Source organism: Novosphingobium sp., from assembly GCF_032093395.1.
In the GTDB taxonomy this organism is placed as follows: domain Bacteria; phylum Pseudomonadota; class Alphaproteobacteria; order Sphingomonadales; family Sphingomonadaceae; genus Novosphingobium.
Window position 1 is genome coordinate 65,075 of sequence record NZ_DAMDBA010000003.1, and the last position, 54,861, is coordinate 119,935.

Genomic DNA, 54,861 nt, shown 5'->3' on the forward strand with positions numbered 1-54,861 from the left:
ACCGACGCCGACGTCGACGGCGCGCATATCCGCACGCTGCTGCTGACCTTCTTCCATCGCCAGATGCCCGACATCATCCGCTCGGGACACCTCTTCATCGCCCAGCCGCCACTCTACAAGGTCGCGAAGGGGCGTTCGGAAGTCTACCTCAAGGACAACCCCGCGCTCGACCGCTACCTGGTGGAGGCCGGCCTTTCGGGTCGCGTCCTGGAAACCGAAGGCGGCGCCCGCACCGGGGCGGACCTTGAGGCGCTGGTCGAACATGCGATCCGCATGCGCAACATCATGGGCTTCGTTCCGCGCCGCTTCGACCCCGTCATCATCGAAGCCCTGGCCATTGCCGGCGCCTTCGCGCCCGATCTTTCCGCCGCGGACCGCACTTCGGCGCTGAACCGCGCAACCCAGTGGCTCGACCTGGGCGATCCCGAAGCGCGGTGGTCGGCCCGCCTCACTGAGGCCGGCAACCTTGAGATCGAACGTCTCTGGCGCGGCGTCACCGATCATCACAAGATCGAGGCCGGCTTCCTCGCCAGCGCGGAGGCGCGCAAGCTCGCCAAGCTCGCGGTGGAAAATTCGGAAGTCTATTCCGCCACCGCCCGTTTCGTCCGCGCCACTGCGGCAGCCGTGGAAGCGGAAGCGACCGATGGCGACGACGAAGCACCGGCAACCCGTCCCACCGCCGGTGGCGACATCATCAGCCGCCCGTCGCAACTGCTCGAAGCCGTGTTGGCCGCGGGCCGCAAGGGTCTCTCGATCCAGCGCTACAAAGGGCTGGGCGAGATGAATGCCGAGCAGCTTTGGGAAACCACGCTCGATCCGGAAAACCGCGCCCTGCTCCAGGTCAAGGTCGAGGATGCCGACGTCACCGACGAAATCTTCACCCGCCTGATGGGCGACGTGGTGGAACCGCGCCGCGACTTCATCCAGGAAAACGCGCTCAACGTCGCCAATCTCGACGTCTGACGAATTGGGAAAACGGTTTCGCCGCAAGAAACCGTTTTCCTACACCACCCGATCCGGCTTACTTGATCGGCCTTTTCCTCAAACAAGGAGAGGCCGATGCTCTACCGCAAGCCGATTTTCGATGAAGTACGCCTTCTGCTCGGGCGTGGTTTCACCACCGCCGAAGTCGCTGCCCTCGATCATGCAATCGATAAGGCCTTGGGCGACGTTACAGCCCCTGTCTTCACCGCCCCACTCTTGTCGCTGGGAGCCGCTGGACAGGCCTTGATCCGCAAATGGGAAGGCTGTGCGCGGCGTCGGCCCGATGGCATGATCGAAGCCTATCCCGACCCCGGCAGCCGAGATGGCACGCCATGGACGATAGGCTGGGGCTCCACCGGGCCGGATGTCGGTCCAGGAACGGTCTGGTCGCAGGCGCAATGCGATGCCCGCTTCGATGCCGCGCTCGTCCGCTATGCCCAGGAAGTCATTGCCGCCCTCGGCGATACAGAGACGTCGCAAGGCCAGTTCGATGCGCTGGTTTCGTTTCACTACAATACGGGCGCTATCGCCAAGGCGACCCTAACTAAGCTGCATCGGCAAGGCCGCCATGCCGAAGCGGCGGCGCAGTTCGGCAAGTGGATCTACAACGACGGCAAAGTCATGGAAGGCCTGAAGCGGCGCCGGGCCGAAGAAGCAGCACTCTACGCCACTGCATGAACGTTTTGCCAAGGGTGCCGGCCAAGGCGGGCGCCCTTAGGTTATTACGCGTGTTATCGGGTGATCGATGGAACTCCGTCCTTGCGGGCGCCCTCGTTCACCTCTTCCCGGCTGCGCGGATTGGCGACGGCGGCGGCGATCAGCCGGTCGTGCTCGGCTGGAGAAATGCGCTCCCACCCTGCCCGGCCCAGCTTTTCCATGGGCCGGAAGCGGACCTTGTACTGCATGCGCGCCGCGCCCTCTACCCAGTAGCCGAGGTAGACATAAGCCAGGGCCATTTCGGCAGCGCGGCGAATGTGATCAAGAATGACGTAAGTGCCCAACCCCTGACGACCTTCGTGATGAGGATCGTAGAAGCTGTAGATCATAGACAATCCGTCGCACTGCCGATCGGTCAGGCAAGCGGCTACCAGGCGGCCGGGCGTTATCCCGTCGTCGGAAGGCTCGCGATATTCGATGACGTAGCTGGTGACGGGCGTGTGTTCCACCATGTCGGCGAAATCCACTTCGTCCATGGACGTCATGCCGCCTTCGGGATGACGAACGGACAGGTAGCGCTGCAGGAGATCGAACTGCTCGCTGGTGGACCAGGGCCGACAGATGGTGGCGACCAGATCGCCGTTGCGCTTCAGCAGACGTTTCTGCGTACCGGACGGCGCGAATTCATTCGCCACCACCCGCACCGAGACGCAGGCGTTGCAGTCAAGACAGGAGGGGCGATAGGCCACGGTCTGGCTGCGACGGAAGCCGATGCGCCCCAACGCATCGTTGAGCGAATCGGCGTGCGGCCCCTTCAGTTCGGTGAAGACCTTCCGCTCGCTGCGTCCCGGCAAGTAGGGGCACGGAGCCGGGCTGGTCACGAAGAACCGGGGAAAGCGAACGGGTGCCGTCACGGACGAAAGTGATCCTCTAGCCTGATGGAGGCCGCCGCCATGCCGACAGTGCCTCCTGTTAGCCCTGAATATGCCCAGCCCATACGCCGGTTGAAAGCGTTTTAACCACGAAACGAGCCCGACCCGTATCAAAATCGAGACCAACGGGGTGCTGATTCCGTCCGGTTGTCCCGCTTTGGTTCTTTTTCCCGGTCGGAGGTTAGCGGAATGCATGCATACAGTTAACGCCCGAACGCGCGCCGATCCCTCTCCCCGTGCAGATTCGCAAAGGCGGGGGACAGCCGATGCCGCCCCCCGCCTTATTGTAGATGGCTTTCACGCGATTCGCGTGACCCGTTTCAATTCAGGCTATTCCGTCTCGACCTGCTTCACTTCGTAACCTTCGCGGCGGAGCGCGGCGACGAGCGCATCGAGTTGATTCTTGTCACGCGCCTCGCATTCGATCTCCGTGACCAGACCCTTGGCCGGAAGGTGCGTGAAGATGCGCTGGTGGAAGACCTCGATGATGTTCACGTTGTGCTCGTGGAACACCTTGGCCACCTTGAACAGCGCGCCCGCGCGATCCTGGAGACCGATCCGCAGACGCGCAAGGCGGCCGGATCGTGCCAGGTCGCGAAGCAGGACATTGGCCAGCAGGCGCGTGTCGATATTGCCGCCCGACAGCACGATACCCACCTTGCGGCCCGTGAACAGCTCCGGATTGGCCATGACCGCCGCAAGGCCCGTGGCGCCCGCGCCTTCGACCAGCGTCTTTTCGATCTGGAGCAACAAGGCCAGCGCGCTCTCGATACCCGGTTCGCTGACGAGCAGGAACTCGTCGAGCAGTTCGCGCAGCACCGAGGACGTGAACTGGCCCGGCGCGAAGACCGCGATGCCTTCCGCCAGAGTGTCGCCGCCGATCGGCAGGCTGGTACCCTTGAGCAGGTTGTACATCGAGGGATAGAGCTGCGCCTCCACACCGACGAGGCGAATGTCCGGATTGATCGCACGCGCCGCGGTGCCCATGCCGGTAGCAAGGCCGCCGCCGCCGATCGGCAGCACCAGGGTGTCGAGGTCCGGCACGTCCTCCAGCATTTCCAGTGCGACGGTGCCCTGCCCCGCCGCGACGTGCGGATGATCGAACGGGTGGATGAAAGTCAGCCCCAGTTCGGTTTCCAGCTTGCGGGCATGGGCATAGGCCTCGTCGAAGCTCTCGCCCTCCAGCACGACCTTGCCGCCGACGCTTTCGGTCTGCATCACTTTCACGGTCGGCGTGGTGCGCGGCATCACGATCGTAACCGGCACGCCCAGTCGGGTGCCGTGATACGACAGGCCCTGCGCGTGGTTTCCGGCCGAAGCGGCGATCACGCCGCGCGATTTGCGTTCCTCATCCAGAAGCAGAAGAGCATTGAGCGCGCCGCGTTCCTTGTAGGCGGCGGTGAACTGAAGGTTTTCGAACTTGAGCCAGATGTCCGCGCCGGTGATCGCGCTGAGCGTGGTGGAATGAAGCGTGGGGGTACGAACGACCTTGCCGATAATCCGCTCGGCCGCCGCACGAACATCTTCGGCAGTCAGCGTGGCCTGTTCGGGCTCCGCAGCGATCTTGAGCAATGGCTGTTCCATGATGGCCGCGCCTAAAGGAAAGCGTGCCGAATGGAAAGCGGCGCGTTAGGAAAAATTCCCTTCTCGGTTTCGCGCTGTAATATTGTTGTTTGAATTCCGGCACGAGGAAGCCACCCTCCGCTGCCCGATGCAGAGCAGACTACGCCGAAACGAACAGATTTCGCTGCTTCTTGCGGTTTGCTTTCGTGCAAAAACCGCTAGAACGCTTGCCATGAGCGAAAAACGCAAGGTTTCCTTCATCGGCCTGGGTGTTATGGGCGGTGCCATCGCGCGGCATATCGCGCTGGCCGGTCACGAACTCACCATCTTCAATCGCTCGCCCGAGCGGGCGCACAAGTGGTCGCAGGACAACCCCGGCCTCGCCCATCGCATCGCCGCGAATCCGGCGCATGCGGCGCAGGACGCGGACGTGGTCATCACCTGCGTCGGCAACGACGACGATCTTTCCGAAGTCGTGCTCGGTCCCAACGGCGTGTTCCGCATGCTGAAGAAGGGCGGCGTCTTCATCGACCACACCACCGTTTCCGCCCGCATCGCCCGCCAGATCTCGGTCGAGGCGCGGGACTTGCGCATTCACTGCGTCGATGCGCCGATGACGGGATCGCAAATCGGTGCCGAAAAGGGCACACTCACCCTCATGTGCGGCGGCCGCGACGAAGCGATCGAGGCTGCGCATCCGGTGATGGAGGCCTATTCCAGCCGCATCGTCCATGTCGGCAAGGCGGGCTCAGGCCAGATCGCCAAGATGGCCAACCAGATCTGCATCGCCGGCAATGTGGCCGCCCTGGCCGAAGCCGTTCGCTTCGCCCAGGCCTCCCACCTCGACATGGACAAAGTCTACGAGGCCATCTCCGGCGGGGCCGCCCAATCCTGGCAGATGGACAACCGCTGGCAGACGATGAACGAGGACAAGTTCGATTTCGGCTTCGCCATCGACTGGATGCGCAAGGACTTGGGCCTCAGCCTCGATGAAGGGCGCGGCCTGGGCGTATCGTTGCCGGTCGCCGCGCTGATCGACCAGTTCTTTGCCGATATCCAGGCGCAGGGAGGCGGCCGCCTCGATACCAGCGCCATTATCAAGCGGCTCCCGAAGAAGGGTATCAAGTGAATTCCAGGACAGGCGCAGCCATCGCGCTGCTGCTCGCTTCCACCGCCATCGCGGCTGGCCCCGCACTGGCGCCAAGTGCCTTTGCCGACGTTCTCGTGGACAATGTCGATGGCACGACGGCAGACGGCAAGGGCGGCGTGGAGCGGTTCGAAGGCTTCCTGATCGACAATGACGGACGCATCGCGGACGTCTACAAGCATGGCGACAAACGGCCTAAGAAGGTCGACTATCAGGTGGACGGCAAGGGCCGCGCGGTGGTGCCGGGCATGATCGATGCCCACGGCCACGTCATGGGCACCGGCTTCGCGAAGATGACGCTGGACCTGTCCATGGCCAAGTCGCTCGAAGAGGCGCTTTCGCGAATCTCCGCCTGGGCGGCCGCCCATCCGGACGCGCCCTGGATCCTCGGCAGCGGCTGGAACCAGGTGCAATGGGGGCTGGACCGCATGCCCACCGCCGCCGAGCTGGACGGCGCGACCGGCGGCAAGCCTGCCTGGCTCACCCGCGTCGACGGCCACGCCGGCTGGGCTAATTCTGCCGCGATTTCGGCGGCCGGCGTCACCGCCGCAACCGCCAACCCCGCCGGAGGAGAGATTCTGCGCGCGGCCGGTGGCAAGCAGCCCTCCGGCGTCTTCGTGGACGGTGCCATGGCGCTGGTCGAAGCGAAGATGCCCAAGCCCCGGCCGGAGGATCGCGATACCGCTCTGGGCGAGGCGCAACTGGCGCTGCTGGCTCAAGGCGTCACCGCCATTGCCGATATGGGCACCTCGATCGAGGACTGGCAATCGATGCGCCGCACCGCCGACGCCGGCCGCTTGCGTATCCGCATCGTCGCTTATGCCGACGGCATCGACAACATGACGCTGATCGGCGGTCCCCGCCCCACGCCGTGGCTCTATGAAGACCGGCTCAAGATGAACGGGGTGAAGCTCTATCTCGACGGCGCGCTGGGTTCGCGCGGGGCCTGGCTGAAGCAGCCCTACGCCGATGCCGCCGGCACGACCGGCCTGCCGCGCATGAACGAGACGCAGCTCAACAACCTCATGAGCCGCGCCGCGATGGACAACTATCAGGTCGCGGTCCACGCCATCGGCGACAAGGCCAACGCCACCGTGCTCGATTCGATCGAAGAGCTTTCGGCTACCTACAAGGGCGATCGCCGCTGGCGCATCGAACATGCGCAGATCGTCGATCCCGCCGACCTGCCGCGCTTCGGCAGGTTCGGCACGATCGCCTCGATGCAGCCGCAGCACCAGGCTTCGGACCGGACGATGGCCGAAGCCCGCCTGGGGCCGAGCAGGCTCGCCGGTGCCTATTCGTGGAAATCGATTGCTGCAACCGGCGCCAAGCTAGCCTTCGGCTCGGATACCCCGGTCGAACCTGCCAAGCCCTTCGTCGGCCTCGCCGTCGCCATTTCGCGCCAGGGCGCTGACGGCCAGCCCTTCAACGGGTGGCAGCCGCAGGAAGCGTTGAGCCGCGAAGCCGCGCTCAATGCCTATACCACCGGTGCGGCCTATGCGATGTTCGCGGAGGATCGCCTCGGCCGCATCGCCAAGGGCTATCGCGCGGACTTCCTGTTCGTCGATGCCGATCCGATGCTGGCAACGCCCGACAAGCTGCGCACCACGCAAGTTCTCGAGACCTGGATCGGCGGGAAGCTGGCCTGGTCGTCGTCCAAGGATCGCGTGATCCCCACGAAGGATGTTCCTGCGAAGGTGGAGGCAGGCCGCTAAAAAAGCGAGCAGGTGGGGAACGGCGACGTTCCCCCCTCTCGCATGTCAGGTCACGCTGTGGGCGTGCCGCTCTCGACCGCGGCCTGGGTTTCCTCGACCGCCTTGTCGCGCGCATCGCGCTTTTCGGTGAACCACATGAACAGCAACGTGCCCTCGTAAAGCGCCAGCAGCGGCACCGCGAGGAGAAGCTGCGAGATCACGTCGGGCGGAGTTGCCACGGCCGCGATGATGAAAATGCCAACGATGGCGTAGCGGCGAGCGGCAACACACTGCGCGCGTGTGATGATACCGGCGCGGTTGAGCAGCATCAGCAGCACCGGCAGCAGGAAGCTGATTCCGAAGGCCAGGATGAACTGCATCACCAGTGCCAGGTAATCGCCGGTGCCCGGCAACGCTTCCAGCTTGAGCCCGCCCTTCTGGCCCTCGAAGCCAAGGAAGAAGTGGAAAGCCGTAGGCATGACTACGTAGTAGGCCAGCGCCGCGCCCATCGTGAAGAGCACGGGAGTCGCGACCAGAAACGGCAGGAAGGCCTTCTTCTCCTTGGCGTAGAGCCCCGGCGCCACGAAGGCCCAGATCTGGTTTGCGATCACCGGGAAGCTGACGAAGAAAGCGGCGAAGAGCGCGATCTTCACTTCCACGAAGAAGGCTTCGTAGAGCTTGGTGTAGATCAGCTTGCCCTGGCCCGGCGGAAACGCCTCGGTCAGCGGACGCACGAGGAAGGCGAAGATGTCGCCGGAGAAGTAGAAGCAGATCCCGAAGGCCACCGCGAAAGCCAGGAAGGCCCGCACGAGGCGGGCGCGCAGTTCGATCAGATGGTCGAGCAGCGGCGCCTGCGAATCGTCGATGTCTGAAATGCGGAAGGGCTGCATGGTGCGGCTTCTAACAGAGGAACGGGGCTGAAATCAGGGCGGCGGCGGCGGAAGATGCAGCTCTGCCTGCCCGGATGGCTTCGCTTCGGCGGAACGACCTGCCCCGGAAGCTGCCGTCTGCGGGTTGGCTTCGGGCTGCGCCGACGGCGCATCCACGGCCGGGTGCGATTCGGCGAGCCCCGCTGAATCCGTGGGCGCCGACATCTGGTCAAGGTCGGGCAGAACCGGGTTGGCCTTCATGATGGCCTCGTTCTGCTCGCGCCACTTGCGTTCCATTTCCTCCAGTTCGGCCTCGCGCACCATGGCGTCGATGCCGGAGCGGAAGTGACCGGAAATCTTGCGCATCTTGCCGATCCATCGCCCGGCCGTGCGCATCGCCAAAGGCATGTCCTTCGGCCCTATGACGACGACCGCCACGATGACGATCAGCAACAGTTCTGAAGCACCGATATCGAACATCGCGGGCGCGGGTCCGGCGCGTTCTTACGACTGTTCGGTCTTGTTTTCGGCCTTCGCCGGACTCACAGGAGCATCGCCCTGCTGGGCGGTGATCTGCGGGGCAGTCGTGGACGAGGCCTTGTTCTCTTCCTCGTTCATGCCCTGCTTGAAGCTTTTGATGCCCTTGCCGAAGTCACCCATGATTTCCGAAACGCGGCCGCGTCCGAACAGCACGAGCACGATCACCAGGACGATCATCCAGTGCCAGATCGAGAAGCTACCCATAACCTCAACTCCAAAAACCCTGCGACCGATTCCGATCGCATAGTGCCCATCTAGGCACTTTCCCCCGAACTTGCCAGCCTGTCATTGTTCTGACCAGCCACCGTAGCCTGAGCGTCATCTTCGTCGAACAGGTCGCGATCCTCAAGGCTCTCGGTCCCGTCCCCGTCCGGTTCCTCGTCTTCGCCGGGCACCTTTCCGGGACGCAGGCCGGTCTGGATCATCTCGTCATCCACAGGATCGAGCAGACCCGCCGCGCGCAGTTCCTCCAGCCCCGGCAGTTCACGCAGCGAGCCAAGTCCGAAATGGGCCAGGAAATCGGGCGTAGTGGCGTAGATCACCGGACGGCCCGGCACCTCGCGGCGCCCGGCGACGCGCACCCAGCCGGCCTCCATCAGCACGTCGAGCGTGCCCTTGGCCGTCTGCACGCCGCGGATCGCCTCGATCTCCGCGCGGCTGACCGGCTCGTGATAGGCGACGATCGCGAGAACCTCGGTCGCGGCGCGCGAAAGGCGGCGCACGTCCTCCTTCTCGCGGCGCAGCAGGTGCGCAAGATCGGGCGCGGTCTCGAAGTGCCAGCGCTTGCCACGCTCCACCAGCAGCACGCCGCGCCCTTCGTAGTCGGCCTGCAACCGGGCGAGCGCCGGGCGCACATCGGCCTGGCCGAGGTGGCCCGAAATCTGCTCGACCGTGAGCGGTTGCTCCGCCGCGAACAGCGTCGCCTCCACGGCGCGCGTCAGGTCATCCATCGATTGCTGCATCTTACTTACAGGCCTTGAGGCGAAGCGGACCGAATGTCTGCTCCTGTGCGATCTCGGCCTTGCCGGTACGCGCGAGTTCGAGGGCGGCAACGAAGCTGGAGGCCAGCGCCGAGCGGCGCAATTGCGGATTGGCCCAGCTATCGCTGGCGGTGGGAAGGAAATCGCGAAGGTCCATCCAGTCGAGCGAGACGCCCAACATCGACGATACGCGGGCGATGGCGCTGTCCAGGGTCATGACCATGCGTTCGCGAACCATGTGGACCACCGGCTGGCTGCGTACTTTCACATCGCCATAAGCACGCACCAGATCGTACCACGAGCATTGCCAGGCCGACTTGCGCTCAACGCGCAGGCCTTCCGGAGCGCCGCGCAGGAAGACGTCGCGGCCCAACCGATCGCGCGCCATGAGCCGCGCCGCCGCCTCGCGCATGGCGCCAAGGCGTTGCAGGCGCAGTTGCAGGCGCAGCGCGAGTTCTTCGGGACTGGGATCGGCCTGCTCGTCCTTGGGCAGCAGCAGCGCCGATTTCAGGTAGGCCAGCCAGGCCGCCATCACCAGATAGTCCGCCGCCAGTTCCAGCCGCAGCGCCTCGGCCTGCTCGATATAGTCGAGGTAGGCCGCCACCAGTTCGAGGATGGAGATTCGGCGCAAGTCCACCTTCTGCCGCCGCGCAAGGTCGAGCAGGAGGTCGAGCGGCCCTTCCCAGCCGTCGATTTCCAGATAGAGCGCTTCCTTGCGGGCTTCGGCACGCTCCTCGCCGTCCCAGGCGGCATCGGAGCCGGGCAGGCCCAGCGGAAGTTCGGAAGCTGTCGCCACGTTCAGGCCACCAGCGCCAGCAGGGCATCGCGCCGCGCCAGCAGTTCCGCGTGGGTGCCGGTGGCCTGCGCGCCCGCAACCGAGCCGAGCGCAAGCTCCAGCTTGTCGACGGTCTGCGCATCCATCGTCGGTAGCCGTGCGGCAATGCCGGTCATGTCGTCCATCTTCGCCCAGCAGTTCAGCGCCAGGTCGCAGCCCGCCGCGATCGCGCGTTCCGCCAGTTCGGGCACGCTGCCGGACAGGGCCTGCATGTCGAGATCGTCGCTCATCAGCAGGCCGGTGAAGCCGATGCGCTCGCGGATGATCTCGCGGATCACGAATGGCGAGAGGGTGGCGGGATTTTCCGCATCCCAGGCGGTGTAGCGCACATGCGCGGTCATGCCGAAAGGCACGTCCCTGAGCGTGCGAAACGGCTCGATATCGCGCTCAAGTTCCTCTTCGCCCGCCTCGACCGTGGGCAATTCCTTGTGACTGTCCGCCATGGCGCGGCCGTGGCCGGGGATGTGCTTCACACAGCCGACGATCCCGGCGCGCGCCAGACCCTGGAGCGTCGCGCGGCCCAGCGCCGCCACGCGCATCGGGTCGGCGCCGAAAGAGCGGTCCCCGACGATGTCGTGCGCGCCGGGATGGCGCACGTCGAGCGGCGGGTGGCAGTCGGCGGTCACGCCCACTTCCGCAAGGTCCAGCCCGAGTGCCTCGGCATTGTCCCGCGCGGCTTCGATCGCGCTGGCGGGGGCGAGATCGTAGAGCTTGTCGAAGGCTTCGCCCGGCGGATAGGCGCACCACACCGGCGGCTTCATCCGCGCGACGCGGCCGCCCTCCTGGTCGATGGTGATATAGAGCCGATCGCGGCCGTGAATGGACCGCAAATCGTCGGTAAGGGCCCGAAGTTGCTCGCGGTCCTGCACGTTGCGGCCGAACAGAATGTAGCCGGCCGGATCGGCATCGCGGAAGAACGCGCGCTCGTCGGCGCTGAGGGTCAGCCCGGAAAGGCCGAAGATGGCGGGTGTCATAATCGCGGTTGGTCGCAGGATTCTGCGATTTTCGCAAGATTTCGGAGGTCGGGAAGTGTGGAAAGGGGGAAGTCCTGGGGGATGATCCCCCAGACCCTCGGAATGTCAGCGCCGCGCGCTACCTACCCGTATCGCGCTCCCGGCGGCGCTGAATTGCTTCGCTACGCTCGCAATGACGAGCGAGGAGCCTTCACTGCTTCACCTGACAGCTCAAGCCGGCCGACTTCATCCCGCTGCACAGCGCGCGCGCTGCGGCGAGATCGCCGGGTACGGCCTGGAGGCGGTAGACCTTGCCGATGTCCGCCTGCCCTTCGACGATGCGATGATTCACGCCAGACAGCGCGGGATACTGCACCTTCAGCGCGTTCCAGCCTGCTTCCGCAGTAGGCTTCGAGGTATAGGCGCCGACCTGCACGCCCACCCCGGTCACGACCGGTTCCGGTTTGGCCGATGCGCTGGCGCCAAGGGACGGCGCGGAGGATGGCGTGGAAGATGGCGGGGATACCGGCCGAACGGCGGCCGGCACGTCGCGCTGGTCGATCCGCGGCACGCGGCTCTGCCCTTCGGCGACCGCATAGCTGGTGTCGCCGGTGCCCGCCACGATGTCGCCGCCGGGGTTCTCCGGACGCGTCTTGTAGGGTTCCTTGGGCGCCTCGATCACGCCGCCGCTGGCGACCAGGGGCTGCTCCGCGTTCTGGCGCGTTGCCCACCAGATGCCCCCGACGATCACCAGGATGGCAACGACGGCGAGCGCCACGAGCAGCAGGGTCTGGCCGGAAGCACCGCCTTGCTGGTCTTCGAACTCCTCGTCCTCGCCTTCGAGCCAGGGCAGGCGCACGTCCCCATCACCGAGTTCGAGCTTGTTCGGAGCCTGCTCCGAATTCTCGAACCCTGCGGGGGAGCGCGCCGCGCTCAAGTCCCCGGCTTCCTGATTCTGGCCCCAGTTCGCCATGAGTTACATTTCCTCCACCGCCTCGACGCCGAGCAGCGCCAGGCCATTGCGGACAAGCTGCCCGATCTGCGCGGCCAGGAAAAGCCGTGCGCCGGTCAGGTTAGCGTCGGCAGCATTAACGAAGCGCTTTTCGACGCGGTCGTTGCCGAGATTCCAGTAGCCGTGGAAGGCGGCGGCGACATCGCCGAGGAAGAAGGCGATGCGGTGCGGTTCACGCGCGGCGGCCGCGGCTTCGACGATGCGGGGGAACTGGGCGGCCAGCTTGACCAGCTCCAGTTCCTCTTCGCCCAGCAGTTCGAGATGCTCGCCGGAAGGGGTGAAGCCGCCCTCGGCCAGGCCCTTGCGCAAGGTCGAGTGGACGCGGGCATTGGCGTACTGCACGTAGAATACCGGGTTGTCCTTCGACGCTTCCACCACCTTGGCGAAGTCGAAGTCCATCTGCGCTTCGGGCTTGCGGGTCAGCATGGTGAAGCGCACCACGTCCTTGCCCACTTCGGTGACGACTTCGGCCAGCGTCACGAAGTTGCCCGAACGCTTGGACATCTTCACCGGCTCGCCGTCGCGCAGCAGTTGGACCATCTGGACCAGCTTGATCTCGAACGGCGTCGGTTCACCGTCGGCGCCCGTCATGGCTGCGACGGCGGCCTTGATGCGCTTGACGGTGCCCGCGTGGTCCGCGCCCCAGATGTCCACCAGTGCGTCGGCGGTCTGGGCCTTCTGGAAGTGGTAGGCGAGGTCGGCCCCGAAGTAGGTCCAGGTGCCGTCCGACTTCTTGATCGGGCGGTCCTGATCGTCGCCGAACTGGGTGGAGCGGAACAGCGGCAGTTCCACCGCTTCCCAATCCTCAAGCGTCTTGCCCTTCGGCGCCTCGAGCACGCCGTCGTAGACGAGACCCTTGGCACGCAGCCACGCCTCGGCCTCGTCCGGCTTGCCCGATGCCTGAAGCTCGGCTTCCGAGGAGAACAGATCGTGGTGGATGCCCAGCAGCGCGAGATCCTGCCTGATCATCACCAGCATTGCGGCGACGGCCTTCTCCTGGAACAGAGCGAGCCAATCCGATTCGGGCGCGGCGACATACTTGTTGCCATATTCGGCGGCCAATTGCTGGCCCACCGGCACCAGGTAGTCGCCCGGATAAAGCCCCTCGGGAATCGCGCCTACGGCTTCACCGAGCGCCTCGCGATAGCGAACGTGCGCCGAGCGGGCGAGCACCTGCACCTGCGCGCCGGCGTCGTTGACGTAGTATTCCTTGATGACCTTGTGCCCGGCATATTCGAGCAGCGTCGCCAATGCATCGCCGACGACGGCACCGCGACAGTGGCCCATGTGCATCGGGCCGGTCGGGTTGGCCGAAACGTATTCGATGTTGACGGTGGTGCCGCCGCCGACGGTCGAGCGGCCATAGTCGGCGCCCTGCGCGGCGATGGCGCGCAGTTCGGCCAGCCAGGCGGCAGGCGACAGGCGCAAGTTGATGAAGCCGGGCCCGGCGATCTCGGCCGACGTCACCGAATCGAGCTTCGACAGTTCCGCCACCAGCGCTTCGGCCAGATCGCGCGGCTTCATGCCCGCGGGCTTGGACAGGACCATCGCCGCATTGGTCGAAAGGTCGCCGTGCGAGGCATCGCGCGGCGGCTCGACCGTGATCGCGCTTCGCTTCAGGCCGCCGGGCAGCGTGCCTGCTGCTTCGAGCGCATCGAGCGCGGCGTTGAGATGGCCTGCGAAGGCGGCGTAAAGGGTCTGGTTATCGCTCATGACGCGCGCGGATAGCGTAAGTGCGGGCAAAGGGGAACAGGCTGCAAGGCCGCCGCTTTCCCCGAAACTCGGGAAATATGCCGCAAGGATGTGCAATCCCCAACCTCCCGGCGGACGTTATCATGGCCTCCTGCGTTGCCCGAACGATGCAAAGGAGGTCACGCGATGTCCCTCTCCAACAAGACCGAAGCCGCCCTGCTCAGCCATGAAGACCGTGAGCTGGTGGCCAGTTCGCACCATCCGGCGATCGGCAAACACACGGATGAAGAGCTTCACGAGCTACGCCATCGCCTGAGAACGCTGCGCGACCGCGAGAAGACTCTGCTGCGTCAGAAACAGCGCGAAGTACGCGGCAAAGCCGAAGCGCGCGGAGGCAGCTTTCCGGGGCTGGTCGATCACCCCGCCAGGCGGAAGCAGGTATTTGCCCAAGCCCTGAAGCGGGTGAACAGCGAATTCACCCGATTGCGCAAAATCGCAGCGCGAGACGCGCTTACCGCGTCCGCCAGGCGCGCGCTGGCGATGCGCAAAGCCGGTGAACGTCACGTCCGGCCGGAAAATACGCCTGCTTCCGATCCGGGTTTGAACCCTATCACCAATCCGAAAGGCAGGGATCACATCCCCGGCAGCCAGATCGGCAGCGTTTCGCAAGCCACCAAACGCTCCCAAGCCATCAGCGACAACCGCTAGGGCTGAACGGACCGGAAACGCCACCCCTTCAAAATCGCCGCCAAGGCGTGTATCGGCGCGCCTATGCCAACCACCCAGATTCCCCGCACCTACCGGGTCAAGAGCTTCGGCTGCCAGATGAACGTCTACGACGGCGAGCGCATGGCCGAGCTGCTGGCCGAGCAGGGCATCACGGCCGCACCGGAAGGCGAAGAGGCCGACCTGGTCGTGCTCAACACCTGCCACATCCGCGAAAGAGCGGCGGAAAAGGTCTACTCGGACATCGGCCGCCTGAAACGCGGGGATGGCTCCACGCCGTTGATCGCGGTCGCCGGCTGCGTGGCGCAGGCCGAGGGCGACGAGATCATGAAGCGCTCGCCCGCCGTTAAGATGGTGGTCGGCCCGCAGGCCTATCATCGCCTGCCCGAGATGATCCGGGTGGCCAGCGAGGGCAAGCGCGTCACCGATACCGACATGCCAGCGGAGACGAAGTTCGATGCCCTTCCCCGCCGTCGCCGCTCCGGGCCCACCGCCTTCCTCACCGTGCAGGAAGGCTGCGACAAGTTCTGCACCTATTGCGTGGTGCCCTATACGCGCGGCGCCGAAGTCTCCCGCCCCCATGCCGACCTGATCGACGAGGCGAAGCGCCTGGTCGATGCCGGCGCGCGCGAGATCACGCTGCTCGGTCAGAACGTGAACGCCTGGTATGGCGAGGATGCGAAGGGGCGGAAGGTCGGGCTCGACGGGCTGATCCGCGAGCTGGCCGATATTCCCGATCTCGCCCGCATCCGCTACACCACCAGTCATCCCAACGACATGACCGACGCGCTGATCGCCGCGCATGGCGAGGTGGCGAAGCTGATGCCGTTCCTCCATCTGCCGGTTCAGGCGGGGAACGACCGCGTGCTGAAGGCGATGAACCGCAGCCACACGGCCGAAAGCTATCTGGAAATCCTCGACCGCGTGCGCGCGGTGCGGCCCGACATCGCGCTTTCGGGCGACTTCATCGTCGGGTTCCCCGGCGAGACCGATGCCGAGTTCGAGGATACGCTCAGGCTGGTCGATGCGGTGGGCTATGCCCAGTGCTTCAGCTTCAAGTATTCGCCGCGCGCAGGCACGCCTGCCGCGACGATGGACGATCAGATCGCGCCCGCCGTGATGGACGAGCGACTCCAGCGGCTACAGGCCGCGGTCAACCGCGACCAGTATGCCTTCAACAAGGCTTCGGTCGGCCGGACCTGCGAAGTCCTGGTGGAACGCAAGGGCAAGCTTCCCGGCCAGTGGCTGGGCAAGTCGCCCTGGCTGCAATCGGTCCACTTCATCGGTGAGGCCACGGTAGGCGATGTCGTCACCGTCGAGCTGATCGAGGCGGGTGGGAACTCGCTTTCCGCCAAAGTGCTGAGCAGCGTTCCCGCGTGACCGAGAAGCAAGCACTGGTTCTCGTTCCGGGGCTCTCCTGCGACCGCCATGTCTGGCAGGCGCAGACGAACGGACTTTCGGACATTGCCGATATCTCCATCGGCGACACGCTGAAGGACGATTCGATCGCGCTCATGGCCAGCCGCGTGCTGGAAGCCGCGCCGGAACGGTTCGCGATCGCGGGCTTCTCGATGGGCGGCTACGTGGCGATGGAAATCTGGCGCCGCGCACCGGAGCGGGTCACCCGGCTCGCCTTGGTAGATACCAATGCCCGCGCCGATACCGAGGAACAGGCCGCGCTGCGCCGTGCCGCCATCGCCACGGCCCGTTCGCGCGGGTTCGAATACGTGCTGCGCGGCTCGCTGCGCCAGCTGGTCGCGCCCGGCTGTCCCGAGGCGCTGTTCGAGGAGGTCGTGCAGATGGCCCTGCGCCTGGGCTTCGGCACCTACATGGACCAGCAGGCAGCGATCATGGATCGCGCCGATTCACTGGAGACGCTGCGCACGGTCACGGTTCCTGCCATGGTCATGGTGGGCGAGGCCGATGCCCTCACCCCGCCGCGTCTGGCGGAGGAAATGGTGCAGGCGCTGCCGGGCGCGGCTTACGAAGTGATTGCTGATGCCGGGCACATGGCGCCGATGGAGCAGCCGGAGGCGGTCAACGCCGCCTTCCGCCGGTGGCTCGGAGCTTGAGCGGTGCTTTTCGCGCCAACCCTCGCCCATAAAACTACCGTCATCCTGAACGACTACCGTCATCCTAATGACGTGCGCATTATGTGACGTGGCTGGACGGACAAACCCGCTCCATGCTCAATCCAGTGGCTTCAGCGCATCCTCCGCGATCACCGGCTTGCTGATCGGTGCCGCGTCGGCGCTCACTTCCGCGCTGGCATTGGCCGGATAGCCGCGTCCGGTGAAGCGGAGGCGCGATACGCCTTCCGTCATGCCGCCGCCCGAAACGCTGACCGCAAGGTCGCGCCAGCCATGCGACTTGCTGTCCAGTACGCCGACCGGAAGCTGGACCACGGTGGTCTCGCTCACCTGGATAAGGTCGCCGTCCTGGCGCTTGAGCACTACGAGATTGCAACCGCCCGTGCCGCAGAACATCGGACCGCCCAGATAGACCAGCACTTCGGGCGTGCCGTCGCCGTCAAGGTCGGTTTCGGCCGTGGCATATTGCAGTTTGCCAAGGTCGGTTGAGAGCGCATCCTTGTGATTGGCGCGGATCCAGTCCTCGGCGCTCATCGGCGTGGCCTCGGCGGCGGCTTCGCTGGCTTCGGCACTGGCGGTCGCCTCGGGTGGGGCGGCGTCCTTCTTGCAGGCGGCCAGCGAGAGGCCCAGGGCCAGGACAGGAGCGAACGCCAGCAGCCGGGCGCGGGATGTGCTTCTCATGGGCGGAGGCTAGCCGCTTGACGATGCCTCCTGCAAGACCCGTCCATCGCACGAGAAAGGGCCCCCGGCTTGCACCGGAGGCCCCCGCGACCCGCCTGGGACTCGTCCGACGCCTCTAGGGGCGCCGGCGGGCGGTTGTTACCAGAAGAAGCCGTTGTGAACGTTCACGACCCGGCCGTTGCGCATGTTCACCATGGCAACGTCGTTGCCGTAGCGAACCCAGCGGTGCCCGGCGCGCGGCGCCGGCAGGCGGTAGCGGCCATAATCGTTCACCCAGTAGCGGCTGCCGTAATAGGAAGGCTGGAAGCGGTGGCCCACCGCGACCGGGCGATAGTGATAACCGCGCGGTCCCTGATAGGCGGGGCGGCGGAAGTCGTTGCGGTGGCTCTGGCGATAGTCGCGCCAGTCCTCGCGCAGTTCGCGGCGGGAATCGTTCAGGTCGCGGCGAGCATCACGGACGTCGCGGCGATCGCCGTAGCGCTGGGCCTGACGCAAGTTGCGCTCGTCGTGGCGGACGTCGCGGGCGCTTTCGCGCACTTCGCGGTGGCTCTGGGCCGACGCCATCGTGGGAACGGCCATCGTTGGGATGATGACGCTTGCTGCCAGGGCGGCCATGATGATCTTGCGCATTTTCGCTTCTCCTTGAACCGATCGACGCTGAAACCTCGAAGGGCTCTTGTCGGTCTGTGGGTTCAGGTTTGCACCCCGCAAGATGAACGGACTTAAAATGTCGTTTGCAGGAAAATTTCAGGTTTGTCTTAGTCTTGCGACAAATCCGCCACTGCGCGCCGAAACGCGCGGTTATCCCCGATGAAGCGAGCAATTTTCGCGTAGATGCCGCTTGCAGGACGCGATGCGCGGAGCCATCTTCGAGACAGAACGAAAGCATGCTCATCTGAAAGGAGCACATGGCCCGCAAAGCAGCACGTGCCGGTGAAACGGCGCAGTTCAGGCCCGAAGCACACCGCCGGGCACGTGTCGAAGTCGAGTTCGACGAACAGACTTTGCTGGGGGCCCTGTTCGGCCAGTTCGATTCAAACCTCGTACAGGTCGAAAACAGGCTCGGCGTCTACATTGCCGCGCGCGGCAACAAGATCCAGATCGAAGGCCCCGAAGACGCCGTCGCCCGCGCGCGGGACACGCTCAAGGGCATGTATCACCGGCTGGAGCAGGGCCAGGCCCTCGATGCGGGCGCGGTCGAATCGCTGATCGCCATGTCGGCCGAACCGACGCTGGAGGGGATCATCTCCGGCGATACCGGCGCCCCGCCGATCATGATTCGCACGCGCCGCAAGACGATCGTGCCGCGTTCGGCCACCCAGATCGAATATATGCGCGCGCTCGCCCGTTCGGACGTGATCTTCGCGCTCGGCCCCGCAGGCACCGGCAAGACCTACCTCGCGGTCGCGCAGGCGGTCAGCCAGCTCATGACCGGATCGGTCCAGCGCCTGATCCTCTCGCGCCCTGCCGTGGAAGCGGGCGAAAAGCTGGGCTTCCTGCCCGGCGACATGAAGGACAAGGTCGATCCCTACCTGCGCCCGCTCTACGACGCGCTCTACGACTGCATGCCGCCCGAGCAGGTGGAACGCCGCCTCGCCAGCGGCGAGATCGAGATCGCGCCGATCGCCTTCATGCGCGGCCGCACGCTGGCCGATGCCTTCGTCATCCTCGACGAAGCGCAGAACACCACGCGCGAGCAGATGAAGATGTTCCTCACCCGCTTCGGCCAGAACAGCCGCATGGTCGTCTGCGGCGACCCCCGACAGGTCGACATCCCCGGCGGCGACCGCATGAGCGGCCTTGCCGACGCGGTGAGCCGACTGGAAGGCGTGGACGGCATCGACGTGACGCGCTTCACCGTGCAGGATGTGGTACGCCACCCGATCGTCGGCCGGATCGTCGAGGCTTACGAAGGGCCTTACGTCGATCCTTCGGCACCAAAGGCGGATCAGGCGCAAGGCTGACGTAGCTTCTCGGGACGTTTTGCGCCAAGGGGCCGGGGATGGATCTCGAAATCGATATCGAAGCACCCTGGCCCGCCTCCGTGGACGGGGTCGCCACGGACTGGGCCGACCTTGCCGAAGCCGCGCTCGAAGCCTTGGTGCAGGTAGCCCCGGAACTCGACAACCCGCGCCTTCTGGCCAGTCTGCTGTTCACTTCGGACGAGGAAGTCCACGTCCTCAACCGCGAATGGCGGGCCAAGGACAAGCCCACCAATGTGCTGTCCTTCCCCATGCTGGAACGCGCGGACCTGCTGGATTTAGCGCCGGACGGGCCGCCCGAGATGCTGGGCGATCTCGCCCTCGCTTTCGAGACCTGCGCGCGCGAGGCCCAGGAAAAGGGCGTGCCGGTGGCGCATCACGCCAGCCACCTGATCGTCCACGGCCTGCTCCACCTCGCCGGACTGGACCATGAGATTTCGGACGACGATGCCGAGGCGATGGAGGCCCTTGAAACAAAGGCTCTTGCCCTCATCGGCATTGCCGACCCATATGGCGACAGAACTTAACCTTACAGGGGTAACACAGGACGATGGCCGACAATGGCCGCCACACCGAGTCCGGCTCGGGAGACGGGGACAGTACCGGCACGCTCTGGCGTGTATTTCGGAGGCTTTTCCAGAACGACGGCGATCAGTCGCTTCGCGCGCAGATCGAAGGCGTCATCAACGAACATGAAGGCGACGGCGAGGACGAGGCCCGCGCGCGGGGCGACCTTTCCCCGATCGAGCGGCAGATGCTACGCAACCTGCTTCACTTCAGCGAGCACGATGCGGACGATATCGCCGTGCCCCGCAGCGAAATCGTGGCGATCCCCGCCTCGGCCAGCTGGGCCGAAGTGGTCGAGGCCTTTGCCGAGCACGGCCACAGCCGCATGCCGGTCCACGGCGATTCGCTGGACGCCATCAAGGGCATGATCCACATCAAGGACGTCTTCCCGATCCTGGCGCGCGGCGAGCAGCCGCCCGAGGACTGGTCGAGCCTGCTGCGCCAGCCGCTCTACGTGCCCCAGTCTCGCGGCGCGCTCGACGTGCTGGCCGACATGCGCGCCCAGCGCACCCATCTGGCCGTGGTGATCGACGAGTACAGCGGCACCGACGGGATCATCACGATCGAGGATCTCGTCGAGGAAATCGTGGGTAACATCGAGGACGAGCACGACGACGCCCCCGAAGAGTTGCTAATTTCGCAAGAGAACGGTATCTGGGACGCCGACGCCCGCGTCGAGCTTGATGATGTGGCAGAACGGATCGACCCGCGCCTCGCCGAAGTCGAGGAAGCGGTGGACACCTTGGGCGGCCTCGCCTTCGTGCTGGCCGGGCAGGTTCCCGCGGTCGGCACCGTCCTTGACCATGACAGCGGCTGGCGCATCGAAGTCACCGACGGCGACGAGCGCCGCGTCACGCGGCTTCGTCTCCATCCTCCGGTCACGGAAATGGCCGAAGAGACCGATTAACCCATGGCGCCGCCTGCCGGCGGCGCCGGACCCCGAGTGAAAAGACGAGACATTGCCAGTACGCCGACTCCCCCCCCTGCGCGCGCTTGAAGCCTTCGTTCGCGTCGTCCGCCTCGGTTCGGCCAAGGCCGCCGCCAACGAGCTGGCCCTCTCGCCTTCCGCGCTGTCGCGCCGCGTCGCCGCGCTGGAAGACTTCACCGGCAAGCGCCTGTTTACCCGCCAGCACCAGTCGATGAAGCTGACCGACGAAGGCCAGGCCTTCTACAACGTCGTCGGCCCCAAGCTGGAAGAGCTGGCCGAAGCGGTGGAATCGCAGATCGATCGCGGACAGGTGCTGCGCCTTCACTTGGGCGTGCCCTCGCTGTTCGGCGGCCAGCGTCTGTTCCCGCGCCTGCCGGAACTGCGCAAGCTCCATCCGCGCCTGCATATCGACATCGACACCGGCGCCCATCTGGAAGACCGCGTGGGCGACACGCTGGACGCGGCGATCATCCTCTCGCCCGAACCGGATCCGGCCTACTATCGCATCCAGCTCGACCACAACAAGGTCTACGCCATCACCTCGCAGGAGATGGCAAGGGAGATCGGCACCGTCCCCGACGAGGCGATTCTCTCCAAGCAGACGTTCCTGATCCACCAGGATCTGCCGCAGAGCCTCGATGCCTGGAAGAGCGCGATCGGGCTGGAAAAGCTGGAACCGGCCTCGGTCGACCGCTTCGACTCCGGCCAGCTCGTTCTGGAAGCTGCCGCCCAGGGCCTGGGCATCGCGATCATGCACGACGACCACTTCCGTCGCAGCCACGACAACCGACTGGCGCGGCTGTTCGACATCGATGTCGAAAGCCCCTACCGCTACTGGTTCGTCTGCAAGCCCAAGGCCTTGGAATCGCGCCCCGTGCGCATCTTCCACGAGTGGCTGCTGCAAGCAGGGCTCTAAAAGCCTTCCAAGCGCCGTCCCCTTGCGAAGGAGCGACGGCGTGTTTGGCTCATGACGGGCGATTTCATTCCCCTGACAGATACTTCGCGGGTATGGTCCCGCGAGTTTTCCGACTGTTCAGGGGCCCCGTCATGCGTTTCGTTTTTCTCGCCGCCACTGCGGCCGCTATCGTCTCGGCTACGCCGAGCCTTGCCGCCGAACCTGTTCCGGCCGCTCCGGCCTCGGCAGCACCTGTCACCGATCCCGCACGGATCGCAGCGGCACGCCAGACGGTGGATTATGTATTTCCGCTCGGCACTTACGCCCGGCTGATGAACGGCACCCTCGACAAGATGATGGACTCCATCATGGATTCCACAATGAAACTGCCGCTCAAGCAGCTTGCCGGCCTCAGCGGCGTGAACACTGAAAAGCTGGGCGAGGCCTCGATGGAAGAGATCATGCAGATCTACGATCCGGCCTTCAAGCAGCGCATGCAGATCTCCACGCGCACGATGATGAACGAGATGATTCCGCTGATGACCCAGGTGGAACCCGACATCCGCGAGGGGCTGACGCAGGCCTACGCCGGCCGCTACACCACCGCGCAGCTGGGCGAATTGAATGCATTCTTCGCGACGCCGACCGGGAAAGCCTATGCCGCCGATTCCTATCTGGTCATGATGGCGCCGGAAGTCATGGCGAAGATGCAGGGCTTCGTGCCCAAGCTGATGGAACAGATGCCCGCTATCGCCGAGAAAGTGAAAGCCGCCAGCGCCACCCTTCCCGCGCCGCGCGCCTATGCCGATCTTTCCAAGAGCGAAAAGGCCCGCCTCGCCAAGCTGCTCGGCGTTTCCGAGGCCCAGCTTGAGAAGGAAGAGAAAGCCAAGGCAGAGTAGTGCAATCCCCATCGTCGTCCCGGACTTGATCCGGGACCGCTGGCAATACTTGAGGCGCCTCCCTGCGAGCTAGGTTCGGCTCGGCCAGCGGTCCCGGATCAAGTCCGGGACGACGGGAAAGCGAAACGAAAAAGGGCGACCCTTCGCGGAGCCGCCCTTTTCTCATTTCAGGCACTCGGAAAGGATCAGCCTTCCGAGATGGTCGCCTTCACGATCTTGCCGGGCTCGCGCGGCGGCTCGCCCTTGGGCAGCGCGTCCACGAGTTCCATGCCTTCGACCACCTGGCCCCAGACGGTGTACTGGTTGTCCAGGAAGCGGGCGTCGTCGAAGCAGATGAAGAACTGGCTGTTGGCCGAGTGCGGATAGCTGGTGCGGGCCATCGAGCAAACGCCGCGCACGTGCGGCTCGGCATTGAATTCGGCCTGGAGGTCTGGCTTGTCCGAACCGCCCATGCCGGTGCCGTTGGGGCAGCCGCCCTGCGCCATGAAGCCGGGGATCACGCGGTGGAACTTGATGCCGTCGTAGAAGCCTTCGCCGGTCAGTTCCTTGATACGCTCCACGTGGCCGGGGGCCAGGTCCGAACGCAGCTTGATCTTCACGTCGCCGCCTTCGCCGTTGCCGGTGTCGAGCGTGAGCGTCAGGTATTCGTCAGCCATTGCAGTCTCCTTCTGCCGGCGCGGATCGGCGCCGGTGGGGCATCGGCGCCCGATATAGGCACTGGCGCGGCAATGTCACGCCGGGACGTCCGAGATAAACGTCAGGCGAATTTTTGCCACGCTGTTGCAATCGCGAAATAGCTGCGTAGACCCGCCGGGATGAGCGAAACGGACCTCAAGCACGACCCGGCGGAACAGGCGGAAGACCCCGCGCGTCTCGATGTGCCCGAGTCCGAATCCCTCGACGACGACAACCGCCTCAAGGCCGAATTCGTCCGCAGCGTGAAGGACGCGCTGGACGAGGAGGACTTCGAGCGCGTCTACGACCTGGTCGAACCGCTCCACCCCGCCGACATCGCCGACTTGTTCGAGCTGATGGACGAGAACGAACGCCTCGGCCTTGCCCGCGCCATCCGCGACCTCATGGGCGTGGAAGTCATCGCCGAGATGAACGACTGGGTGCGCGAGGCGCTGATGGAGGCGCTGCCCGCCGAAGTCGTCGCCGAGATCGCCGAGCAGCTCGACACCGACGATGCCGTCGCCATGCTGGAAGACCTCGACGAGGAAGACCAGCAGGCCGTCCTGGCCGAAATGGAGCCAGAAGACCGCGCCGCGATCGAAACGGCGCTGTCCTACCCCGAGGAATCCGCTGGCCGCCTGATGAGCCGCGATTTCGTGGCCGTCCACGAATCGATGACCGTGGGCGATCTCATCGACTTCCTGCGCGAGCACCGCGAGCTGCCCACCGAGTTCTGGGAAGTGTTCATCGTCGATCCCATGCACCGCCCGATCGGCACCTGCGCGCTCTCGTGGATCCTGCGCACGCCGCGCAATATCCCGCTCTACGACGTGATGGCCCGCGACCAGACGCTGATCCCGGCCGACATGGATCAGGAGGAAGTCGCGCTGCGCTTCCAGAAATATGCGCTGATCTCCGCCGCCGTGGTCGACGATGCCGGGCGGCTGATCGGCCAGATCACCGTCGACGATATCGTCCACATCATTCAGGAAGAAGCGGGTGAGGATACCCTGCTGCTGTCCGGTGCAGGTGACGGCGACATCAACGAGCCGATCCGCGACGCCTATTCCGCGCGCGTTCGCTGGCTGATCGCCAACCTGCTTACCGCTACGCTCGCTTCCTCGGTGATCGCGATGTTCGAGGACACGATCTCGAAGATGGTGGCGCTGGCCACGCTCATGCCGATCGTCGCGGGCCTGGGCGGCAATGCCGGCACCCAGACGCTGGCGGTGACGGTTCGCGCCCTTGCCACCAACCAGCTTACCGCCTCCAACGCCTGGCGCGCGGTGCGGCGCGAGATGTCGATCGCCCTGCTCAACGGGTGCACGGTGGCGGTCGTCATCGGTATCGTCGTCAGCCTGATATTCGGCAACGTGATACTGGGCTTGGTCATCGCCATGGCCATGATGACCAACATCCTGATCGCGGGCATGGCCGGCGTCTTCGTGCCGCTGACTCTGGAGCGCTTCAAGGCGGACCCGGCCATCGCCTCGTCCATCTTCGTGACGATGACGACGGATTCGATGGGCTTCCTGGTATTCCTCGGCCTGGCGACGGTATCCGGTCTGGTGGGTTAAACCACCGATACCTATCTAGTCGCCATGCCGCTGCACATGACCAAGATCGCCTTTTCCGCCGAAAGCCCGGCGGATCTGCGCGCCTGGCTGGAAAGCCATGGAGACATCGGCGAGGCCCGCCTGACCACCCGCTACCTGCCCAAGCGGCAGGAGGAGATGGTCGGCGGCTCGCTATACTGGATCTACGAGCATGCGCTGATCGGCCGCTCGCCGATCCTGGGCTTCGAGCAGCGCGAGGACGGGCGCTGGCACATCCGGCTCGCGCCCACGCTGATCCCGGTCGTCACCCAGCCCAAGCGGGCCCATCAGGGCTGGCGCTACCTCGCGGAGAAGGACGCCCCGCGCGACCTAGGCGAAGGCGAGACGGCGGGCGACGCGATGCCGCCCGCCATGGCGCGGGAACTGGCGAAACTGGGGCTGGTCTGAAGTTCGCGTCGTCCCGGACTTGATCCGGGACCGCTGGCAGTTCTTTAGGCGCAAGGTAGCGCCAAGGCGCCCTGCTTCGAGGTGGGCTGTTCATTGACAGCGGTCCCGGATCAAGTCCGGGACGACGTGGAAATTACCCCCGGTCGACCCACCAGCGCATCAGCACATGGGCGATGGCATGAGCGGGCGGCGCGCCGAAAGCCTTGCCGTTTTCGCCCCGATCGATGGCTTCCAGCGCCTCCACCACTTCGTCGCGGGTGAACCAGCGCACGTCCTCAAGCTCGGTTTCGTCGATGGTGATGGCATCGTCGTCCGCAATGGCGTGACAGCCGATCATCAGCGAGGACGGGAACGGCCAGGGCTGGCTTGCCACGTAAGTCACGTCGCGCACCCTCAGCCCCGCTTCCTCGTGGATCTCGCGGGCGACCGCCTCTTCCACCGACTCGCCCGGCTCCACGAAACCGGCCAGCGTCGAATAGCGCCCCTCCGGAAAACGCGGCTGGCGGCCCAACAGGGCGCGGCCCTCGTGCTCGACGAGCATGATCGTCACCGGATCGACGCGCGGAAAATGATCGGCGCCGCAGTCGATATTGGTGCAGGTCCGCTGCCAGCCGCCCTTGGCAAGGACGGTGGGATGGCCGCAGACCGCGCAGTACCGGTGGCGCGAATGCCAGCTCACCAGCGAGCGCGCGCCGCCATAGGCCGCCAGCTCGCCGGGATCGAGCACGGCCATGGCGTGCCAGTTGACCGGAGAGGCATGAGGACCGCCAGGCGGCGTCACAGGCGGCACTTCCGCGAAACAGGGCACCGTGCCGTCGAGGCCGAGGAAGATCATCTCGCTGCCCGGCTCGGCCTCGGCAAGCGTTCCCCAGACGAGTGCGCCGTCATCCTTCAGCACGGCGTCCAACCCGTCCAGCCGCAGCAGCCGCGCCTCGCTGCTTTGCAGGGCGAGCAAGGCCGCCGGATCGTTGCGGATATGGTCGGCGCGGTCGAGGTGCGATCCGGAAAAGGCAATTGGAAGCAGCTTCGGCAAGGCGGCGATACTCGGGGCGGTGATACTCGGGGCGGTGGTACTCAAGTCTGCGTCTCCAGCAGGGCCATGACATCGGCCTTCAGCGCGGTCTGGAATTGAGGGATCAGGTCGAAGGCGTTCGGCGGCATGAACTGCGCGAAAAGTTGCGAGCGCAGGCCGCGGACCATGTCGACCATGCCCACCGTTCCCGCCGCGCCGGACCAGCCGAAGATTCCCGCCTCCGCGCCCTTCCCCACGCGTCCGCCCGCGCCGAACCCGCTGCCCGCAGGCAGCATGGCGGCAAGCTTCACACCCGGCGGCAGCAGGTCGCCGGTACCGGTGACGACCGCGCTTTCCGCCAGCACGCGGCGACCGTCCAGAGTGCCGCGCTGGGCCAGCAGGCGCAGGAAGCGGTCGTAGTCGCGCGGGCTGCTGACGAGGCCGGAGCCACCGAAGGCGAACGCCGGCCTATCGAGGAAGACCGAATTGCCCGGCTCGTCGATCGGCACCAGCACTTCGCCCAGCGCGGCATAATTGGTGGTCAGGCGATAGCCCTGGCTCGCGGGAACCTGGAAGAAAGTACTCGTCATCCCCGCCGGTTCGAACAGCGCTTCTTGCAGGTAGACGTCGAAAGGACGGCCGGTGACGACCTCGATGACCCGGCCCATCAGGTCCAGGCCGAGCGAATAGCTCCAGTGCGTCGCCGGATCATAGACCAGCGGCACTTCCGCAAGCCGGTCCGCGAACACCGCGAGGCTGGGCGCGGCTACGCCATCGGTAAGGCCCGGCACCTTGAGACGGCTGACCTGTCCGGCGGCAAGCCCCTTGGCCTGCATCACTTCGCGGATCGCACCGGTCTGCACGATCGAATAGCCGAGCCCCGACGTATGAGTAAGCAAGTGCCGCATGGTGATGGCGTGAGGCGCCGGATGAAGCGCGGAAAGCGAGCCGTCGTAGCGATCCTGTACTTGCATCGCCGCGAACTTCGGCAGCACGTCGCGCACCGGCTGGTCGAGCCCGAGGCGACCCTCCGTCACCAATTGCATCGCCATGATCCCGGTGACCGGCTTGGTCATCGAGTAGATGCGGAACAGGCTGTCCGCCGAAACCGGCGTGCCGTCGGTAAAGCCTTGGGTGCCGCGCGCGACGAATTCCGCCTCGCGCCCCGGCAGCCCGAGCGAGGCGACGAGGCCGGGGAAGACGCCGGGCTTGTCGGCGGTCCCCGTCCAGCGCTCTACCAGCGCCCGCACGCGGGGGAGACTTTCCCCTTGCGCCGCAGCCCAGGCCAGGCGCGGCATGAGCGCCGCGCCGATTCCGGCGGCAGCGGCCATGCGCAGCACCAAGCGGCGGTCGAGCACCGCTTCCAGCCGGGCGCGCGCCGTCTCGTCGAACGACGACCTCACGCTGGTTCCGCCAGTGCAAGTCTCGCCACCTTGACGAAGAGCGTGGGGAGGCCGGCCTCGTCCAGCCGGTCGAGCGGCCACCACTCGCCCTCACCCGGAGGATCACCGCGCGAGTCGCCGAGATGAACGGAAAGCCCCAATTCCAGCGCGAAATGCGTGAAGACGTGGCCGACACGCCCGGCACTTTCCCAGCGGCCCGCGATCGGTGGCTCCCCGTGGCCGTCGCTGCGCGCGGACCAGCCGTCGTCGGGCAGCGCCCGCATCCCGCCGAGCATCCCCTTGTCGGCCCGTCGCACCAGCCAGACCCGGTCGTCGCGCTCGATCCAGAAGGCGCGGCCCTGACGCGTGGGCTTGGCTTTCTTCGGCGCCTTCACCGGGAAGCGTTCTGTCTCACCCATGGCCCGCGCCCGACACTCGGCCGCGATCGGGCAAAGCAGGCAGCGGGGCACGCGAGTGGTGCAGACGGTTGCACCCATGTCCATCAGGGCCTGCGCGAAGTCTCCGGCACGGCGTTCGGGGGTGATCGTATCGGTGAGCGCGCGAATCGCCGGGCGCGCGCCGGGCAACGGGTCGTCCAGCGCGAACAGGCGCGTCACCACGCGCTCGACATTGGCGTCTACCACCACGGCGCGGCGGCCGAAGGCGATCGCGGCGACGGCGGCGGCGGTATAGGCCCCCAACCCCGGCAGCGCGCGGAGGCCTTCTTCGGTGTCGGGGAAAATGCCGCCCCGCGCCGCCACTTCGCGGGCGCAGGCGAGCAGGTTGCGGGCACGGGCATAGTAGCCGAGCCCCGCCCAGGCCGCCATGACCTCCTCATCGGGCGCGGCGGCCAGATCGGTTACGGTGGGCCAGCGATTCGTGAACTTCGCGAAGTAGTCCTTCACCGCGGCCACGGTGGTCTGCTGGAGCATGACCTCGGAAAGCCAGACGCGGTAAGGATCGGGAGGTGCCGCGCCCGGCGGTGCCCGCCACGGCAGCGTGCGGGCATGGGCATCGTACCAGTCGAGAACCTTGCCCGGAACCTTGGATGGGATCGTATCGCGGCTGGCATCCATCAGCGCCCTATGGCATTGGAGCGCCCACAATGGAACGGCATCCGAGCAAAGGAACGGAAAAGACGGGCACGCCCCCCAAGCGCGCGGGCAAGAGCACGGGTGCGGGCGCAGGCTCGGCTCGGGGCAAGAGCAGCGCCAAGGCTGCCGACGCCCCCAAGCGCTTCGAGCGTCCGCGCGGCGGCCAGGCGCGCCAGATTTCCGACCTCATGCCCGAAGTGGGCCGCACGGCGTTCCGCCGCTTCGGATTCGTGCAATCGAGCGTGGTGACGCGCTGGCCGGAGATCGTCGGCCTGCGCCATGCCCGCGTCTGTGCGCCCGAATCGATCCGCTTCCCGCCCGGAGAGAAGTGCGACGGCATTCTTCAGTTGGTGGTGCTGGCTGCCCATGCGCCGATGATCCAGCATGTCGTGCCCGAGATCATGGAGCGGGTGAACCGCTTCTTCGGCTACAAGGCCGTCGCCAAGGTGAAAATCCGGCAAGGCGAGGTTAAGGCGCCGCCTGCCACGCGCCCCAAGGCGGCTCCGCCCTCGCTCAAGCCCGTACCCTTCGAACTGGGCGAATCGCTGCGCGACATCGGCGACCCCGAACTTCGCGCGGTGCTCGAATCGCTGGCCCGAAGCCTCGGCAACCAGGAAAACCAGGAAAAGCAGTGATGAAGTCCATCTCGCGTCTCGCCGCACTCGCCGCCATCGCCCTGCTGAGCGTCGCTGCCGCCAAGCCGGTCCACAAGCCTTTGGCTCCCGCCGCCAACCCGGCATCGAACTGGGCGAACCAGATCGTCGTCACCGCAGACGGCAGCCATATGTACGGCAACCCCAAGGCCGAGATGCAGCTTCGCGAATTCGTCAGCTACACCTGCCCGCACTGCGCGCACTTCAACCGCGAGGCCGATCCGGTGCTGCGCCTCACGCTGGTGCCCAAGGGCCAGATCGGCGTGACCGTCACCACCCTGCTGCGCAACCCGATCGACCTGACGATCTCGATGCTCACCACTTGCGGCGATCCCAAGCGGTTCTTCCAGCGCCACAATGCCTTCCTCGCCAGCCAGGACGCCTGGATGGGCAAGCTGGAAAAGATGAGCGAAGAACAGCAGAAGCGCTGGTATCAGGGCGCCCTGCCCGAACGCATGAAGGCCATCGCCACCGATCTGGACTTCTACACCCGCGTCGCCGCCTGGGGCATGAGCCGCACCCAGGCCGACGCCTGCTTCGCCAACACCGCGGTGTTCGACACGATCAAGAAGCAGCAGGCTGCGGTCACCCAGTTCGGCGTCGATTCCACCCCCAGCTTCGTCCTCAACGGCAAGCTGCTCGACGCGCACGACTGGGCCGGTCTCTCCAAGGAAATCACCGCGCAGATGGCCGCCAAGCACAAGGGCGCGATCTGAGACTCTTTTTGAAAAATGCCCTTAACGGTCATTTTTGATGCGGCACCGGCCCACGCCCCCAACGGGGCCGGTGCCGCCAAAATCCGCCTGCGGCGGATTTTCAAACGAGCTTACATCCCGCATTCCTGTGGGAAAGCGCCCCTTCTTCCGTCCTGCAGCGCTGTCATCCAAGCGCCCGTTCCGCTAGTTTCCCCGCCTCTTACAAGGATTCGTCGACATGATCCGCAAGACCGCCCTGCGCACCCGCCTGCGCGCTATCGCCCTCGGAATGGTCGCCGTGCCGCTCGCGCTCGGCCTCGCCTCGTGCGGCAAGGAAGCCGGATCGACCGAAGCGCCCAAGTCGGAACAGGCCCTGCCCAAGGTCGCGCCGCCGGCCGGCAAGTCCTGGGCGGACACCGTGGTCAAGACGCCCGAGGGCGGCTATCGCATCGGCAATCCCGACGCGCCGATCAAGCTCATCGAATATGGCGCCCTGTCCTGCTCGCACTGCGCCGAATTCGCGCATGAGAGCTTCGAAAAGCTGCGCGACGACTATGTCGCCAGCGGCCGCGTGAGCTACGAACTGCGCTACTTCATGCTCAACGCCTTCGACATCCCGGCCTCGCTGCTCGCCACTTGCGGCGCGACCGAGGCGGTGCTGCCGCTCAGCGAGCAGTTCTGGGCCTGGCAACCGAACATGTTCCAGAACCTCCAGTCGGCCGGCGAAGCCCGGATGAAGCAGATCCAGGAACTGCCGCGCGATCAGCAGATGGTGGCGATCGCCGAAGTCGGCGGCATGACCGAGTTCTTCGCCTCGCGCGGGATCTCGCGCGATCAGGCAAAGGCCTGCCTTGCCGACACCGCCAAGGCCAAGGCTTTCGCCGACCAGACGCAGAAGGCGACGAGCGAGCTCAACATCAACGGCACGCCCACCTTCATCATCAACGGCACGGTCGTCGGCTCGATGGGCTGGAAGGAACTCGAGCCCAAGCTACAGGAAGCCGGCGCGCGCTGATCAGCGCCGCCGTCATGAATTGAACCAGACAAGATGCGCATAAAACGGCTCAAGCTCACCGGTTTCAAGAGTTTCGTGGAGCCTGCGGAATTGCGCATCGAACCGGGGCTGACCGGCGTGGTCGGCCCCAACGGCTGCGGCAAGTCCAACCTGCTCGAAGCGATCCGCTGGGTCATGGGCGAAAGCTCGGCCAAGTCGATGCGCGGCGGCGGGATGGAGGACGTGATTTTCGCGGGCACCGCCACGCGTCCGCCCCGCGCCTTTGCCGAAGTCGTGCTCCAGGCCGATGCCGCCCCCGACTCGCGCGGCGTGCGCGAGGAACTGGAAGTGGTCCGCCGCATCGAACGCGGCGCCGGCAGCGCCTACCGGATCAACGGCAGCGACGTGCGCGCCAAGGACGTCTCGCTGGTCTTCGCCGATGCCGCCACCGGCGCGCATAGCCCCGCGCTCGTCAGCCAGGGCCGCATCGCCGCGGTCATCGCCGCCAAGCCCGCCGAGCGCCGCGCCATGCTGGAAGAGGCGGCGGGCATTGCCGGTCTCCACGTCCGCCGCAAGGACGCCGAACAGAAGTTGCGCGCCACCGAAGCCAATCTCTCCCGCCTCGAAGACCTCATGGCCGGTCTCGACAAGCAGGTCGCGGGCTTGCGCCGCCAGGCCAAAGCCGCCGAACGCTACAAGGCGCTGTCGGACGATATCCGCCTGGCCGAAGCGCGGCTGGTCTTCGCCCGCTGGCGCGACGCCGCCCAGGCCGCCGAAGCGGCGAAAAAGGACGCGCAAGGCGCCGAAACCCGCGTGAGCGAGGCGCAGGACGCCGCGAAGCTGGCGCAGGATGCGCAGGCCAAGGCCGCCGAGGCTCTGGTGGAAGCCCGCGACGAACTCGCCGACCGCCGCGACGATGCCAGCGCGCAGGGCCACCGCATGGCCACGCTCACCAGCCAGCTCGAAGCCGCCGAACAGCGTCTCAGGGATCTGGACCGCCAGAAAACGCGCCTCGACGAGGATCGCGGCGATGCCGACCGCATGACGCGTGACGCCGCCGAGGCCCTTGCCCGGTTGGAACGCGATCTGGCGGAAGGGGCCAGGCAGCTCGAACAGGACGAGGCCCTGCGCCCGCGCCTTGCCAATGCCCTCGAAGGCGCCGAACGCGCTGCCCGCGCCGCCGAACTCGATCTCGCGCAAGCCACCGCCGCACAGGCCGGGGTCGAGGCCGAATGGCGGATCGCGGAAGCCGAACTGACGCAGGCGAAGGGCCGTCTCGACCGGCTCGCCGCCGAAGCGGCCCGGCTCGAAGCCCAGGTCCAGGCGCTGGAGGCTGCGGGCGATCTCGAAAAGGCCGTCAGTGAGGCCCGGACCCGCGCCGAGGAAGCCAGTGCCGCCCTCGCCGCCGCGCGCGAGGGACTGGACGCGCAGCAGGCCCGCAAGGCCGAGCTTCAGGGCGAGCGCGATGCCGCCGCCTCGGCGCTCGCCGCCGCCCGCGCCGACCTGACCGGCATCGAACGCGAACATTCCGCCCTCACCAAGGACCGCGAGGCCCGCGCCAAGGGTGCGAAAGCGGCGCACGGGCTTCCCGTCGCCATCGACGCGGTGCGCGCCGCGCCGGGCTATGAACGCGCTGTCGCCGCCGTCCTCGGCCGCGACGCCAAGGCGACGCTGGGCGAAGTCGCCGGGGCGGACGGCCGGTTCTGGACCGGGGCGCAGGCCCCGGCGGCGGTGAACGACAGCCTCGCAGCCCATGTAACCCAGTGCCCCGCGGAACTCGCGGCGCGCCTCGCCCTTGTCCACGTGCTCGACGAAGACGACGGCCGCGATCTCGGCAAGGGCGAATGGCTGGTCACCCGCGCGGGTGCGCTGCGCCGCTGGGACGGCTTCGTCGCACGCGGCGAAGGCGCTGCCGAGGCGGCCCGGCTCGAAGCCGAAAACCGCTTTGCCGACCTCGAAGCCCAGCTGCCGCCGCTACGAGAAGCGGTCGCCGCCGCCGAAGCGCGGCAGGGCGCAGTTCAGCAGGAACTCTCGGCCCATGCGGCTGCCGTGGTCGCCGCCGAACGCACGATTGCCGAGGCCGCCAATGCCGAACGCGCCGCCTTGCGCGCCGCCGATCAGGCCGAGGATGCCCGCCAGCGCCAGCAGACGCGCCGCGCCGAACTGGACCGCGCCCTCGGCGATCTGGCCGAGCAGCGCCAGACCGCCGAACGCGACATAGCCCTGGCCGAAGGCAAGCGCTCGGCCCTGCCCGATCCCGAAAAGGGCCGCGCCGGGCTGGAAGCCGCGCGTGAAAAGAACGACGCCGCGCGCGCCACGCTACAGATATCGACCGCGACCCTGGCCTCGCACGACCAGGCCCTTGCCGTCGCCCGCGAACGCACGGGATCGCAGCGCGGCGATATCCGCAACTGGCAGTCGCGCGCCGGGGATGCCGCCAACCGCCTCGCGCAGATGGCCGGACGGCTTGAGGAAATCGAGACCGAACGGGCCGTCATCGCCGCCAAGCCCGCCTCGCTGATGGAACAGATCGAGCAGGGCGAAGCGGTGCGCAATCGCATTGCCGAAGAACTCGGCAAGGCGGAGGCCGCCGTCGCTTTCGTCACCGACGCCGCCCGCAAGGCCGATGCCGCGCTCGCCGCCGCGCAGGAAATGCTGGCCAGCGCCCGCGAGAACCGCGCAGGCGCCGCTGCCCGCGCCGAGAACGAGGACGGTCGCCGCGTCGAGATGACCCGCATCTCGGGCGAGCGCTTCCAGTGCCCGCCGCCGGTCCTGCCCGAACGCTTCGCCTTCGCCCCCGCCGAGGTCGGCGCGGCGCAGGACGAGATGGCGGCGATGGAGCGGCTCATGGCCGACCGCGAGCGGATCGGCCCGGTCAACCTCGTCGCCGCCACCGAACTGGCCGAAGCCGAAGCCCAGCTCGGCACCAGCGTGACCGAGAAGGCGGAACTGGCCGAAGCGGTGAACCGCCTGCGCGGCTCGATCGGCAATCTCAACCGCGAAGGCCGCGAACGCCTGCGCGCCGCGTTCGAGGCCGTGGACGGCCACTTCCGCCGCTTGTTCACGCGCCTGTTCCAGGGCGGACAGGCCCACCTCGCGCTCGTCGATTCGGACGATCCGCTGGAAGCGGGGCTGGAGATCTTCGCCCAGCCACCGGGTAAGCGCCTCCAGTCGCTGACGCTGCTTTCGGGTGGCGAGCAAGCCCTTACCGCGGTCGCCCTGATCTTCGCGCTGTTCCTGACCAATCCCGCGCCGATCTGCGTGCTGGACGAAGTCGACGCGCCGCTCGATGACGCCAATATCGAGCGCTTCTGCGACCTGCTCGAAGCGATGACGCAGGAAACCGACACGCGTTACCTGATCGTCACCCACAATGCCGTGACGATGAGCCGCATGCATCGCCTGTTCGGCGTGACCATGGTGGAAAAGGGCGTCTCGCGGCTGGTCAGCGTGGATCTGGTCGGCGCGGAGGAACTGCTGGCAGCGGAATGAGATTGACTCACTGCCTTTTTGTAGTTACATAAATTTCATTGGTGCGGTTTGAAATGCGAAGGCATTCACACCGTCCATGGAAGAATCCAGCGCAGATCCGGTAAGGATCAGCTTCGATCCGAAAAAGCGCGCGAAGATCCTGCTGGAACGCGGCCTCGATCTTGCCGACGCGTATCTCGTCTTTGCAGGGATGCATGTCCAAATCCTGGACGACCGCAAGGACTACGGAGAAATCCGTTATCGCGTCTTCGGCTATCTTCGCGGTCGGCGCGTGTCCCTGGTCTGGACTCCTCGCGAAGGAACACGGCGCATCATAACGATGAGGCATGCACATCATGGCGAACACGAAGCCCGCATCCGAACCCTGGATTGATCCTGATGACGACGATGTCGAATGGACCGATGAGATGTTCGCGCAGGCCGCGGTCTACGAAGGCGAAAAACTGGTCCGCCCGGCCTCTGGAACGCTCAAATCCATCGGCCGCCCGCCTTCCGAAAACCCCAAGAAGCAGGTGACGCTGCGCCTCGATCCCGAGGTCGTCGAGAGATTTCGCGCCACCGGCAAGGGCTGGCAGTCGCGCATCAATGCCGAACTCCGCAAGGCGCTGGGCATCTGATCGTTACTTAAGCACGAAGCGCGGGCCCGGCCCCTGCGCGGCGGCTTCGTCCGCATAGTTGTAGAGCTGGCATTTCCCCAGGCTCAGGCAACCGCAGCCGATGCATTCGTCCAACTTGCGGCGAGTCAGTTCCAGCAGCGCGATCTTCGCGTCGATCGCCTCGCGCATGGAAAGGCTGATGCGTTCCCAGTCCTCCAGCGTCGGCGTGCGCCCTTGCGGCAGGGCGGAAAGCTCTCGCTCGATCTCGGCCAGCCCCAGCCCCAGCTTCTGCGCGATCAGCACGAAGCTGACCCGGCGGATGTCCGAGCGCAGGAAGCGGCGTTGGTTGCCGCTCGATCGCAGCGAGGTGAGCAGGCCCTTTTCCTCGTAGAAACGGATGGCCGAAACCGCCACGCCGGTGCGCCGCGCCAGATAGCCGATGGATATGAAGCGATCCTGGATCACGGATTCTCTGGTTCCCTCCTGGCATTTTGCCCTTGACCTCAAGTTAACTTGAGGTTGCATCAATGCCAAGCCGGCGAACGACCGGCGATATGCAGGAGATACGAAAAATGGCCCAGGGCCGCCTCGAACACGCCAACATCACGGTCAGCGACATCGACCGGAGTTCAACGCTTCTGCAGGATCTGCTCGGCTGGCACGAGCGCTGGCGCGGGCCTGCCATCAATGGCGGCGAGACGATCCATGTGGGCGGCGACTTCAGCTATATCGCCGTCTATACCGACCGGAAGCCGCACGATCGTTTCCCGAAAGGATCGCCGCTCAACCATGTCGGCCTGGTCGTGAGCGATCTCGACGCCGCGGAGCAGGTCGTGATCGATGCCGGGCTGGAACCCTTCAATCACGCCGATTATGCACCCGGGCGGCGGTTCTACTTCTTCGATTGGGACGGGATCGAATTCGAGATGGTCAGCTACGACTGACGCATGGAAGCGCCGGAATCACAGGATTCCGGCGTTGCCCACAACCCAGCATGCCAGTGCCATCACCAACCCAAGATCCCGGTTCGACCGGAAGCGGGCGAGCGCGTTCTCGCCGTTTTCGGTGTCGAGCGTAAAGACCTGGAAGCCGAGATGCAGCGCCACCGGGATGAGTCCCACCAGCGCGACCCAATCCTGCCGCAGGGTCCAGAACGCCAAGGCCCAGAATGCCAGCGCCAGCGCGTAGAAGCCGGCGACGCCGCCGCGTACATGGCTGCCCAGGCGCAAGGCGGAGGAGCGGATCCCGACCACAGCGTCATCCTCCCGATCCTGAAGCGCGTAGATCGTGTCGTAGCCGATGCACCAGAAGATCGATCCTGCGTAGAGCGCAGCCATGACGGCAAGCTGATCTCCGCGAATCTCGACCCAGCCGACCAGAGCGCCCCAGGTGAAGACCATACCCAGCCAGGCCTGCGGCCACCAGGTGATCCGCTTCATGAAAGGATATGCGGCGACCAGCGCCACGCTGCCCAGTGCCGTCAACTGCGCCTGCCACCGCAACTGGAGCAGGACGACCAGCCCGATCGCGCAGAGCGCCAACAACCAGCCCCATGCCGCCTTGGCGCTGACTTGCCCGCTGGCCACCGGCCGGGAAGCCGTGCGCGCCACCTTGCGGTCGAGATCGGCATCGACGATGTCGTTGAGCACGCAGCCCGCGCCGCGCATGGCGATGGAGCCCAGCAGCAGCCACAGGATGAGCCCCCATCGCGATTCGCCGCCCGCCAGCAGCACGCCCCATACACAGGGCCAGAACAGCAGCCACCAGCCGATCGGGCGATCGAAGCGGGCGAGCAGGGCGTAAGGGCGCAGGCTGGACGGCAGCAGCGAGACGAGGCTGCGATGTTCGGTATCCGGGACGAGAAGAGATTCGCTCACGATCGGAGGAGTAGCCGAAAGGCGCGGCGCTGTCATGTTCGAACGTTCCCAGTGCACACGGTGAAGGTTGCATGCGTGCGGGCTTCCGGCGAAAAGGCCAAGCTATCTTTCGGAGATTAAACTAGATCATGGCCGCAACCCCCGCCTGGCCGCCGCGCAGCGCGCCGCGCCTCTTCGTCACGGATTTACTTGTCCTGGGCGGCAGCGTCGTGATCGAGGGTGCCCAGGCCCATTACCTGTCGAAGGTGATGCGAGTCGCCCCGGGAGACGCCGTGATCCTGTGCGACGATGCGACGGGCGAATGGGCCTGCGCGGTCACTGCCGCCGGCAAGCGCGACGTGGCGCTGGAAGTGCGCGAGCGGCTGCGCGAGAAGGAGGCCGTTCCCGACTTCTGGCTCTGCGCGGCGCTGCTGAAGAAGCCGAACTTCGATCTCGTGCTGGAGAAAGCCACCGAACTCGGCGTCGCAAGGATCCAGCCTCTGGTGACGCGGCGCTGCGTGGCGGACAAGCTCAACCCGGAACGGGCGCAGACGATCGTGACCGAGGCGGCCGAGCAATGCGCCCGCACCGCGCTGCCGGAACTGGCGGGGCCGGTGAAGCTGGAAGCACTGCTGCGCGACTGGCCCGAAGACCGCGCGCTGTTCTTCGCGGACGAGACGGGCGGCGCAGCCGCGGCGGAACAATTCGCGGCACATTCCGGACCGGCGGCCTTGCTGGTCGGCCCCGAAGGCGGCTTCGACGAGGGTGAGCGCGCCCTGGTCCGCGCTCACCCGCAGGCCCGCGCGATCACGCTCGGCCCGCGTATCCTGCGCGGGGAGACGGCCAGCATCGGCGCGACAGCCTTGTGGATGGCCGTCGCGGGGGACTGGTGAAGCGCGGCAACCCGGGACGCTGCGCGCAGAAATGCGCCACGTTTCCGGAAAACGAACCGCCCGGTACAAAAAGTTGTAGCGTCCGGACGCGGGCCGCACTACCTCCGCCGCCATGAGCACCCGTGAGGTTTCGGATCGCGAAGATCCGGTGATCGAAAGCCTGGACCAACTCGCCGCGCCGATGGCTGCGGGCGAAAAGCCGCGCGAGGCGTGGCGGATCGGTACCGAGCACGAAAAGTTCGTCTACGACACGGCCGACCACCATGCCCCGTCCTACGCGGAGCAAGGCGGCATCCGCGACCTGCTGATGGCGCTGACCGAGTTCGGATGGGAACCCATCGTCGAGACCGGACCCAATGGCGACAACGTCATCGCCATGAAGGGCAGCGACGGCACGGTCAGCCTGGAACCGGCCGGCCAGCTCGAGCTTTCCGGCGCTCCGCTGGAGAACCTGCACCAGACCTGCGCCGAAACCGGCCGCCACCTCGCCCAGGTGAAGACCATCGGCGACCGCATCGGCAAGGCGTTCCTCGGCCTGGGGATGTGGCCCGACAAGACTCGCGCCGAATTGCCGATCATGCCCAAGGGCCGCTACGACATCATGCTGCGCCACATGCCGCGCGTCGGCACGATGGGCCTCGACATGATGCTGCGCACCTGCACCATCCAGGTCAACCTCGACTATTCGAGCGAGGCGGACATGGTGAAGAAGTTCCGCACCTCGCTGGCGCTCCAGCCGCTGGCCACCGCGCTCTTCGCGAACTCGCCCTTCACCGAAGGCAAGCCCAACGGCTTCCTTTCGTATCGTAGCCATATCTGGTCGGACACCGATCCGGCCCGCACCGGCATGCTGCCCTTCGTGTTCGAGGACGGCTTCGGCTACGAACGCTATGTCGACTACATGCTCGACGTGCCGATGTATTTCGTGTTCCGCGACGGCAAGTATATCGACGCCGCGGGCCATTCCTTCCGCGACTTCCTGAAGGGCGAGCTTGCCGTCCTTCCCGGCGAGAAGCCGCGCCTGTCGGACTGGACGGACCACCTTTCCACCGCCTTCCCGGAAGTGCGCCTCAAGTCCTTCCTCGAAATGCGCGGCGCCGACGGCGGGCCCTGGGGCCGCATCTGCGCCCTGCCCGCTTTCTGGGTAGGCCTGCTCTACGATCAGACCGCGCTCGATGCCGCATGGGATCTGGTCAAGGACTGGGACATGGAAGGCCGCGAGGAACTGCGTGGCGCCGTGCCCCGGCTGGCGCTGGATGCCCCGCTTCCGGGCGGTGGCACGCTCCGCGATATCGCCGGCGAAGTTCTGGACATCTCCCGCTCCGGTCTGGCCGCGCGCAATCGCCTCAACGCGGGCGGCGACAACGAGACCGGCTACCTGGAGCCGCTGGCCGAGATCGTGGCCACCGGCAAGGTTCCGGCGCAGCGCCTGCTCGACCTCTACAACGGCGAGTGGGGCGGCGACCTGTCGAAGGTCTATGCGCTGAAGAGCTTCTGAGTTTTCAGGGAGCGCACGTAAACATTCCGAGGGTCTGGGGGATCATCCCCCAGGACTTTCCTTGTTCCCTTACTCCGCCGCCTGCGCCTCTCGCACACCCGGCCGCAGCCTCTCGCCCAGCCTTCTCAAATTGCGCGTGATCAGGGCGTTCTCCGCCATCCAAGCGTGATAGGCCCGGTACTTGGCGTCCTCTGCCAGCAGGTGCGCCTCCTCGGTGCGCGCGCGCCAGTAGTAGATCGCGCTCACCACCCCAAGCAGCACGGTATTGCGCACCATGTCGGTCAGCGCGTGGCTGGAAACGAGGAACGGCAGCGTCGAGCACCACCAGAACAGGTTCTTCGACAGATAGGCCGGGTGCCGCGTGAAGCGGTAGGGGCCGTTGGTGAGCACGCCGCGATAGGTAAGGTTCGAGAACCGCAGCCCGAAGGCGAAGGTCGCCCAGGCATAGATTGCCGTCAGCGCCACCAGCAGCCCGGCCCAGAGCCACAGCAGCCCGGCGTGCCCCTGCATCCAGAAGCCCCATCCCGGCGTATTGACCTCATAGCCCAGAACGTCCGCGCGGCCCATGGTGCCCCAGACGAAGGGCGGATAGCACATCAACGCCGCTACCCAGCCGGCCAGCAGCGGATTGCCGCTGCGGATGTGGGCATCGAGCGGGCGGAAGGTGAAGATGTAACCGACGGTGCCGATCTGCACGTCGATCAGGAACAGCAGCGCGATGACCGTGGATGCCAGGGGCACCGGATCGTGCGCCATCGCCGCGAAGTTCGCCTCCACCACTTGCGCGAAGCCGCCCGGCAGGATCGAGATCATGAAGGCGCCGAAGAACGCTTTGATCGCCCAGGCGCGGCCGTGCTTCTTCACCGCCTCGCCATCCCAGGCCTCCCGCCCGATCAGCAGCGCACCGAAGTGCCAGGCTTGGTCGCGAGGCTCCACAAGCTTGCGATCGAGCCAGAGAACGTAGGGAATCGATAGCAGGAAGACCGGCAGGGCGGCCGCGCCGATCACTTCCATGGCGAACAGGTACTGACCGTCCCAGTACCAGCGGCCGATGCAGTAGAACGCCCCGATCAGCGCCCAGGTGGCCCAAAGCCCCGCGAGCTTGGTGATCGACAGGTCCAGCGATTCGGCAAACGGGCGGCGCAGGCTCCAGTCGATGCCGGTCGATGAACGGCGGTGCACTTTGTCCACCAGGACGGACCAAAGCGCCATGGCGCCCCCCGTCATGAAGAGCGTGGCGACCGCGGCGTAAGGGCCGCTCATGGGCGCATGGGGGCCCGGCAAGGATAAGAAGTCCGCGATCGCGGCCCAGTTGCGGCAGAGCAGCAACCAGAGGATCAGCGCCACAAGGCCGGACAGGCCCACGCCGGCCGATACGTCGCTTTCGGGCAGGTCTGCGGCGGAACGGGAGGCGTTGGTCATGGCGCCCGACCTAGCGCGAATTGGTTAAGAGCTGCGAAACACCGAACCATGCCGTCGTCCCGGACTTGATCCGGGACCGCTGGCAGTTCTTCAGGCGCTTCCTCGCGAGCAAGGCGCGTCTCGGCCAGCGGTCCCGGATCAGGTCCGGGACGACGGGAGTTTGCTTATCGATACGCGGTGATTCGGCCCGAATCATCCAGCACGTAAAGCGTCTGGTTGGCCACGATCGGCGCGAGCGAGATCGGTTCCTTGAGTTCCACGACGGGCGTGAGCTTGCCGGTGGCCGGATCGACCGTACCGAGTTCGCCGCGCGAGTTGCCGACCCACAGCTTGTTGCCTGCCAGCACCGGACCGACCCAGAAGATCGGGCCCTTGCGCTTCTTCTCGTTGTCGTAGCGCGCAAGCTGCGTCAGCCAGCGGACCTTGCCGGTGCCCCGCGCGATGGCGAGGATTTCGGCATGGTCGTCGAGCGTGAAGACCCAGTCCCCCACCACCGCAGGCGTCGAGATGCCGGCAAGGTTGAGTTCCCAGATGCGCTGGCCGGTGATCAGTTCGTAGGCGGCCATGCGACCGCCCTGGCCCAGCGCGTAGACACGGCCCTGGTCGATGATGGGATCGGCATCGACATCGGTGAGGCTGCCCACCTCGGTCGAGATCGAGGTGCGGGCCAATGCGTCGGACCACACCTGGCGGCCGTTCTCGTAACGATAGGCCACGAGTTCGCCTGAAGAATAGCCCGCGATCACCGTGCCTTGCGCGGCAGCGGGAGCGGCGACGCCGAAGACCCCGGCCTGCGAGAGCGAGGCCGATTCGTTCCACAGCACGTTGCCGTCGCCAGCGTTCAGCGCGAAGATTTGGTTGTCCTGCGTCATGACGTAGACGGCATTGAACCCGATCGTCGGCGATCCGCGCAGCGGGCCGCCCGGCTTCTTGGTCCAGAGCTGGCTGCCGTCGGACGCCTTGAGGGCGGCCACTTCGCCGAGGCCGGTGGTGACGTAGAGGTTGCCGCCGTCATAGCTGACGCCGCCGCCGAAGATCGAATTCTCGTTCTTGCCGGAAACCGAGAAGTTCTTGGTCCAGATCTGCGCGCCGCTCTTGGCGTCGAAGGCATGGACCACGCCTTCGGTGTCCATCACGAAGAGCTTGCCGTCAGCCACGACGGGCGAGGCGGCGAGACGGGCGCGATTGGTCGAACCCGCGATCTGCGCGGTCCAGACCCGCGCCGGGTTGTCGGCCAGGGCGAGGTGCCCGTAGGACTTGGCGCCATTGCCGCCAGCCTGGGCCCAGGCGTCGTTGCTCTGCTGCGGCGGCAGGATCACCGACACGGCTTCGAGCGCGGGATCGACCTTGGCGCCGCTTTCGATGCGCGAGAGGATCGGCACGCGTTCGCCAACGGTGGGCGTCTTCGGTCCCTTGCTGTTCGACTTGCAGCCAGAAAGGCCGGCGACCAGCGCCAGCGCAATCAGCGAAGCGACGCCGACGCGGCGACTGGCACGGGAGAAGTTACGTTCAGTCTCAACCATGTTCATTCTCCGGCGACAGGCGCGGCCTGCGCGCTGGCCTTCTTGTCCAGAGCCTCGCCGCGCTCATCCACCACGTCGTCGATCGCATCGACGCCCAGGACGGCGGCGAGCTGGCGGGCGCGGCTGCGCAGGCCCGGCTCCACTTGCTCGTCCTTGGCGATGGCGGCGAACAGCGGACCGGCCTGGTCCTGCTTGTTCATCTTGATATAGGCCATGCCGACCATCTCGCCGGCAACGCCGAACCAGGGATTCCCCGGCGCGGCATAGGGCTTGAGGCGGGAAACCACGTCTTCGGGCTTCATGCCGTCGAAGTTCGCGGCAACACCGCGCACGGCGGCCAGGTCGCGCAGCGGCTGCGGCGCCTTGGCGTCGCCCGCCACTTCGTCGTAGAGCTTCACCGCATCCGGCAGGCGCTTCTGTTCGACGGCGATGCCGGCCAGCATCAGCTTGGCCGAAGCCGGGCTGCCGCCAGTACCCTTGGCAATGCCTTCCAGCTTGCCCTTGGCGGCATCGAGATTGCCGGCCTTCATGCTGTCGATCGCCTGGACGTAAGCCTCGGCATCTGCATTGCGCTGTTCGTTCTGGCGATGGTTCCAGTAGAGCCAGCCGCCGAAGGCCGCCAGCGCCAGGACCACGGCCGCGATCACGGGCTTGCCGTAGCGGGTGAAGAAGCCTTCCATCTGGTCCTGTCGCAGGGCGTCGTCCACTTCGCGCAGGAAAACATCCTGCTGCGCGGCGAGTCGCTCGGCGGACTTGGGATTGGTCGGCGTGCTGTTGGAAGGAGGCAGAGCCAAGTTTCGGGCGCTTTCTGCGGAAAAATCAGGATGGTTGCCGGGCTGTTTAGCGAATGGCCACGGCTTTTCAACGGGGATGATCGCTGCACCCCATGCCGTGAAGCCTTGCTGAATGATGTCACGGTGTCAAATCAGGCGCTCCCGCCCGAGCGCCCGGCCATACGTCCTGTCATAGGCGCGGAGCATTTCGGCTTCGTCATAGTGGCTTCGTGCCTGGGCCCGGTTGGCGGCACCAAGGCGCGCGCGCAGGGCATCGTCGGCCGCCAGCCGGGCAAGCGTGGCGGCCAGCGCCGCCTCGTCGCCCGGTGGGGTGATGAGGGCGCGGTTTTCCACGGATACCATGCTTGCCACGTCCCCCACGGCGGGTGAGGCGATCGGCAAGGCCGATGCCATCGCCTCCACTACGGAGATCGGAAACTGCTCGCTGTCCGAAGAAAGCGCGAAGACATCGAAAAGCCCGACCGCATGCGAAGGCTCGGCAACGAAGCCCGGCAGATGGACGCGGTCCGCCACGCCGCTGCGCGCCGCCTCGGCGGCGATGGCGTCGCGCTCCGGCCCTTCACCCAGGATCACCAGCCGCCAGGAATCAGGCAGACTTGCGACGGGCAGGGCCGCGAAGGCGCGAACCAGGCGCGGTAGGTTCTTGACCGGCCTAAGCCCCGCCAGCGTGCCGACCCAGCGCTCTCCGGGCTGCTTGACCAGGCCCGGCAACATGTCCGGCCGGGGCCTGTCGAGATAGGCGCTGCAATCGATGCCATTAGTGATGAGCCGCACCCGCTCGCGCGGCTGGCGCCACGCCGTGAGGGCAATCTCCTCCAGCCGCCGCGAGGGCACCACAAGTTGCGAAGCCCGCCTGAGCGCTATTCGCCGGAAGCGGTTGCGGCCCGGCTTGAGGCCTGTCGCCTCGTCTTCGTTGAAGCCGTCCTCGTGGTGGACGAGCGGGGGCAGGCCCAGCAATCCACCAAACAGGCCATGGGCCATGACCGCATCCATCGCCCCCCAGTTGTAGGTGAGTACAAGGTCGAAATCGGCCATGGCCTGGGCGATTTTCCAGAGGCGGCGCGGCGTGGGGCGGCCTTGCAGGCTGGGAAAGTTCTCGGGAAATTCCACCGGCACCCGCGGATCGAGCCGAACGGCCGCGCCGTGGGCACCGGGCTGTGCGGAAACCACGGCATGGGCGATGCGTGGGCCGAAAAGGTTCATCAGCCGTACGGCGCGCAATTCCTTGCCGCCCGCCGCAAAGCTCGAATGAAGGTGGAGAATGCGCATGCCGGTTTCGATCAGGCCAATTTGGATCAGGAGCGCTGGATCAGGCGACTTGCGCCAGCAACCGCTCGATCGCGGCACATGATTCGGGCTCATCCAGCGTTGGCGCGTGCCCAACGCCGTCCAGCGTCACCGCCTCGGCCCCCGGAAGGCGGCGCAACATCTTCTCCAGCGTGGCGGCGGACAGCAGGTCGGACAGCGCCCCACGCAACACCAGTACCGGCCGCCCGGCAAGAGCTTCCCAGGCGGGCCAGAGATCGGGCTGGTCGTCCACATCGTAGCCCAGGAACGGCTCCGCGATCTTCATGTCATAGTCGAAGACCACGCGTCCCGAGTTCGAAAGCGTCATCAGCCGCTTGGCCCGGCCGATCCAGAAATCCAGCGGCTGGCCGGGGTGCGCGTCGCCCTGCGCATCCTCCAGCGCCCGCGCGGCGTGGACCCAGGTGGGATAGCTGCGCCCCTGCCCGACATAGTCCTTGATCCGCCCCACGCCGGCCGGTTCGAGGAACGGCCCGACGTCGTTGATGACGGCAGCGACGATCCGATCCGGGATCATCGTCGCCAGCCCCATCGTCATCAGCCCGCCCAACGAGGTGCCGATGGCGATGAACCGGTCGATCTTCTCCTGCTCAAGCAGCTCCAGCAGATCCTCGCCATATTGAATGGGATTGTAGCTGGCGGAATCGCGCGCATATTCGCTATCCCCGCGTCCCCGCATGTCGGGACAGATCACCCGCCATCGCGGCGAGAGGCGCTCGGCCAGAACGTCGAAATCGCGCGCGTTGCGGGTCAGGCCATGGAGGCAGACGATGGGCGGCCTTTGCGCGCCATCCGTTACGGCGGGTTCGCCCGGATAATCGCGAAAGTGCAGCTTCAGCCCATCCCGGCTCGACCAGAACCGATCCTCGAATACCGTCATGCCGAAGCTGCGACCTCTATCTTGTGGCCCGGCTTGATCGACGGGCATCGGATCGCCACTATCGCCTGATGCGAAGCGAACCGCAAGCAAGTGCCTACCGCCCTGCCCCCCGTATCGAGGCGATCGCCGACTGGATCGCCAGTCCGGTGTCTCCAGCCGATTTTCCGCAGCATATCCTGCGCTTCCGCAACGACCGCTGGGCGGCGACGATCGGCTTGGACGAGCTGAACGACGAGAGCTGGATCACCCATTTCGGACGCTTCGAGGCGCTGCCCGACAATCTGCCCCGGCCACTCGCCCTGCGCTATCACGGGCACCAGTTTCGCAACTACAACCCCAATATCGGCGACGGTCGCGGCTTCCTCCATGCCCAGATGCTGGATGGCGAGGGCCGCGTGCTCGATCTCGGCACCAAGGGTTCCGGCCAGACGCCCTACAGCCGTGACGGCGACGGCAGGCTGACTCTGAAAGGCGCGGTGCGCGAGATTCTCGCCACCGAGATGCTGGAAGCGCTCGGCGTCTATACCAGCAAGACTTTCTCGGTGATCGAGACGGGCGAGGAACTCTGGCGCGGCGACGAGCCTTCGCCAACCCGCTCGGCTGCGATGGTGCGCCTCAGCCACGGCCATATCCGCATCGGCACTTTCCAACGCCTGCTCGCGCTGGAGGAGCGCGATCACATGCAGGCGCTCGTAGCCTATTGCCTTGAAACCTTTCCCGGCAACCTGCCGCCCGAAGACGCGCCGGGGCGTGACGAACCCGCCGTAATCCTGCTCCACCAGGTGGTCGAGCGCATGGCCGATCTGGCGGCGAGCTGGATGGTCGCCGGATTCGTCCACGGCGTGCTCAATACCGACAATATGAACATCTCGGGCGAGAGCTTCGACTACGGACCATGGCGCTGGCTGCCGCACTGGGATCCGCGCTTTACCGCCGCCTATTTCGACCATTCCGGCCTCTATGCCTTCGGGCGCCAGCCGGAAGCGGTGCTGTGGAACTGCGGCCAGCTGGCCATCGCCCTCAGCACCTTGACGACCACCGAGCCGCTGGTGGCCGCGCTCGACCGGTTCGCACCGCTCTACCAGCAGGCGATGAGCCGCCGTTTCGCCTGGCGCCTGGGCGTGACGTCGCAAGGGCTGGAGCGGGACAATGCACTGATCCAGGCGGCCGAGCAGGCCATGCTCGCCGGCGGCGAAGCCCCGGAGCGGTTCTTCTTCCGCCATCGCGGCGGGCGAAATGCCGGGGACGGGCGATTCGGCGAACTGCTCTCCGCTTACGACCCCGCTGCGGAAACCACCGATCCGTTCTGGCGACAGGACGCGCCGCCAAGCACCCTGATCGATGAGGTAGAGCGCATCTGGGGCGCAATCGACCAGCATGACGACTGGTCCGCGCTCCATGCCCGCATCGCGGAAATCCGCGAGCTTGGGCGACAGCTCGGGCCTGCTCCCGTGCCCGCCGGTCATGTCTCGAACTGGGACACGGATTTGGACACGTTAGCATCCCGGTAGGAATACCTGTGCGAAGCGGGACTCCCTGCAAGTCACCAAGCGGACGGACGAACGATCTTCATGGCCGCCACAGCCAGCGCATACGATAGCACCCGGCCCATATCCGATTCGGCATCCGATATGGTCTCATACGAGCCGGCCACGGGCGGCGAGATCTGGCGCGGCAGGGCTTGCGACGTGGACGAGGCGGTAAGCCGCGCCCGCCGAGCCTGGCCTACCTGGGCCGCGCAGCCGCTCGCGACCCGCATCGAACTGCTGCGCCGCTTCGCCAACGAAGTGCGCAAGGATGCCGACAAGATCGCCACGATGATCGCCCGCGAAGTGGGCAAACCCTTGTGGGAAGCCCGCGCCGAAGTCGAAAGCGTCGTCGCCAAAGTGGAGCTGTCCATCCGCGCCTATGCAGAGCGGACCAGCCAGCGGAAGCTCGATTCGGCGCTTCAGGGCACGATGGCCGTGCGCCACAAGCCCCACGGCGTGCTCGTCGTGCTCGGGCCTTACAACCTGCCGGCACACCTGCCGAACGCCCATATCGTGCCGGCTCTCCTCGCGGGCAACGCCGTGATCTTCAAACCGAGCGAGAAGGCCCCCGCTACCGGCGAGATGCTGGCGCGCTGCTTTCACCGGGCGGGCATCTCCGCTGCGGTCATGCAGTTCGCACCGGGCGGACCGCTGGAAGGGCAGGCTTTCGTGGCGCATGACGGCATCGACGGCGTGCTGTTCACCGGTTCGGCCAGCACCGGCATCTCGATCAACCGCCGTCTCGCCGCCCGGCCCGACAAACTGGTGGCGCTGGAGATGGGCGGCAACAATCCCATCGTCCTGTGGGACACCCCCAAGCTGACCGACGCGGCCGCGCTGATCGTCCAGTCCGCCTTCGCCTCGGCTGGGCAGCGCTGCACCGCAGCGCGACGGCTGATCGTGAAGAGCACCCTCTACGACGAAGCCGTTTCGCAGGTTAAGGCGCTGGCGGATCGCCTGATCGTAGGCGCGCCGTTCGACGAACCCGCCCCGTTCATGGGCCCGGTGATCGATGGCATGGCGGCCGACGGGCTGACCGAAAGCTTCCTCTACCTGCTGAGCAACGGCGGCCGCGCCATCAAGCACTTGGTGCGCAAGGACGATTTGCTGCCCTTCCTCAGCCCGGCGATCATCGACACCACGGCCATGGCCGACCGTCCGGACGTGGAGCTTTTCGGGCCCATCCTCCAGGTGATCCGCGTCGACGATTTCGACGAGGCCATCGCAGAGGCCAACAATACGCGCTTCGGCCTGGCCGCCTCGCTGGTCGGCGGCTCGCCGCAGGACTACAACCGCTTCTGGGCCAATACCCGCGCCGGGATCGTCAACTGGAACCGCGCGACCACCGGCCCCAGCCATGGCGCGCCGATGGGTGGCATCGGGCTCTCCGGGAATCATCACCCTTCCGGCTACTACGCCGCGGATTACTGCGCCTACCCGGTCGCTTCCGGCGAATTGGAGCAGCCCCGCGCCGCGATCGGAGTGGGTTTGAGGTAAGGCTTAGAATGTCGTCGTCCCGGACTTGATCCGGGACCGCTGGCAGTTCTTTAGGCGCATTCCTGCGAGCGAGGCGCGGCTCGGCCAGCGGTCCCGGATCAAGTCCGGGACGACGCGCCATCACCCGCCGCTTGTCATCAGATCCACCTCGGTCACGCCGCTGGCCAGCTTGCGGGCATAGACCACATAAGCTCGCCCGGCCTTGCTTCCGCCGACCACGTGATCGCCGCCATCGATGCGATATTCGGCTCCGTAGCCGCCGCGCCGTGCTGCCGAGTAATAGAAACCGGCGACATCCTCCGGCGACACCGCGGTGCCGAAATTGACGACGCGCAGCGAGCAGCCCTCGGCATCGGTGCCTGCCGCTTCATGAACGGCGGCGCGGGGATAGACGGGAACGGCGGCCGGAAGCTTCGCGGCCCAGCCTTCCGAGAATGCCGCCTTCGCCGCGCAATCGGTCTTGGCGGCACGCGACTGCTCCGAAGTTCGCGCGGCGAGCGCCACCGCCTCCGCAAGGGCGGAAGCACCGCCCTTCCGGGCGGCCGGGAGGGACAGAAGCTCGCCGCCGACCGCATCGGCAGCAGACTTGCGGGCCACCGCGATGGCTTGCGGCGTTCGCGAGGCAGCCGGCAGGGTTATCGGACCTTCGGTCGTTGCCCCCGCCGCCTGGCCTGCGACCTTTTCCGGATCGACCACGATGCGATCGCCCAGCGCCTCGGTGAGTGCGGGATCGGTAGCACCCTCTTGCGGCTTCTTTTCCGCACTGCACCCGGCCAAAGTCAGGGCCAGGATCGGTATCGGGATCAGGAAATAGCGTCCAGCCGCGTTCGAAGCCGACATCGTTGCATCCTCGTATCGCCGGTGCAGACCTCTTCAAGATCGGCACCGCCCATCAGACCATGCAACGAACGTTCCCGCTAAGCGGCGGAATTTCAAGGGCTAGACGGAAGCTAAAGAGGCGCGCGTCCCATTACGGGATGACATGCAGGACGCAGTCGAGGGCGCCCGCAGCACAAGCCGCGAACGCCCTCTCCCACCCGTCCCCCAGGGAATTTCGTCCAAGGGAAGACCGGGAGGTCTCCCTCGCAAGTCGCCGTCCTTGCGAGGAAGCCAGTCTTTATTCGTAAGACTTAGCGGCAGCGCGATCCGCCGCGATCCACTTCGCGGCCGAGCAGGGCGCCGGCGGCTGCGCCGAGGACCGTGCCGGTGGTACGCTCGCCGCGGGTGTCGATGGCGCGGCCCGCCAGGGCACCTGCCGCACCGCCCAGCAGCAGGCCGGTGGTTCCGCTGCCACGGCGGCAGTCGTAGCCGCGGTCGCCGCGGTAGCCCCGATCACCGCGATAGTAGCGGTCGCGGTTGCCGTAGCCACGGCGGCGGTCTTCGCGCGAATAACGCTCGCGCCAGTGGCCGTTGTCCTGTTCGCCGGGCGCTTCGAAAGTGCTCTGCGAGTAAGCGATCGGCGCGACGCTGACGGCGGCCGAAGCGGGAAGAGCGGTTGCCAGGCTGGCGGTTGCGGCAGCGAGGGCGGTTGCCTTGAAAAATGCGTTCATCTCAAATCTCCTCGTCATTGCCGGGGAGGGGGCCATCTGAGGCTCGATCCGCGGTACGCATTCAGCTTTAGGGCAGCTAACCTGAACGGGTCGCAACGCGGCTGTCAGAATTCCGGATATCGACGAGCCGAAGCCCTTGTTGCGACGAACTGCTTGCCGAACCGGCGTTTCGCCACCTATCGGGGCGGATCAGTTGCGAGATCGACCATGAAGCACCAGTCCCCTCCCCGCTCCGGCGGCCTTGCCCAGGCATTCGGCGCCTACTTCATCTGGTGCCTTTTCCCGCTCTATTTCGCGGCGCTGCGGGCGGTTTCCCCGTTCGAGGTGGTGGCGTGGCGGCTGCTGTTCACTCTGCCGTTCTGCCTGATCATGGTCGCCGTATTGCGCCAGGGCGCGCAGCTTCGGACTGCCTTGGGCAATCCGCGACTCCTGGCGGCGCTGGCACTAAGCGGCGTGCTGATCGGCACGAACTGGCTGGTCTATGTCATTGCCGTGATGGAAGGCCACGTGCTGGCAGCCAGCCTGGGCTACTACATCAACCCGCTGGTCAATGTGCTGGCCGGCACGATCTTCCTGCGCGAACGGCTTACGCGCCTGCAATGGATCGCAGTGGCCCTGGCTGCGATCGGCGTGGCCATGCTGGCCTGGGGCGCGATCGATACCTTGTGGATCAGCATGGGCCTGGCCCTGAGCTTCGCCGGCTACGGTCTGGTGCGCAAACTGGCGCCGGTCGAATCGCTTCCGGGCCTGACCGTGGAGACGCTCGTCCTGCTGATCCCCGCGCTGGGGCTGCTGGGCTGGCAGGGATCGAGCGCGGCCGGGCTCGCCATGGGCGATTCGCTTTCCACCAGCCTGTTGCTGGCCTGCGCGGGCATCGTCACCGGCATTCCGCTGCTGCTCTTCGCCGGTGCGGCGCGCAAGCTGGACTTCTCCCTGCTGGGCTTCATCCAGTTCGTCACGCCTACCGGGGTGTTCCTGATGGGGCTCTTCGTGTTCGGGGAGCCGCTCAAGCCGGTGCAGGTGGTCTGCTTCCTGTTCATCTGGACGGCCATCGCGGTGTTCTGCTGGGATCTGCTCTCTCGCAAACGCAAACCCGCGACGAACTGACGGCTCAGGCCTTCCGGCCTCGCTTCAGCAGGGCCTGCACGAAGGCATCGAGATCGTCCACATCGACGTCCAGCACTTCGTCCCATTCGGCCAGCAGTGTTTCGATATCCTCGCGAGAGTAGGGATCCGGGGTCTTGTGCTGCACTTTCGGCGCATGGTGAGGCCAAGGGTGCCCGGTGAGGTTGTTGTAGAGCCAGCCGACCTGGAACAGGAAGATCAGATTTAGCGCCAGCGGCACGAGGTAGCCGATGCCCCAGTGCTGCTCGCCCGTGGCGCCCAGCGCATAGAGCAGCGCGCAGGCCCCTCCGGGCGGATGCAGGCTGCGGGTGAGCGACATGGCGGCGATCGCCAGCCCCACTCCGGTGGAGGCCGCCAGCCAGGGGTTGCCCAGCAGATGCCCCATCGACAGGCCGACGATGGCCGAGATCATGTTGCCGCCGATCACCGACCAGGGCTGTGCCAGCGGACTAGCGGGAACGCAGAACACCAGCACGGCGGACGCGCCCAGCGGCGCCACCAGGAACGGGAGCGTCGATAGCCCCCCCATCTCCACGCCCTTCATTTCGAGTAACATCGTCACGCCGCCTGCCAGCGCGATACCCAGCAGGCCCCCGAAAGCGCCGCGAATCCAGCCCAAGTGCCCCGTTGCGCCAAAGCCCGCAGCGAGAGCGCCTCCTCGTTTCCTCAACCATCCAGCCGCCACCGGCCCCGACCTCCTCGAACATGATCCACGAACGGGGCGCCTATGGACGAGTCTGCCGAAGATGACGAGCCGAGTCGTGCTTGGCCCGCCGATAGCCGAATTGTAATCGGTTGCGCGGCAAGCCGGTGCTGCGTTTGCCGCAAATCGGCCACGATCGGATGTTTGCCTGCGCGCTTCCGATGGAGCCCGCTCATGCCCGCAACCGACGCCGAACCGCCCTTCGCTTCCGAACAGACCTTGAGCGCGTTCGACCTCAGGCAGATGCGCAGCCCGCCGGGCGTGGACTTCAGTGTCGTCCGCCCTCGCTGCACAGGTGGCGGTCCCGGCGAAATCGTCGTCTGCGCCCCCGATCCAGACAAGGAACGGGTACGCCCGCTTCCGCATGAATACGAGATGCCCAGCGCCGTACCCCGCCTTGAAATGAAGCTGGACGAGAACACCACCGCAGACGTGCAACTGCAATCGCAGGCCTTCCCCAACGGCACGGTCAGCAACCGGCTGATGGTGGGCGTGAAGCGCAAGTTCTGAAATGAAAAAGCCCGGTCCGCCCAAGGGAGAAGGCGGACCGGGCCATGAGACGTTCCGGCGACAGGGAGGGGGAAGGGGCCGGAACGCCCGATTTCGTCAGACGCCCGATTTGGTCACACGAACGTGCCCGCCTTGGCGATTTCGGCCACCGGCTTGCGGTTGGAGGCGACCTCGCGCTCCTGCAGGAACTCGGGAAGCTGGCTCTTGTCGCCCATGCGGCCGATGGCGAAGGCGGCTTCGAGGCGATGGTCGGCGGGGATGCCGAGGGCCTTTTCGGCCTCGCCGAACTTCAGACCGGTCATGCCGTGGGTGTGGTAACCAAGGGCCTGCGCCTGGAGCGCGGCCAGAGCCCATGCCGCGCCGGCATCGAAGCTATGGCTGTGATTGTCCGAATTGCCCTTTTCCGAGCGCATCTGGCTATCGGAAACGACGTAGACGATCGCCGAAGCGTCCTTGGCCCAGCTCTGGTTGAACTCGATCAGCTGCGAGAGCAGCAGGTCCCAGTTGGCATCGCCCTTCTTCGCGTAGAGGAAGGTCCAAGGCTGCACGTTGTAAGCCGAAGGCGCCCAGCCGGCGGCCTCGAAGATCACGTCGAGGTCTTCCTGCGGAATCTCGGTGCCGTCGAAAGCGCGTGGCGACCAGCGATTGACGATCAGCTTTTCGACCTTGGGATGGGCAGTACGTCCGGTCATGTCGATTTCCTTGGATGATGAGATGTCGGGAGAGAGAAATTTCAGGCCGCGTCCACCAGGACGAGTTCGGCGTCCTCGATGGCGGTAACGGTAATGGTGTCGAGCCCGGTGATCGCCACGCCGTCGCGCGGCTGCGCTTCGGCGTCACCCACGCGGATGCGGCCCTTCGCGGAAACCAGATAGAGGTGACGCCCCCGGTCGGTTTCGTAAGCAACCGTATCGCCCGCCTTGACCGTGGCGCCCAGCACGCGGGCGTCGGCGCGGATCGGCAGGGCGTCCTCGTCACCGGCCATGCCGCTGGCCAGAGTCACGAAGCGACCGGCGCGATCGTCCCTGGGGAACGGCCGGGCGCCCCAGCCCGGAGCCTCGCCGCGATGATCGGGCAGGATCCAGATCTGGAACAGCGTGGTGGCTTCGTCCTCCAGGTTGAACTCGGAATGGACGATGCCGGTGCCCGCGCTCATCACCTGCACGTCGCCCGCACCGGTTCGGCCCTTGTTGCCGAGGCTGTCCTGGTGGGTGATCGCACCGCTGCGGACGTAAGTGATGATCTCCATGTCGCGATGCGGATGCGACGGAAAGCCCGAGCGCGGGCCGATGGTGTCGTCGTTCCACACCCGCAGCCGCCCCCAGTTGGTGCGGGCCGGATCGTGATAGTCGGCGAAGGAGAAATGATGATGGGCATCGAGCCAGCCATGGTCGGCGGCTCCGAGGCTGTCAAAGGGACGGACTTCGATCATGTGGCCCTCCTTGGCCCTTCGCACACAGTGCGGCTAACTTAATTGTGCCGCACATGGTGCGGCTTGCTTGCCTCTCCTCTAACCCTTGCAAGGCCTCCGGATAATTGGGATAAAATAGATCGAAATGTTCAACTAAGCTGAAAGGCTACCCTGGCCGGCCCCGCCGCCGTCCGGGTACTGGACGAAATACGCGATCGCCTGACCCGCTGTACCTGATGGGCGGACGCGCTTGCCAATCGGGCACTTGCGCAGGCCCCGGCGCTGCCCCACTTATCGGCCATGACTGCAAGCCGCCTGTTCGACCGCGCCGTTATCCGGCTTTCCCCCCGCCCTGATTCGAACGAAGACGTCGCCGCGTTCCTGCAAGGCCTCGTCACCGCCGACGTGCAGGGCGTGCTGCCCGCCTGGGCCGCGCTGCTTTCCCCGCAGGGCAAGGCGCTGTTCGACTTCATCGTCTGGCCGGGCGGCAAGACTATCCTGATAGACTGCGAGGCCGATGCCGCCGATGCCTTGATCAAGCGTCTGTCGATGTACCGCCTTCGCCGCGCCATCGACATCGCGCGCGACACTTCGCTGGCGGTGCATTGGCGGCCCCACACCGGCGACGGTGCCGCACCGGACCCTCGCCATCATGGTCTGGGCGAACGCTGGATCGCGCCGATCGATTCCACCGATCCCTCGGAAGCCAAAGGCGCGGACGCGGCGTGGCGGGCCCATCGCCTGGCCATGGGCGTTCCCGAAGGCCGCGCGGAGCTGGGCGATGGCGAGACGCTCTGGCTGGAGTGCAATGCGGTCGAGCTGAACGGCGTCAGCTTCACCAAGGGCTGCTACGTCGGGCAGGAAAACACCGCGCGCATGAACTGGCGGCAGAAGGTCAACCGCCGCCTGATCGTGGTGCCGCTGGCCCGTTCGGACGAGAAGCGGCAGCGCGCGGCCTATCCCGAACTCGGCTTCGCCATCGACCATCTGCGCGTGGACGACATCGATCCGACGCTCGCGCCCAAATGGCTCGACCTTCAGGCCTGAAGCGACAAGTCCCGCGCCGCATACTGGAACGGCATCGCTTCTAGATTGGCGACATAGATCCGCGCCCGCACCGGCATACCGCGCCCTTGGCTGAAA

General features: G+C 66.1%; 56 protein-coding genes and 1 pseudogene (1 of these 57 running past the window's edge). 28 read left to right on the plus strand and 29 right to left on the minus strand.

What is annotated here, in order from left to right; genetic code table 11:
* Both RT424_RS01685 and RT424_RS01690 read left to right on the plus strand, forming a co-directional pair.
* A pseudogene (locus tag RT424_RS01685) lies at positions 1 to 963 on the plus strand (DNA gyrase subunit B); the annotation flags it as partial.
* 96 nt (positions 964 to 1,059) lie between these two features.
* A complete protein-coding gene (locus tag RT424_RS01690) occupies positions 1,060 to 1,662 on the plus strand; it encodes a lysozyme (RefSeq protein WP_313434039.1) in 603 nt (200 codons plus the stop codon).
* Positions 1,663 to 1,715: 53 nt separating this feature from the next.
* On the opposite strand, the gene RT424_RS01695 is transcribed toward RT424_RS01690, so the two are convergent.
* On the minus strand, positions 1,716 to 2,555 hold the full coding sequence (locus RT424_RS01695; RefSeq protein WP_313434041.1) for an arginyltransferase: 840 nt from the start codon (positions 2,553 to 2,555) through the stop codon (positions 1,716 to 1,718).
* 348 nt (positions 2,556 to 2,903) lie between these two features.
* Positions 2,904 to 4,157: a threonine ammonia-lyase gene (locus RT424_RS01700; protein ID WP_313434042.1), complete on the minus strand. Its 1,254-nt coding sequence runs from the start codon at positions 4,155 to 4,157 to the stop codon at positions 2,904 to 2,906.
* 211 nt (positions 4,158 to 4,368) lie between these two features.
* Here RT424_RS01700 and RT424_RS01705 point away from each other — a divergent pair, with 211 nt between their 5' ends.
* A complete protein-coding gene (locus RT424_RS01705) occupies positions 4,369 to 5,265 on the plus strand; it encodes an NAD(P)-dependent oxidoreductase (protein WP_313434044.1) in 897 nt (298 codons plus the stop codon).
* 47 nt (positions 5,266 to 5,312) lie between these two features.
* Positions 5,313 to 6,998: an amidohydrolase gene (locus RT424_RS01710; RefSeq protein ID WP_409521424.1), complete on the plus strand. Its 1,686-nt coding sequence runs from the start codon at positions 5,313 to 5,315 to the stop codon at positions 6,996 to 6,998.
* A gap of 50 nt (positions 6,999 to 7,048) precedes the next feature.
* Here RT424_RS01710 and tatC read toward each other — a convergent pair whose 3' ends face one another.
* The 8 genes from tatC to argS form a co-directional block, all read right to left on the minus strand.
* Positions 7,049 to 7,867 (minus strand): twin-arginine translocase subunit TatC, encoded by an 819-nt coding sequence (tatC, locus tag RT424_RS01715; protein ID WP_313434046.1) that lies wholly within the window; start codon positions 7,865 to 7,867, stop codon positions 7,049 to 7,051.
* A 33-nt stretch (positions 7,868 to 7,900) separates the two neighbouring features.
* Complete coding sequence (tatB, locus tag RT424_RS01720) at positions 7,901 to 8,326, minus strand: Sec-independent protein translocase protein TatB (RefSeq protein ID WP_313434048.1); 426 nt, start codon at positions 8,324 to 8,326, stop codon at positions 7,901 to 7,903.
* A 24-nt stretch (positions 8,327 to 8,350) separates the two neighbouring features.
* On the minus strand, positions 8,351 to 8,590 hold the full coding sequence (locus RT424_RS01725; protein WP_313434049.1) for a twin-arginine translocase TatA/TatE family subunit: 240 nt from the start codon (positions 8,588 to 8,590) through the stop codon (positions 8,351 to 8,353).
* A gap of 50 nt (positions 8,591 to 8,640) precedes the next feature.
* Entirely contained in the window at positions 8,641 to 9,348 is a 708-nt protein-coding gene (gene scpB, locus RT424_RS01730; RefSeq protein WP_313434051.1) for an SMC-Scp complex subunit ScpB, read from the minus strand.
* Position 9,349: 1 nt separating this feature from the next.
* Positions 9,350 to 10,162, minus strand: a complete 813-nt coding sequence (locus RT424_RS01735; protein ID WP_409521418.1) for a segregation and condensation protein A — start codon at positions 10,160 to 10,162, stop codon at positions 9,350 to 9,352.
* A 2-nt stretch (positions 10,163 to 10,164) separates the two neighbouring features.
* Positions 10,165 to 11,175, minus strand: a complete 1,011-nt coding sequence (nagZ, locus tag RT424_RS01740; RefSeq protein ID WP_313434053.1) for a beta-N-acetylhexosaminidase — start codon at positions 11,173 to 11,175, stop codon at positions 10,165 to 10,167.
* A gap of 190 nt (positions 11,176 to 11,365) precedes the next feature.
* Positions 11,366 to 12,127, minus strand: coding sequence for an SPOR domain-containing protein (locus RT424_RS01745; protein ID WP_313434054.1), 762 nt, complete (start codon positions 12,125 to 12,127; stop codon positions 11,366 to 11,368).
* Between the two features lie 3 nt (positions 12,128 to 12,130).
* Positions 12,131 to 13,879, minus strand: a complete 1,749-nt coding sequence (gene argS / locus RT424_RS01750; RefSeq protein WP_313434056.1) for an arginine--tRNA ligase — start codon at positions 13,877 to 13,879, stop codon at positions 12,131 to 12,133.
* A gap of 165 nt (positions 13,880 to 14,044) precedes the next feature.
* On the opposite strand from argS, the gene RT424_RS01755 reads away from it, so the two are divergent.
* From RT424_RS01755 to RT424_RS01765, 3 genes are all read left to right on the plus strand, one after another.
* Positions 14,045 to 14,566 (plus strand): hypothetical protein, encoded by a 522-nt coding sequence (locus RT424_RS01755; protein ID WP_313434057.1) that lies wholly within the window; start codon positions 14,045 to 14,047, stop codon positions 14,564 to 14,566.
* 63 nt (positions 14,567 to 14,629) lie between these two features.
* Positions 14,630 to 15,964 (plus strand): tRNA (N6-isopentenyl adenosine(37)-C2)-methylthiotransferase MiaB, encoded by a 1,335-nt coding sequence (miaB, locus tag RT424_RS01760; protein ID WP_313434059.1) that lies wholly within the window; start codon positions 14,630 to 14,632, stop codon positions 15,962 to 15,964.
* Positions 15,961 to 16,656, plus strand: a complete 696-nt coding sequence (locus RT424_RS01765) for an alpha/beta fold hydrolase (RefSeq protein WP_313434061.1) — start codon at positions 15,961 to 15,963, stop codon at positions 16,654 to 16,656. Before miaB ends, RT424_RS01765 begins: the two co-directional genes overlap by 4 nt.
* 117 nt (positions 16,657 to 16,773) lie before the next feature.
* Here the strand turns inward: RT424_RS01765 and RT424_RS01770 are convergent, their stop codons facing one another.
* Both RT424_RS01770 and RT424_RS01775 read right to left on the minus strand, forming a co-directional pair.
* The gene (locus RT424_RS01770) at positions 16,774 to 17,355 is read right to left on the minus strand and encodes a hypothetical protein (protein ID WP_313434063.1); all 582 of its coding nucleotides are present in this window, start codon (positions 17,353 to 17,355) and stop codon (positions 16,774 to 16,776) included.
* A gap of 138 nt (positions 17,356 to 17,493) precedes the next feature.
* On the minus strand, positions 17,494 to 17,985 hold the full coding sequence (locus tag RT424_RS01775; RefSeq protein ID WP_313434064.1) for an RcnB family protein: 492 nt from the start codon (positions 17,983 to 17,985) through the stop codon (positions 17,494 to 17,496).
* A gap of 278 nt (positions 17,986 to 18,263) precedes the next feature.
* Here RT424_RS01775 and RT424_RS01780 point away from each other — a divergent pair, with 278 nt between their 5' ends.
* The 5 genes from RT424_RS01780 to RT424_RS01800 all read left to right on the plus strand — a co-directional run bounded on the left by RT424_RS01780 (position 18,264) and on the right by RT424_RS01800 (position 22,626).
* A complete protein-coding gene (locus RT424_RS01780; RefSeq protein ID WP_086493038.1) occupies positions 18,264 to 19,319 on the plus strand; it encodes a PhoH family protein in 1,056 nt (351 codons plus the stop codon).
* A gap of 38 nt (positions 19,320 to 19,357) precedes the next feature.
* Positions 19,358 to 19,864, plus strand: coding sequence for an rRNA maturation RNase YbeY (gene ybeY / locus RT424_RS01785; protein ID WP_313434065.1), 507 nt, complete (start codon positions 19,358 to 19,360; stop codon positions 19,862 to 19,864).
* A 23-nt stretch (positions 19,865 to 19,887) separates the two neighbouring features.
* A complete protein-coding gene (locus tag RT424_RS01790) occupies positions 19,888 to 20,811 on the plus strand; it encodes a hemolysin family protein (RefSeq protein ID WP_313434066.1) in 924 nt (307 codons plus the stop codon).
* Positions 20,812 to 20,863: 52 nt separating this feature from the next.
* A complete protein-coding gene (locus tag RT424_RS01795) occupies positions 20,864 to 21,748 on the plus strand; it encodes a LysR substrate-binding domain-containing protein (RefSeq protein WP_021233926.1) in 885 nt (294 codons plus the stop codon).
* 131 nt (positions 21,749 to 21,879) lie between these two features.
* Complete coding sequence (locus RT424_RS01800; protein WP_313434069.1) at positions 21,880 to 22,626, plus strand: DUF2059 domain-containing protein; 747 nt, start codon at positions 21,880 to 21,882, stop codon at positions 22,624 to 22,626.
* 185 nt (positions 22,627 to 22,811) lie between these two features.
* On the opposite strand, the gene RT424_RS01805 is transcribed toward RT424_RS01800, so the two are convergent.
* The gene (locus RT424_RS01805) at positions 22,812 to 23,282 is read right to left on the minus strand and encodes a peptidylprolyl isomerase (protein WP_133084816.1); all 471 of its coding nucleotides are present in this window, start codon (positions 23,280 to 23,282) and stop codon (positions 22,812 to 22,814) included.
* Between the two features lie 159 nt (positions 23,283 to 23,441).
* On the opposite strand from RT424_RS01805, the gene mgtE reads away from it, so the two are divergent.
* Together mgtE and RT424_RS01815 are read left to right on the plus strand one after the other, a co-directional pair.
* Positions 23,442 to 24,878 (plus strand): magnesium transporter, encoded by a 1,437-nt coding sequence (mgtE, locus tag RT424_RS01810; RefSeq protein ID WP_313434071.1) that lies wholly within the window; start codon positions 23,442 to 23,444, stop codon positions 24,876 to 24,878.
* A 24-nt stretch (positions 24,879 to 24,902) separates the two neighbouring features.
* Positions 24,903 to 25,304, plus strand: coding sequence for a DUF1489 domain-containing protein (locus RT424_RS01815; protein ID WP_313434073.1), 402 nt, complete (start codon positions 24,903 to 24,905; stop codon positions 25,302 to 25,304).
* Between the two features lie 133 nt (positions 25,305 to 25,437).
* On the opposite strand, the gene nudC is transcribed toward RT424_RS01815, so the two are convergent.
* From nudC to mutY, 3 genes are all read right to left on the minus strand, one after another.
* Entirely contained in the window at positions 25,438 to 26,382 is a 945-nt protein-coding gene (gene nudC, locus RT424_RS01820) for an NAD(+) diphosphatase (protein ID WP_409521419.1), read from the minus strand.
* Positions 26,379 to 27,647, minus strand: coding sequence for a serine hydrolase domain-containing protein (locus RT424_RS01825; protein WP_409521425.1), 1,269 nt, complete (start codon positions 27,645 to 27,647; stop codon positions 26,379 to 26,381). Before RT424_RS01825 ends, nudC begins: the two co-directional genes overlap by 4 nt.
* Positions 27,648 to 27,715: 68 nt before the next feature.
* Complete coding sequence (gene mutY, locus RT424_RS01830; protein ID WP_313434077.1) at positions 27,716 to 28,774, minus strand: A/G-specific adenine glycosylase; 1,059 nt, start codon at positions 28,772 to 28,774, stop codon at positions 27,716 to 27,718.
* A 29-nt stretch (positions 28,775 to 28,803) separates the two neighbouring features.
* Here mutY and RT424_RS01835 point away from each other — a divergent pair, with 29 nt between their 5' ends.
* The 6 genes from RT424_RS01835 to RT424_RS01860 all read left to right on the plus strand — a co-directional run bounded on the left by RT424_RS01835 (position 28,804) and on the right by RT424_RS01860 (position 35,243).
* Positions 28,804 to 29,427 carry a DciA family protein gene (locus RT424_RS01835; RefSeq protein WP_313434079.1) on the plus strand — a complete coding sequence of 208 codons (624 nt, stop codon included), beginning with the start codon at positions 28,804 to 28,806 and terminating at the stop codon, positions 29,425 to 29,427.
* Positions 29,427 to 30,161, plus strand: coding sequence for a thioredoxin domain-containing protein (locus tag RT424_RS01840; RefSeq protein WP_313434081.1), 735 nt, complete (start codon positions 29,427 to 29,429; stop codon positions 30,159 to 30,161). The genes RT424_RS01835 and RT424_RS01840 overlap by 1 nt, the downstream gene beginning before the upstream one ends.
* Before the next feature lie 217 nt (positions 30,162 to 30,378).
* The gene (locus RT424_RS01845) at positions 30,379 to 31,155 is read left to right on the plus strand and encodes a thioredoxin domain-containing protein (RefSeq protein WP_313434082.1); all 777 of its coding nucleotides are present in this window, start codon (positions 30,379 to 30,381) and stop codon (positions 31,153 to 31,155) included.
* Positions 31,156 to 31,188: 33 nt separating this feature from the next.
* Positions 31,189 to 34,626 carry a chromosome segregation protein SMC gene (gene smc / locus RT424_RS01850; protein ID WP_313434083.1) on the plus strand — a complete coding sequence of 1,146 codons (3,438 nt, stop codon included), beginning with the start codon at positions 31,189 to 31,191 and terminating at the stop codon, positions 34,624 to 34,626.
* 76 nt (positions 34,627 to 34,702) lie between these two features.
* Positions 34,703 to 34,999: a BrnT family toxin gene (locus RT424_RS01855; RefSeq protein WP_313434085.1), complete on the plus strand. Its 297-nt coding sequence runs from the start codon at positions 34,703 to 34,705 to the stop codon at positions 34,997 to 34,999.
* On the plus strand, positions 34,962 to 35,243 hold the full coding sequence (locus RT424_RS01860; RefSeq protein ID WP_313434087.1) for a BrnA antitoxin family protein: 282 nt from the start codon (positions 34,962 to 34,964) through the stop codon (positions 35,241 to 35,243). Before RT424_RS01855 ends, RT424_RS01860 begins: the two co-directional genes overlap by 38 nt.
* Positions 35,244 to 35,246: 3 nt before the next feature.
* Here the strand turns inward: RT424_RS01860 and soxR are convergent, their stop codons facing one another.
* A complete protein-coding gene (gene soxR, locus RT424_RS01865) occupies positions 35,247 to 35,687 on the minus strand; it encodes a redox-sensitive transcriptional activator SoxR (RefSeq protein ID WP_313434089.1) in 441 nt (146 codons plus the stop codon).
* A 107-nt stretch (positions 35,688 to 35,794) separates the two neighbouring features.
* On the opposite strand from soxR, the gene RT424_RS01870 reads away from it, so the two are divergent.
* The gene (locus RT424_RS01870; protein WP_313434090.1) at positions 35,795 to 36,166 is read left to right on the plus strand and encodes a VOC family protein; all 372 of its coding nucleotides are present in this window, start codon (positions 35,795 to 35,797) and stop codon (positions 36,164 to 36,166) included.
* Between the two features lie 18 nt (positions 36,167 to 36,184).
* Here the strand turns inward: RT424_RS01870 and ubiA are convergent, their stop codons facing one another.
* Positions 36,185 to 37,135 carry a 4-hydroxybenzoate octaprenyltransferase gene (gene ubiA / locus RT424_RS01875; protein WP_409521420.1) on the minus strand — a complete coding sequence of 317 codons (951 nt, stop codon included), beginning with the start codon at positions 37,133 to 37,135 and terminating at the stop codon, positions 36,185 to 36,187.
* Between the two features lie 92 nt (positions 37,136 to 37,227).
* Here ubiA and RT424_RS01880 point away from each other — a divergent pair, with 92 nt between their 5' ends.
* Positions 37,228 to 37,971 (plus strand): 16S rRNA (uracil(1498)-N(3))-methyltransferase, encoded by a 744-nt coding sequence (locus RT424_RS01880; RefSeq protein WP_313434094.1) that lies wholly within the window; start codon positions 37,228 to 37,230, stop codon positions 37,969 to 37,971.
* Positions 37,972 to 38,083: 112 nt separating this feature from the next.
* The gene (locus RT424_RS01885) at positions 38,084 to 39,469 is read left to right on the plus strand and encodes a glutamate--cysteine ligase (protein ID WP_313434095.1); all 1,386 of its coding nucleotides are present in this window, start codon (positions 38,084 to 38,086) and stop codon (positions 39,467 to 39,469) included.
* 69 nt (positions 39,470 to 39,538) lie between these two features.
* On the opposite strand, the gene RT424_RS01890 is transcribed toward RT424_RS01885, so the two are convergent.
* The 5 genes from RT424_RS01890 to RT424_RS01910 all read right to left on the minus strand — a co-directional run bounded on the left by RT424_RS01890 (position 39,539) and on the right by RT424_RS01910 (position 45,393).
* A complete protein-coding gene (locus RT424_RS01890) occupies positions 39,539 to 40,891 on the minus strand; it encodes a DUF1295 domain-containing protein (protein WP_313434096.1) in 1,353 nt (450 codons plus the stop codon).
* A 164-nt stretch (positions 40,892 to 41,055) separates the two neighbouring features.
* The gene (locus RT424_RS01895) at positions 41,056 to 42,414 is read right to left on the minus strand and encodes a PQQ-binding-like beta-propeller repeat protein (protein ID WP_313434097.1); all 1,359 of its coding nucleotides are present in this window, start codon (positions 42,412 to 42,414) and stop codon (positions 41,056 to 41,058) included.
* A 2-nt stretch (positions 42,415 to 42,416) separates the two neighbouring features.
* Positions 42,417 to 43,208: a tetratricopeptide repeat protein gene (locus RT424_RS01900; RefSeq protein WP_313434099.1), complete on the minus strand. Its 792-nt coding sequence runs from the start codon at positions 43,206 to 43,208 to the stop codon at positions 42,417 to 42,419.
* Positions 43,209 to 43,334: 126 nt separating this feature from the next.
* Entirely contained in the window at positions 43,335 to 44,477 is a 1,143-nt protein-coding gene (locus tag RT424_RS01905; RefSeq protein ID WP_313434101.1) for a glycosyltransferase, read from the minus strand.
* Positions 44,478 to 44,517: 40 nt separating this feature from the next.
* Positions 44,518 to 45,393 carry an alpha/beta hydrolase gene (locus RT424_RS01910; RefSeq protein ID WP_313434172.1) on the minus strand — a complete coding sequence of 292 codons (876 nt, stop codon included), beginning with the start codon at positions 45,391 to 45,393 and terminating at the stop codon, positions 44,518 to 44,520.
* A 68-nt stretch (positions 45,394 to 45,461) separates the two neighbouring features.
* Between RT424_RS01910 and RT424_RS01915 the strand changes: the two genes are divergently transcribed.
* Together RT424_RS01915 and RT424_RS01920 are read left to right on the plus strand one after the other, a co-directional pair.
* Positions 45,462 to 46,904 (plus strand): protein adenylyltransferase SelO family protein, encoded by a 1,443-nt coding sequence (locus tag RT424_RS01915; protein ID WP_313434102.1) that lies wholly within the window; start codon positions 45,462 to 45,464, stop codon positions 46,902 to 46,904.
* A 120-nt stretch (positions 46,905 to 47,024) separates the two neighbouring features.
* Positions 47,025 to 48,419 carry a succinylglutamate-semialdehyde dehydrogenase gene (locus RT424_RS01920; RefSeq protein ID WP_409521426.1) on the plus strand — a complete coding sequence of 465 codons (1,395 nt, stop codon included), beginning with the start codon at positions 47,025 to 47,027 and terminating at the stop codon, positions 48,417 to 48,419.
* 120 nt (positions 48,420 to 48,539) lie between these two features.
* Here the strand turns inward: RT424_RS01920 and RT424_RS01925 are convergent, their stop codons facing one another.
* Together RT424_RS01925 and RT424_RS01930 are read right to left on the minus strand one after the other, a co-directional pair.
* Positions 48,540 to 49,259, minus strand: a complete 720-nt coding sequence (locus RT424_RS01925; protein WP_313434106.1) for a hypothetical protein — start codon at positions 49,257 to 49,259, stop codon at positions 48,540 to 48,542.
* Between the two features lie 290 nt (positions 49,260 to 49,549).
* The gene (locus RT424_RS01930; RefSeq protein WP_313434107.1) at positions 49,550 to 49,969 is read right to left on the minus strand and encodes a glycine zipper 2TM domain-containing protein; all 420 of its coding nucleotides are present in this window, start codon (positions 49,967 to 49,969) and stop codon (positions 49,550 to 49,552) included.
* Positions 49,970 to 50,176: 207 nt separating this feature from the next.
* Between RT424_RS01930 and rarD the strand changes: the two genes are divergently transcribed.
* Positions 50,177 to 51,076 carry an EamA family transporter RarD gene (gene rarD / locus RT424_RS01935; protein ID WP_313434108.1) on the plus strand — a complete coding sequence of 300 codons (900 nt, stop codon included), beginning with the start codon at positions 50,177 to 50,179 and terminating at the stop codon, positions 51,074 to 51,076.
* A gap of 4 nt (positions 51,077 to 51,080) precedes the next feature.
* Here the strand turns inward: rarD and RT424_RS01940 are convergent, their stop codons facing one another.
* A complete protein-coding gene (locus RT424_RS01940) occupies positions 51,081 to 51,713 on the minus strand; it encodes an HPP family protein (protein WP_313434110.1) in 633 nt (210 codons plus the stop codon).
* 258 nt (positions 51,714 to 51,971) lie between these two features.
* On the opposite strand from RT424_RS01940, the gene RT424_RS01945 reads away from it, so the two are divergent.
* Positions 51,972 to 52,307 carry a hypothetical protein gene (locus tag RT424_RS01945; protein ID WP_313434111.1) on the plus strand — a complete coding sequence of 112 codons (336 nt, stop codon included), beginning with the start codon at positions 51,972 to 51,974 and terminating at the stop codon, positions 52,305 to 52,307.
* A 113-nt stretch (positions 52,308 to 52,420) separates the two neighbouring features.
* Here RT424_RS01945 and RT424_RS01950 read toward each other — a convergent pair whose 3' ends face one another.
* Positions 52,421 to 52,999 carry a nitroreductase family protein gene (locus tag RT424_RS01950; RefSeq protein WP_313434113.1) on the minus strand — a complete coding sequence of 193 codons (579 nt, stop codon included), beginning with the start codon at positions 52,997 to 52,999 and terminating at the stop codon, positions 52,421 to 52,423.
* Between the two features lie 41 nt (positions 53,000 to 53,040).
* Positions 53,041 to 53,739, minus strand: coding sequence for a pirin family protein (locus tag RT424_RS01955; RefSeq protein WP_313434114.1), 699 nt, complete (start codon positions 53,737 to 53,739; stop codon positions 53,041 to 53,043).
* A gap of 279 nt (positions 53,740 to 54,018) precedes the next feature.
* On the opposite strand from RT424_RS01955, the gene RT424_RS01960 reads away from it, so the two are divergent.
* Positions 54,019 to 54,765 carry a folate-binding protein gene (locus tag RT424_RS01960; protein WP_313434116.1) on the plus strand — a complete coding sequence of 249 codons (747 nt, stop codon included), beginning with the start codon at positions 54,019 to 54,021 and terminating at the stop codon, positions 54,763 to 54,765.
* Here RT424_RS01960 and RT424_RS01965 read toward each other — a convergent pair.
* On the minus strand, positions 54,756 to 54,861 hold the final stretch of the coding sequence (locus tag RT424_RS01965) for a GNAT family N-acetyltransferase (RefSeq protein WP_313434118.1). Its footprint extends 449 nt past the window's final position; only the last 106 of its 555 coding nucleotides appear in the window; the start codon falls outside the window, past its right edge — the gene reads right to left on this strand; the stop codon is at positions 54,756 to 54,758. The genes RT424_RS01960 and RT424_RS01965 overlap by 10 nt on opposite strands.

What these genes read in the sequence shown, in the direction of transcription:
- RT424_RS01690 (WP_313434039.1), top strand. Translation starts at nt 1,060, where the DNA reads ATGCTCTACCGCAAGCCGATTTTCGATGAAGTACGCCTTCTGCTCGGG.
- RT424_RS01700 (WP_313434042.1), bottom strand. Translation starts at nt 4,157, where the DNA reads ATGGAACAGCCATTGCTCAAGATCGCTGCGGAGCCCGAACAGGCCACG.
- RT424_RS01705 (WP_313434044.1), top strand. Translation starts at nt 4,369, where the DNA reads ATGAGCGAAAAACGCAAGGTTTCCTTCATCGGCCTGGGTGTTATGGGC.
- tatC (WP_313434046.1), bottom strand. Translation starts at nt 7,867, where the DNA reads ATGCAGCCCTTCCGCATTTCAGACATCGACGATTCGCAGGCGCCGCTG.
- tatB (WP_313434048.1), bottom strand. Translation starts at nt 8,326, where the DNA reads ATGTTCGATATCGGTGCTTCAGAACTGTTGCTGATCGTCATCGTGGCG.
- RT424_RS01725 (WP_313434049.1), bottom strand. Translation starts at nt 8,590, where the DNA reads ATGGGTAGCTTCTCGATCTGGCACTGGATGATCGTCCTGGTGATCGTG.
- scpB (WP_313434051.1), bottom strand. Translation starts at nt 9,348, where the DNA reads ATGCAGCAATCGATGGATGACCTGACGCGCGCCGTGGAGGCGACGCTG.
- nagZ (WP_313434053.1), bottom strand. Translation starts at nt 11,175, where the DNA reads ATGACACCCGCCATCTTCGGCCTTTCCGGGCTGACCCTCAGCGCCGAC.
- RT424_RS01745 (WP_313434054.1), bottom strand. Translation starts at nt 12,127, where the DNA reads ATGGCGAACTGGGGCCAGAATCAGGAAGCCGGGGACTTGAGCGCGGCG.
- argS (WP_313434056.1), bottom strand. Translation starts at nt 13,879, where the DNA reads ATGAGCGATAACCAGACCCTTTACGCCGCCTTCGCAGGCCATCTCAAC.
- RT424_RS01755 (WP_313434057.1), top strand. Translation starts at nt 14,045, where the DNA reads ATGTCCCTCTCCAACAAGACCGAAGCCGCCCTGCTCAGCCATGAAGAC.
- miaB (WP_313434059.1), top strand. Translation starts at nt 14,630, where the DNA reads ATGCCAACCACCCAGATTCCCCGCACCTACCGGGTCAAGAGCTTCGGC.
- RT424_RS01770 (WP_313434063.1), bottom strand. Translation starts at nt 17,355, where the DNA reads ATGAGAAGCACATCCCGCGCCCGGCTGCTGGCGTTCGCTCCTGTCCTG.
- RT424_RS01775 (WP_313434064.1), bottom strand. Translation starts at nt 17,985, where the DNA reads ATGCGCAAGATCATCATGGCCGCCCTGGCAGCAAGCGTCATCATCCCA.
- RT424_RS01780 (WP_086493038.1), top strand. Translation starts at nt 18,264, where the DNA reads ATGGCCCGCAAAGCAGCACGTGCCGGTGAAACGGCGCAGTTCAGGCCC.
- ybeY (WP_313434065.1), top strand. Translation starts at nt 19,358, where the DNA reads ATGGATCTCGAAATCGATATCGAAGCACCCTGGCCCGCCTCCGTGGAC.
- RT424_RS01790 (WP_313434066.1), top strand. Translation starts at nt 19,888, where the DNA reads ATGGCCGACAATGGCCGCCACACCGAGTCCGGCTCGGGAGACGGGGAC.
- RT424_RS01800 (WP_313434069.1), top strand. Translation starts at nt 21,880, where the DNA reads ATGCGTTTCGTTTTTCTCGCCGCCACTGCGGCCGCTATCGTCTCGGCT.
- RT424_RS01805 (WP_133084816.1), bottom strand. Translation starts at nt 23,282, where the DNA reads ATGGCTGACGAATACCTGACGCTCACGCTCGACACCGGCAACGGCGAA.
- mgtE (WP_313434071.1), top strand. Translation starts at nt 23,442, where the DNA reads ATGAGCGAAACGGACCTCAAGCACGACCCGGCGGAACAGGCGGAAGAC.
- RT424_RS01815 (WP_313434073.1), top strand. Translation starts at nt 24,903, where the DNA reads ATGCCGCTGCACATGACCAAGATCGCCTTTTCCGCCGAAAGCCCGGCG.
- RT424_RS01825 (WP_409521425.1), bottom strand. Translation starts at nt 27,647, where the DNA reads ATGGCCGCTGCCGCCGGAATCGGCGCGGCGCTCATGCCGCGCCTGGCC.
- mutY (WP_313434077.1), bottom strand. Translation starts at nt 28,774, where the DNA reads ATGGATGCCAGCCGCGATACGATCCCATCCAAGGTTCCGGGCAAGGTT.
- RT424_RS01835 (WP_313434079.1), top strand. Translation starts at nt 28,804, where the DNA reads ATGGAACGGCATCCGAGCAAAGGAACGGAAAAGACGGGCACGCCCCCC.
- RT424_RS01840 (WP_313434081.1), top strand. Translation starts at nt 29,427, where the DNA reads ATGAAGTCCATCTCGCGTCTCGCCGCACTCGCCGCCATCGCCCTGCTG.
- RT424_RS01845 (WP_313434082.1), top strand. Translation starts at nt 30,379, where the DNA reads ATGATCCGCAAGACCGCCCTGCGCACCCGCCTGCGCGCTATCGCCCTC.
- smc (WP_313434083.1), top strand. Translation starts at nt 31,189, where the DNA reads ATGCGCATAAAACGGCTCAAGCTCACCGGTTTCAAGAGTTTCGTGGAG.
- RT424_RS01855 (WP_313434085.1), top strand. Translation starts at nt 34,703, where the DNA reads ATGGAAGAATCCAGCGCAGATCCGGTAAGGATCAGCTTCGATCCGAAA.
- RT424_RS01860 (WP_313434087.1), top strand. Translation starts at nt 34,962, where the DNA reads ATGGCGAACACGAAGCCCGCATCCGAACCCTGGATTGATCCTGATGAC.
- RT424_RS01870 (WP_313434090.1), top strand. Translation starts at nt 35,795, where the DNA reads ATGGCCCAGGGCCGCCTCGAACACGCCAACATCACGGTCAGCGACATC.
- ubiA (WP_409521420.1), bottom strand. Translation starts at nt 37,135, where the DNA reads ATGACAGCGCCGCGCCTTTCGGCTACTCCTCCGATCGTGAGCGAATCT.
- RT424_RS01880 (WP_313434094.1), top strand. Translation starts at nt 37,228, where the DNA reads ATGGCCGCAACCCCCGCCTGGCCGCCGCGCAGCGCGCCGCGCCTCTTC.
- RT424_RS01885 (WP_313434095.1), top strand. Translation starts at nt 38,084, where the DNA reads ATGAGCACCCGTGAGGTTTCGGATCGCGAAGATCCGGTGATCGAAAGC.
- RT424_RS01890 (WP_313434096.1), bottom strand. Translation starts at nt 40,891, where the DNA reads ATGACCAACGCCTCCCGTTCCGCCGCAGACCTGCCCGAAAGCGACGTA.
- RT424_RS01895 (WP_313434097.1), bottom strand. Translation starts at nt 42,414, where the DNA reads ATGGTTGAGACTGAACGTAACTTCTCCCGTGCCAGTCGCCGCGTCGGC.
- RT424_RS01905 (WP_313434101.1), bottom strand. Translation starts at nt 44,477, where the DNA reads ATGCGCATTCTCCACCTTCATTCGAGCTTTGCGGCGGGCGGCAAGGAA.
- RT424_RS01910 (WP_313434172.1), bottom strand. Translation starts at nt 45,393, where the DNA reads ATGACGGTATTCGAGGATCGGTTCTGGTCGAGCCGGGATGGGCTGAAG.
- RT424_RS01915 (WP_313434102.1), top strand. Translation starts at nt 45,462, where the DNA reads ATGCGAAGCGAACCGCAAGCAAGTGCCTACCGCCCTGCCCCCCGTATC.
- RT424_RS01920 (WP_409521426.1), top strand. Translation starts at nt 47,025, where the DNA reads ATGGTCTCATACGAGCCGGCCACGGGCGGCGAGATCTGGCGCGGCAGG.
- RT424_RS01925 (WP_313434106.1), bottom strand. Translation starts at nt 49,259, where the DNA reads ATGTCGGCTTCGAACGCGGCTGGACGCTATTTCCTGATCCCGATACCG.
- RT424_RS01930 (WP_313434107.1), bottom strand. Translation starts at nt 49,969, where the DNA reads ATGAACGCATTTTTCAAGGCAACCGCCCTCGCTGCCGCAACCGCCAGC.
- rarD (WP_313434108.1), top strand. Translation starts at nt 50,177, where the DNA reads ATGAAGCACCAGTCCCCTCCCCGCTCCGGCGGCCTTGCCCAGGCATTC.
- RT424_RS01945 (WP_313434111.1), top strand. Translation starts at nt 51,972, where the DNA reads ATGCCCGCAACCGACGCCGAACCGCCCTTCGCTTCCGAACAGACCTTG.
- RT424_RS01950 (WP_313434113.1), bottom strand. Translation starts at nt 52,999, where the DNA reads ATGACCGGACGTACTGCCCATCCCAAGGTCGAAAAGCTGATCGTCAAT.
- RT424_RS01955 (WP_313434114.1), bottom strand. Translation starts at nt 53,739, where the DNA reads ATGATCGAAGTCCGTCCCTTTGACAGCCTCGGAGCCGCCGACCATGGC.
- RT424_RS01960 (WP_313434116.1), top strand. Translation starts at nt 54,019, where the DNA reads ATGACTGCAAGCCGCCTGTTCGACCGCGCCGTTATCCGGCTTTCCCCC.